We start from the raw sequence: 54458 nt of genomic DNA, 5'->3' as shown, positions 1-54458 counted from the left end.
GGGGCAGGCTGGTAATACCCGCCACAAGGGCGGCCGCGTCCTTGACCGACAGGGTGCGCAGGGCCTCGCGCAGCTGGGTGTCCAGGTCCGTGGCCGTGCTGTCATCATGCAATGGCGGGCCAAGTACTACGGTAATTTCGCCCCGGGCCGGGTTTTCCGCGTAGTGGGCGGCCAGTTCGGCCACCGTGCCCCGGCGCACTTCCTCAAACCGCTTGGTCAGTTCGCGCGCGACGGCGGCGTGGCGGTCGCCCCCCATGACATCGGCCAGCGTCGCCAGCATCTCGGCCAGTCGATGCGGTGCTTCATGCCAGATCAGGGTGGCGGACAGGCCAGCGCATTCCGCTGCGTGCAATCGTGCCAGCACCTCGCGCCGTGCGGCTTCACGCGGTGGCAGGAATCCCGAAAACATGAACGGATGTGGCGGCAGCCCCGACAGCGTCAGCGCCATGACTGCCGCGTTGGGGCCAGGTACCGCGGTCACATGGCCGCCCGCCGCCACAACCGCGCGCACCAGCCTGTATCCGGGGTCGGACATGAGCGGCGTGCCCGCATCCGAAATCACCGCGATGCGCTGGCCCGCGTCCAGTGCGTCAAGCAGCGCGGGGATCTGCCGGTCCTCGTTATGGTCATGCAGGGGGCGGGTGCGGGTATGGATGCCGTATTCCCGCAGCAGCCGCGCGCTGGTACGCGTATCCTCGCACAGGATCAGGTCGACGGACTGCAGTGTCTCCACCGCGCGGCGGCTCATGTCGCCCAGATTGCCAATGGGGGTGGAAACAAGGATAAGTTCTCCATCCCGGTGCAGAACCGCAATGGTTTCATCCACGTTCCCTGCATGACGGAGGGGCGTTTCTCCGCTATGAACCGTTATGGGGGGAATGTCCGTCGGATGTTCCGCGGCATGTTGAGATTTTGAAGGCGAGGAAGATGAGGCGTCAGACATTCGGAACCCAGATGCAAGGACAGGATGTTGATTCTGCCTCTTCGCGCTTTGCATGCAAGCGCTTATTGTTTGCCGGACTGGCCCTGTCGGCGCTGACGGCATGCGCCAGCGGCGGTGGACACCATCGTGGCCCGCAGGCCGGGCGTGGCGTGGGTGTCCTGCTGCCACTGACCGGCACCAACGCCCATCTGGGTCAGGAAATGCTGACCGCCACCCGCATGGCCATGAATTCCCCCACCGCGCCCCCGTTGGACGTGCATGATACCGCAGCCCCGGGTGCAACCGCCGCGACTGCCGCGCAGGCTGCCGTCACGGCAGGGGACGGGCTGATCCTGGGGCCGTTGACGACGGATGACACGGCACGCGCGGCCACCATCGCCACGGCGGCGCATATTCCCATGCTGGCGTTTACCAGTGATATGTCCGTGGCCCAGCCGGGCGTGTGGACGCTGGGCATTGCCCCTGAACAGCAGGTGCGGCGCATGGTGCTGGCCGCCCGGCAGCAGGGACGCCAGCATTTTGTCGCCTTCCTGCCTGACAACCGGCTGGGGCGCGCGCTGGGACAGGCGCTGCAGCAGGTGTGCGAGGAAAATGGCCTGCAGTCCCCGCAGATCATGTTCCATGACAGCACGCAGGCTTCCATCATCACCGGCCTGAAAACCCTGTCCGCCTATGAAACGCGCGCCAGCGCCGTGGTGCAGCCCGACGCCACGACACAGCCCGCCGCGCCCGATGCGCCGGCTGCCCCCAGGGTGGATGCGGCCGTTGATCCCGCCAATCCCGATAGCGCGCCGGCACCGTCGGCATCCGATCAGCCTGCGCCGCCGCCCGCGCCGGCTGCAGCGCCGGAATTCCCGGCTCCTCCATTTGATGCGCTGCTGCTGGGGGATACGGGGCTGCAACTGGGCATGGTCATCAACGCCCTGACCGAGACGCATGTGGACAGCGCGCATGTGCAGATCATGGGGCCAGGGCTGTGGGGCGCTTTCGCCAACAAGCTGTCGGCATTGCAGGGGGCGTGGTACGCAGCCCCCGATCCGGCCACGCGCCAGACTTTCGTGCAGCAGTTCATGGCGCGGTACCACCACATGCCCACGCCGCTGGCTGACCTGACCTATGATTCGGCAGCATTGGTCAAGGCGCTGGATCAGGCCCGTCCGGCAGGCAGCCCGAATGGCTATTCCGTGCAGGCGCTGACCCGGCCAGAAGGATTTGGCGGGGTGGATGGCGCGTTCGGTTTTCTTGAAAATGGCAAGACGCGGCGTGATCTTGCAGTGTTCCAGATCCTGCCCTCCGGTGGCAGCAGGATCGTCATTCCCCCGGCAGGCAAGCTGCGCCGCAGCGCCAATTAGGCGCGATAAGGGCAGGGGTGTAATACGCGTCGCGGCCGGTCAGGCCGCGACAGTGGCCCCGCAGGACAGTACCGGGCGGATGGCATGCAGCGCGGCTTCGAAGCTGCGGTAGGTGGCAAGCGGGCGCTCACGGATCTGGTCGATCAGCACCCAGCCCATGCCTTCGGGGCGAACCATGTAGGCAGGGTTTGCGTTCTCACGTACCCAGACCAGAACATGGTCCATGTCGATTTCATCGTTTTCGTCGCGGTTGGTGATGTCCGCATCACACAGGCCCATGCAGGCACCCGCCTGCAGCCAGCGCATCAGGTATTCGCGGTGACGGGGCAGGAAACCCTGCCGCAGGGAAACAACATTGGTGGCGGAAGCCTGCTGATCCATCATGTGCATTCCGTTGGCCCTCTGACTGTCGTGGTGTGACAATGTAGGAACAACGCTATTCCTGCATGGCTGCTTTGCCAAACTGAATTTGGGAATGAAAGCCGCAGAAACAGGCAGAAACATCACCCTGTGATAAAAAAGCAATAATACGTTGCATAACTGCCTATTTATTGGGCTTATTTTTGGGCAAATGCCCATTCCATCGGCGGTGAAGCCATAGCCAGCTGCCCGGATGCTGCCGAATGGTGCCTTCAATCCGGTCATTGACCATCTGGGTCAGGTCCATCTGGTCCTGAGTCCGGTCTCCGCTATCGGGCAGGTCCAGTGGTGGGTGGACATGAATGCGCAACCGCGCCGGGCCCAGCCGTTCGACATAACCCGGTATGACAGGACAACGCAGCTTGATCGCCATGGCTGCCATGGCGCCTGCGGTCATGGCGGGCAGACCGAAAAAGCGTGCCGCCACGCCGTCATTCATCTTCTGGTCCACCAGCATGCCCAGATGTCCGCCCTTCAGGATATGCGCCAGCGCGCTGCGTGCGCCGCGCGCGCCCTTGGCGAACAGGGGCACGGGCTGTCCCATCGCCGCATCGCGCAGGTCACACAGAATCCGGTCGACCAGCGGGTTGTTCGGGGCGCGGTAGAATGACGAAAACGGCAGGCCGTACCGCGCCACGGCAGGCGGCAGCATTTCCCAGTTGCCGATATGGCCGGATACGAAAATGGTCGGCCCGCCACGCGCCGCCTGCGCCTGAAGGTGTTCCTCGCCCACCACGTCCCAGCCGGGACCGCTGGCGGGATTACGGGGCAGGGTGGCGAGGTGGGGGAATTCCCCGGCATTGCGGCCGATGTTATCCCACATGTCCCGTATCACGCGGCGGCGCATGGTTGCGTCCAGTTCCGGCATGGCCATGCGCAGGTTGGCATCCGCAATGCGCGACACCGGCAGGCGTGGCCCCACCACCCGGCACAGGAAACCGCCAAGGTTGGATGCCCGCACTGGCCCGATACGGCGGAATATGGCCAGTAATCCGCGCACGAATGCGGCTTCAAGGCGCATCTGCCGGGTGGGGCGTGGAGGGATGGATGCTGTCATGCGTCTGTTCTGCCCAGCCATAGGTCAAGTATGTGGTCCGGCATGGCGGGCGTGCCCCATGCCACCTGCAGTCCTGCGGTCACGACCTGCGTCCGCATGTCCGGGGGCAGGCGCACCGCGTCTTTTTCCGTTGTGACAAGGCAGGCGTCCTGCTGTGCCGCAAGCGCCAGCAGGCGCCTGCAGTCCGTCAGGGTATAGGGATGGTGGTCGGCAAATGCCATGCAGCGCAGGGGAGTGATGCCAATGCGGGCAAGGCCGTCAAAAAACTTTGCAGGCCGCCCGATTCCGGCAAAGGCGATAACGGGCCTGTCGCGCGGCACGGCATCCGCTTTCTGTTGCAACGCGGCGGTATAGCAGGGGGGGCCGTTTTCCATGGAGGAGGCGGTCATGCCCTGCTGGTCCGCGCCGATCACGACCACGCCACCGGCGCGCGCCAGGCCGGCGGCCACGGGTTCGCGCAGCGGCCCGGCAGGCAGGACGCGTCCATTGCCGAACCCGACCGCGCCATCCACCACGACAAGGGAGAGGTCCTGATGCAGCGTGGGATTCTGGAATCCGTCATCCATTACCAGACAGTCCGCCCCATCGCTTATGGCCCGGCGGGCTGAAATGGCCCGATCAGCCCCGACATAACATGGGGCGACACGGGCCAGCAGCAGCGGTTCATCTCCCGCCTCCCGTGCGGTATGCCGCTGCGTGTCCACTTGCGTGCCCGCAGGCAGCTTGCCCCCATAGCCGCGTGACAGAAAGGCCGGACGCCGCCCCCGCGCAATGGCGCGCCGCGCCAGATCAAGGCCAAGCGGGGTCTTGCCCGTGCCACCCACGCCAATATTCCCGCAACACAGCACAGGCACCGGCGCACGCCACCCCGCTGCCTGCATCCTGCGGGCCGTGGCGGCGGCATATATCCATGACAGTGGGGAAAGCAGATGGGTCGGCCATCCCGGACGGTCAGGCGAAGTCCACCAGAAGGCCGGGGCGCGTATCATCGTCCTGCCATCGCCACGATCGCGCAGGCAGCCTGCCGCGCAATGTCGGGATCGGACGGGGAGGTAACCGCGGGTACGGTGTTGTCCGAACCATGTGGCCCCACATGCGCGATGGCCCACTGCGCGATGTCCTGCGCTGTCTGCACATAATGGACGCGCCCGCCCATCCGGGCATAGGCCTGACGGAAATTGCCCGTCTGCGGACCACTGGCTATCGTGCACCCGGCATGGGCCGGTTCCGCCGGATTATGGCCGCCCCCGGCACAGCCCGGCAGGCTGTTTCCCATGAGGACGGGCGCGCCAAGTGCATAGAACAGCCCCGTTTCTCCCAATGTATCACATATCCATACGGCGTCATGGTCCGTGGGAAACTGTCCTGCCGCCCGGCGTGGCAGCGGGTGACCCGCAAGGGTTTCGATTTCCATCCCGCGTTCGGGATGGCGGGGAATGATGATGGTCAGTGCGTCGGGCATGGCATGGCGGACCAGCTGGCTGGCAGCCAGAATTCCGGCTTCTTCCCCCCGATGGGTCGAGGCGGCGATCCAGACCGGACGCCCGGCAATATGGCGGTGGAGTTCGTCCAGCGCCGACGGGTCATAGGGCAGGGCGGGTGCGGCTTCCTTCAGGTCCGCTACAAGGTCGATCCGCGCAGCCCCACCCAGCCGCAGGCGCTGCGCATCTTCAGGGCTGCGCGCCATGATCCATGAAAAGGCGGACAGCATACGCGCAAGCAGGCATCGCCCCATGCCCCACCGGGCCAGCGACCGGTCAGACAGGCGTCCGTTCAGCAATGCCAGCGGAATATGCCGCCTGCGGCATGCAGCGATCAGGTTTGGCCAGAGTTCGCTTTCCATCAGTGCCGCCACATCAGGTTGCCAGAAATCGACAAACCGCGCGATCCAGCGCGGAACATCCAGCGGCGCGAACTGCTGGATGACCCGTTCATGACCGTGCAGCCCAGGCAGGCGGGCCTGCATGATCCCGGCACCTGTCACAGTGCCGGTCGTGACTACAATGGTGTGGGTGGGGCCGATGGCAAGAAGCTGGCTGATAACCGGCAGCAGCGCCACGCTTTCCCCCACGCTTGCCGCATGCAGCCAGATCAGGGGACCGGGGGGACGGCTGGCGCTTGCAATGCCGCGGCGTTGCGGCACGCTGTCGGGTGTTTCCCTGCCGCGCGTCAGGCGGCAGCGCAGGTTCAGGCGCAGGAAGGGGGGCAGCAGGCTGGCTATGCCCCACCATGCCGCCGCAAGGACGGCGCCGCACGGGGCTGTGCCCATCCTGTCCCGGTGCGTCATGGCTGTATCAGTCCGAAAACACGCTTGCGCATGATCTTGCGGTAACACGCCCTGCCGGGTGGGAAAAGGACACAGGTCCTTTTCCCCAGTGGGAGATCATGACACGAAGCGTCGGAACCCCAGTCCCTGCGCACGTTCATGCAGGATGGAGGGCTGGTAGGCGACGGAAATGATTTCGTGCGCCTGCTGCCATACGCTGACGGCTTCCGGCCGTTCGGTCTGCACGGTGGTGATGCCACAACGCAGCATGAATTCGTACTGGTCGGGCAGCGGCTTGCCCGTGGCCCGGATTTCCCCCGTAAACGACAGGTGTTCGCGCAGTGCGCGTGCCTGCGTGAAGGCGCGTCCGTCGCGGAAGGAGGTAAACGTGACCGCCACCAGCCCAAGGCGCGGCAGGGCAGGGCGCAGCAGGGCCACATCCACATCCGGCCCGATGGTGACACCCAGCGGTGTATCGCCCGCGCGCGCCAGACCTTCCTCCAGCCGTGCGAAGGGCACGATTACGGCGCCCGTCGCGGGAATGGGGTCATCCCCGGTGACCGTGACCCAGGCGTCATCCACGATATGGCCATTCTCAAGCAGGGGCATAGACGGCATCCTTGAAGCTGGCGGCGCCAAGACGCCGGTACGTATCGATAAACTGCTCGTCACCCTGACGCAGCACCAGATAGGTATCGATCAGCCGGGCGATGGCGTCGACCGTTTCATCTTCCGGCAGCGCCGGGCCGATGATCTGGCCAATGGCCACGTCATTGCCAGCCGAGCCACCAAGGGTAAGCTGAAAGAATTCCTCGCCGCGCTTGTCCACGCCAAGGATGCCGATATGGCCCGCATGGTGGTGCCCGCAGGCGTTGATGCAGCCCGATATGTTGATGTTCAGCCTGCCGATGCGTTCCTGCAGTTCGGGATCGGCAAAGCGGGCGCTTAGCTTCTGCGCAATGGGGATGGACCGGGCATTGGCCAGCGCGCAGTAATCCAGACCGGGGCAGGCGATGATATCGCCCACCAGTCCGATATTGGGCGTGCCCAGACCGGCCGCGACCAGTCTGTGCCACAGGTCACGCAGCCGGTCCTTGCGCACATGGCCCAGCACCACGTTCTGCATGTGGGTGACGCGGATTTCACCAAACGACCAGCCATCGGCCAGATCGGCGATCAGGTCCATCTGGTCCGCCGTGACATCACCGGGAATGCCGCCATCAGGCTTCACGGAAACCACGGCGCAGATGAACCCGTCATTGCGGTGGGGATGGGTGTTGGTGCGTACCCAGCGGTCAAAGGCCGGGTCTGCCCTGCGATCGGCGGCCAGATTCTGTGCCGCGTCAGCAGGGGCCACCAGGTCGGGAATGCCGAAGCGTGCGCGGATGCCGTCCACGATGGCGGGGTCAAGCCGGTAATCCGCGCGGTTCATCAGCGCGAATTCCGCATCGACCTTTTCACGGAACTGCTCGACACCCAGCGCCTGCACAAGGATCTTGATCCGGGCCTTGTACATGTTGTCGCGCCGACCATAGGCGTTATACACGCGCACGATCGCCTCGAGATACGCCAGCAGGTCCTCTTCGGGCAGGTTGTCGCGCAACTGCACGCCAATGATCGGCGTGCGGCCAAGCCCGCCGCCCACGAACACGTCAAACACCGGCCGGCCCTGCGGGCCGGGACGGGCGACCAGCCCGATATCATGGAAGCGGGCCGCGACGCGGTCATGCGGGCTGCCGCTGATGGCGATCTTGAACTTGCGTGGCAGGAACGAGAATTCCGGGTGCAGCGTGGACCACTGGCGCAGGATTTCCGCATGGATGCGCGGGTCCAGCAGTTCATCGGCGGCCGCCCCCGCGAATTCATCGCATGTGACATTGCGGATGCAGTTGCCGCTGGTCTGGATGGCATGCATGTTCACGCGGGCCAGATGTTCGAGGATATCGGGCGTATCCTCCAGCCGGATCCAGTTGAACTGCACGTTCTGCCGTGTGGTGAAATGTCCGTAATCGCGGTCATACGTGCGCGCGATATGGGCCAGCGCGCGCATCTGGTCGGACCCCATCATGCCATAGGGCACCGCAACCCGCAGCATGTAGGCATGCAGCTGCAGGTACAGGCCGTTCATCAGGCGCAGCGGCTTGAATTCGTCCTCGCTCAGGTCGCCTGCAATGCGACGGTTCACCTGTTCGCGGAACTGCGCCACGCGCTGGGACAGGAAGGTGCGGTCCACCTGGTCATAGGCATACCGGCCAACCGGCAGGGTCGCGGTGTCAGTGGACATGGGATATCTCCACAGGGGCAAAATCGGGGTGGACGCTGGGTCCGAACGCACGGATGCGCTCACGCATGGTCAACGGGGATATGCCAGCAGCCGACGGGTCCAGCTGCACGCCATAGATACCCACCAGTTTCCGGGCATCCGGCGTAGCCTTGGCCTGCTTTATCGCATCTTCCACGTCTGCATTGTCGAAAATACGGGCATGGGCGATCTGTTCCGACCATCCCTGCTGCGTCAGCCAGACAGTACGGCCATCAAGCAGTCGGTTGGCGGTAATGACGCTGGCGCCGGTCGTATCCCGGCGGTTGTTCCTGACATCCACTTGTGAACCGATCCTTTCCAGGCAACAGGCGTAATACGCCGTGACTGGTACAAAAAGGCGCCAGACATGTAAACTGGCGCCCATGATCCTAAACCCGGTCCTGCATGGGGCCAGGCCGCCACCAAGGGCGGCCTGACCCTGCGGGCATCAGGATTTCTGGCGCTGGGCCGCCTCATCAAGGCGGATTTCATCGCCAATGAAGGCGGCAAGGCGTGCAGCCGTCTCGTCGCTTGACGCATTGGCCGTCTCCAGCCGCAGGTCAGGTCTGACAGGGGCTTCGTACGGCGCATCGATGCCGGTGAACCCTTCAATCTTGCCCGCGCGGGCGGCAGCATACAGGCCCTTGGGGTCACGCTGTTCACACGTGGCCTGCGGCGTGTCGATGAAGATTTCATGAAAACCCTCACCCACGATCTGGCGGGCAAGTTCACGGTCCGCAATGGTGGGCGAGATCAGGGCAACGATCACGACCTGCCCGCTTTCCGCAAGGATGCGGGCCACGGCGGCGGCGCGACGTACGTTTTCACGACGGTCCGCTTCCGAAAAGCCAAGGTCCGAACACAGGCCCGCACGCAGCGTATCCCCATCCAGAACCGATACATCGATCCCGCGGGAGAACAGGCGCGTTTCCGCCCCGCGCGCCAGTGTACTCTTGCCCGCGCCCGGCAGGCCGGTCATCCAGAACACGCCGCCACGGTGGCCTTTCGCCCGCGCACGGTCCCACAGCGACACGGCGCTGCCGGTCGGGTGGATGGCGTTGCGGCCAGCGACACTTTCGGCAACCCCGATCAGCGGCGCGCCACCGACGATCTGCTGGTTGCGGTCCACCAGCACGCCGCGTCCGTCCGACGTGCCGGGCACGAACGGGTCGAACAGCATGGTTTCGGACACCGCCAGCGTGATTTCGGCAAAGCCTTCGGGCGGGACTTCCTCAGCGGGGTGTTCGGTCAGGTCCTCAAGCCGCACCACGGAATCGATGGCCGCCACCGTGATCTGATGTTCCGCCGTGGCAAGGCGCAGCCTGAAGCTTTCGCCCACGCGCAGCGGTTCCTGACGCAGCCAGAACAGGCGGGTGCGGATGCGCGCGGCACGCAGCGGTGCAGCGGATGCGGGATACAGGAAATCGCCACGGTCGGGAATGACATCGGGTTCCAGCGTCACGGCCACGGACTGCCCCGCGACGGCCGCGACCTGCGGTGCAGTGTGCCAGCTTTCGATGGTGGCGATGCGCGCGCGCGCGCCCTGCGTGCCGATCACGATCTCATCACCCACGCGGATGCGGCCACGTTCGATACGGCCCACGACAATACGCTTGGTGTCGAAGCGGTAGACATCCTGCACCGGCAGGCGGAGCGGCAGGTCAGCGCGTGAGGACGGGGCGGGGACCGCGGCCAGCGCCTCGGTCAGGGTCGGGCCCTTGTACCACGGCATCTTGTCCGAACGCGACGCCATGTTGTCGCCTTCGCGTGCAGAGGCGGGGACGAACACCGTCGGCTCGATTTCAAGCTGGTGCAGCAGGGCGGTGACATCACGCTCGGCCGCTTCGATCTTCTGCTGGTCGTAATCGAGGATATCGACCTTGTTCATCAGCACGATGACATGGCGGATGCCGATCAGGCGCAGCAGCATGGCATGGCGGCGGGTCTGTTCCTGCGCACCCTCATTCGCGTCCACCACCAGCACGGCGGCTTCGGCATCGGCGGCGCCCGTGATCATGTTGCGCAGGAACTGGCGGTGGCCCGGCGCGTCCACGATCACGAACTGGCGCGTGCCCAGCCGGAAGGGAATGCGCGTGGAATCGACGGTAACGCCCTGGTCACGTTCAATCTGCAGGCTGTCGAGCAGGAAGCTCCATTCAACCGCCAGGCCGCGCTTCTTGCTGGATTCAATGATCTGCGCGACACGCCCGTCGGGCAGGCTGTCGGTATCATACAGCAGGCGACCGATCAGGGTGGACTTGCCATGGTCGACATGGCCCACGATCACGATGGGGGTGGCGGCTTCCTGCGGGGCAGGGGTCGGGATTGTACTCATTGTAATATAACTCCGTCCTGTCCGATCAGAGGTAGCCGGCCACGCGCAGGCGTTCGAACGCGTCCTCGGATTCATGGTCCATGGCGCGTCCCGCGCGTTCGGATGTGCGCGAGGTTTCCAGTTCGGCAATCACTTCGGCCACGGTTGTCGCGTTGCTTTCCACCGGGCTGGTGATGTCCTGGTCCCCCAGCGAGCGGTAGCGCTTGCCGTCCTTTGCAAAATACAGGTCAACCAGCGGGATGCCTTCGCGTTCGACATAGCGCCAGATGTCAATTTCGCGCCATGACAGCAGCGGGTGGACGCGCACATGCATGCCGGGTTCGTGCGGGGTGGCGTACTGGTCCCAGAATTCGGGCGGCTGGTTGCGCACATCCCACTTGTGGCCAGCGCCACGGGGGCTGAACACGCGTTCCTTCGCGCGGGTGGCCTGTTCATCACGGCGGATGCCCGCGATCACGCCTGCCAGCTTGTACCTGTCGATCATCGCGGCAAGGCCAGCGGTCTTGCGCGCAGCCGAGCGCGCGGCAGGCGGCAGGGTGGGGTCGATGTCTTCCACCGGCGGGCAGTCGCCCAGCAGCAGTTCAAGGTTCCACTTCTTGGTATATTCGTCGCGGAACTGGTACATTTCGGGGAATTTCTTGCCCGTATCCACATGCATGACCGGGAACGGCACGCGGCCAAGGAACGCCTTGCGCGCCAGCCACAGCATGACGTTGGAATCCTTGCCCAGCGACCACAGCATCGCCAGTGGCTTCAGCTTCCGGTAGGCTTCACGCAGGATGAAGATGCTCTGCGCTTCTAGTTGGTCGAGATCGTCCATGGAATTACAGACCTTCCGTAACAGGAAAGAAAACAGGGAAACTGGCGGCCTCGGCATGGCCGGTAAGGGGGTGTTCCGGTTCAGGACGCCCTGCGGACATGGATACCACATTCCGTCTTGCTCTGCCCGGCCCAGCGACCCTGGCGGGGGTCTTCGCCTTCGGCCACGGGCCGCGTGCACGGCGCACACCCGATGGAGGGATAGCCGCGCAGCGTCAGCGGGTGTCGCGGCAGGTTGCGGCGTGTCATTTCGGCGTCAAGTTCGCGCGGCGTCCAGCTGATCAGCGGATTGATCTTGATCTTGCCCCCCGGCGCGTCCTCCACCACCGGCAGGCCCTGCCGGGTCGCGGCCTGCGTGCGCTTGCGTCCCGTGATCCACGCGTCAAAGGGGATCATGGCTTCATCCAGCGGCTCGACCTTGCGCAATGCACAGCAGGCGTCTGGGTCAAAGGCCCATAGCTGACCTTCGGGGTCGCGGCGTTCGATCTGGCCGGGGGCGGGGTGCAGGTCGCGCACGTCACGCAGGCCCAGCACGCGGGCCAGTTCCTGCCGGTAGGCCAGCGTTTCGGGGAAATGCTGGCCCGTTTCAAGGAACAGCACCGGAACGGCGGGATCGATTTCCGCTGCCAGCGCCAGCATCACGGCGGATTCAGCGCCAAAGGATGAAACAAGCGCAATGCGACCGCGCAGCCGCGTTAGGGCGACACGAAGCACCTCGGGGGCATTTTCCCCCGCCTGCTTCAGTTCTGCCATAATATCCGCGTTGATGCGCATAATCTCCCCCAGACCAGATTTTACACTAGGCTTTGGCGTTCTTTTCAAGTCACACCTAATCCCCGCGCGGTGTAAAATCAAGGCGAAGTCCGGCATTTACACACAGAAATATGCGCATTGTAAAACGGGGAACCAAAATGGCGCGGAATATGGGGGTATCGTATGCCTCAGCGGCTCATGACAACGATAATATCGCTGTTTTCCAGCATGTGCCGCGTGACGCCGCCCAGAATCATCTGACGCAGGCGGGAGTGGGAATACGCCCCCATGACCATCATGTCCGCGCCCAGGTCATGGGCGGTGGCCAGCATGTCTTCGCCCACGGGGCGTGTATCACTGCCGAATTCGTGAATATTGGTCATGATGCCATGCAATGCCAGAAATGACCGGACATGCCGGGCTTCCGGGCCGGGGCGCTGATAGGCCGGGCTGTGCAGGATATGCACCGCTTCCGCCCGGCGCAGCAGGGGCAGCGCGTGGTGGATGGCGGATGCGGCTTCCGACGTGCCATTCCAGCCAATGCAGATCCGTTTCCCGATTGTGGGCGGGGCGACGGGCGGCACGATAACGACCCCGCGCCCGCTTTCGAACAGGATGGCATGCAGCGTGTCCGAGGACGAGACATCCCCATCCGGGTCGGGCTGGCGCAGGACCACGATATCGGACAGCCGCGCCTGGAACGACACCACGCTGCGGGTATGGCCGCTATGGGCGATGAAGCTGGCGGACAGGCCATGCGCGCCCACCGGCGACAGGGGGGAATCCACCGCGACGACCGGAATCCCCGCATCATGAACGAATTTGTCAAACAGTCCCCGCACCCCATGCAGGCGTGTCGCACTTTCCTTCAGGGCAGATGCGATCATTTCCTGCACCATCGCACCGGACAGGCCTTCACCGACCAGCGGCCCGACTTCCTGCATGTCCGTGCCCACGTGCAGCACGGCCAGGTGGGCGTCGAACATGCGGGCGATCACGCCGCCAGCATGCAGCGCGCTTTCCGCATGGCTCATTCCGCCCAGGGGCAGCAATATCCTGCGTATGCACATTCAACGCCTCCTCCTCCGTTCATGGGGAATGCGCATGGCCCGCAAGGCAGGTACGGCACGCCCCGTATGCACGGAAAACGGATCAGGCGGCGTTAAGTTCAGGGATAAAGGCGTTCGGTCGCCCAGCCATTGACCGTCCGGTCCCATACGGCCCGGTCATGCAGGCGATATGGGCGGTCCTGCCAGAATTCGAAATGCTGCGGCACGACGCGGAAGCCGCTCCAGTTGGCGGGGCGGGGAATGGGGGCGTCTGCATCCGGATAGCGGGCTTCAAGTTCCGCCACCGCCGCCTCGAACACGGCGCGGTCGGGCAGGGGATGGGACTGGTTCGACGCAATGGCGCCCAGACGCGACACCCGGCTGCGGCTGGCGAAATAGGCATCGGCTTCCGCCGCGGTGACGGGTTCCACCGCACCTTCGATACGGATCTGGCGGCGGATGCTTTTCCAGTGGAACAGCAGGGCGGCGTACGGGTTGGTCTTCAGTTCGGCCGCCTTGCGGCTGTTGAGGTTGGTATAGAATACGAAACCGCGCCGGTCCGCACCCTTGAGCAGGATCATCCGCACTGATGGCCGCCCGTCAGCCGTGGCGGTCGCCAGCGCCATGGCATTCGGGTCGTTGGGTTCGTGCGCGGTCGCGTCACGCATCCACGCGGCGAACAGGTCGAACGGATCGGCGTCAAGATCGATCAGGGGAAAGGTCATGGGATCGGGGTTCCGTCACGCTGTATGCCTTGTACCGGCCTGCACCCGGACCGGCCGACGCAGGGATACGAAACATATGGAAACATAAGGTAAGTTACTATGTGACAATTATTGGCTAGAATTACCGCAATCGGCATCTTGTCCAAAACGGCAGCTTGTGCAACCACGAGGCCGAAATTTCATCCGTCATTTACCATTAAGGATACCAGCATGTCAGACGGCGCGCCCAAAATCTCCATCAAGGGTTCATTGATGAAGGGCAAACGGGGCCTTGTCATGGGGGTGGCGAATGACCGCTCCATCGCCTGGGGCATTGCACGCGCCGTGGCGGAACAGGGGGGCGAACTGGCCTTCACCTATCAGGGGGAAGCACTGGGCAAGCGCGTGCGCCCGCTGGCCGAAACCGTGGGGTCGACCCTGGTCCTGCCGTGCGACGTGACCGATGACGCCGCCATGGATGCGACATTCGCCGCGATCGAGAAGGAATGGGGAAAGATCGACTTCCTCGTTCACGCCATTGGCTGGGCGGACAAGCAGTTCCTGCGCGGGCGGTATGTCGATACCCCGCGTGACGCCTTCCTCAAGGCGATGGACATTTCGTGCTATTCCTTCACCGCCGTCGCCCGGCGCGCGGCCGCCATCATGAACCCCGGCGGGTCGCTGCTGACCCTGACCTATCTGGGGGCCGAGCGTGTCATGCCGCATTACAATGTCATGGGTGTGGCCAAGGCGGCGCTGGAGGCATCGGTGCGGTACATGGCGGTCGACCTTGGTGGTGACGGCATCCGCGTCAACGGTATCTCCGCCGGGCCGGTCATGACGCTGGCGGCCAATGGCATTGGCGATTTCCGCTATATCCTGAAATGGAACCAGTACAATTCTCCGCTGGAACGCAATGTCTCGCTCGAAGAAGTGGGCGGCGCCGGCCTGTACATGCTGTCCGACCTGTCGGGTGGCGTGACGGGGGAAATCCATCACGTTGATTCCGGCTACCATATTGTCGGCATGAAAAACCCCACCGCGCCGGATATCACGGTCGCGGGCAACTGATCGCGGGAAGTCTGTCCCCATGTCGTACAATACCTTTGGTCACCTGTTCCGTGTCACCACGTGGGGCGAAAGCCATGGCCCGGCCATTGGCTGCGTGATTGATGGCTGTCCGCCCCGTGTCGCCCTGGAAGAGGCGGACATCCAGCCATGGCTGGACCGTCGCAGGCCGGGACAGTCCAAATTCACCACGCAGCGGCAGGAAGCCGACCGGGTCGAGATCCTGTCCGGTGTGTTCGAGGGGCATACGACCGGCACCCCCATTTCACTGGTGATCCGCAATACCGACCAGCGTTCGCGTGATTATGGCGATATCGCCACCCGGTACCGTCCCGGCCATGCCGATGTCGCCTATGACATGAAATACGGCATCCGTGACTATCGTGGCGGCGGGCGTTCGTCCGCGCGGGAAACGGCCATGCGGGTCGCGGCCGGGGCCGTCGCGCGCAAGGTGCTGGGCGACAGGATCAGCATCCGTGGCGCCCTGGTGCAGGTCGGGCCGCATGCGGTTGACCGCGCACGGATGGACTGGGAAATGGTGAATGCCAATCCGCTGTTCTGTCCCGACATGGCGATGCTGCCGGTATGGGAAGACTACCTTGCCGATGTCCGCAAGAAGGGATCGTCCACTGGCGCCGTGATCGAGGTCGTGGCCGAAGGCGTGCCGCCGGGTCTGGGCGCGCCGATTTATGGCAAGCTGGATTCCGACCTTGCCATGGCGTTAATGAGCATCAATGCCGTCAAGGGGGTCGAAATCGGGGACGGTTTCGCATCCGCCTGCCTGACGGGGGAAGAAAACGCGGACCCGATGCGCATGGAAAACGGCATGCTGCAGTTTGCCTCCAACCATGCGGGGGGCGTGCTGGGTGGCATTTCCACCGGGCAGCCGATCGTGGCCCGTTTTGCGGTCAAGCCGACCAGTTCGATCCTGACGCCCGTTCCCTCCGTCACGCGGGATGGGGAGAACGTGGATGTCATGACCAAAGGGCGGCATGACCCCTGTGTCGGCATCCGTGCCGTGCCGGTGGGGGAGGCAATGATGGCCTGCGTCCTGGCTGATCACCTGCTGCGCCACCGTGGGCAGGTGGGCAACCAGGAGCCTGTGGTCCTGTAAAACCCCGGGTTGCGTCATGTCGCACCGGTGGGGGACGGGTTATGCCCGTCCCGCGTCAGCCCTGTGGATCAGCCTTTCAGCTTCGCGTCGAGCGTGATGGTCGCGTTGAACAGTTTCGAGACGGGGCAGCCGGCTTTTGCCTTTTCCGCCAGTTCCCTGAACTGCGCTTCGGTAGTACCCGGAATTTCTGCTTCCAGCGTCAGTTTCGCATGGGTGATGGCAAAGCCTTCGCCCTGCTTGTCCAGCACGATTTCGGACTTTGCATCCAGTGAACTGGCTGTCAGACCCGCGCCACCCAGAATGCCCGACAGCGCCATGGCAAAGCACGCGGCGTGGGCCGCGCCCAGCAGTTCCTCGGGGTTGGTGCCGGGTTTATCCTCGAAACGGGTATTGAAGCCGTAGGGCTGGTTCCTGAGCGAACCGCTCTGGGTCGAGATTTCGCCCTTGCCGTCCTTCAGCCCGCCTGACCAGTGTGCGGTCGCAAATTTCGTGATCGCCATAATGTCGTGATTCCTCAGATATTCAGGTTACGGTCTGGGCGCGATAGCACCCCGGATGATCGCCATCCCTTGCACGGGGCAACCGGCCGACCGGTGAAAAGTTGCATCACGATGCACTTCACGCCCACAGCACCCTTGCAATACGCGCCAAAAACGGCCATATCCCGCCACGGTCCCACGTTGGGGTCAATTCGCACGTGAAGCCGATACCTCTGGTGTCCTTGAAAAACAGGGCGTGCTTCACGGAGGATAAACCAGACACAAGGATTTAGCCGACATGGCGATGCCTGAATTCACAATGCGCCAGTTGCTGGAAGCCGGCGTGCACTTCGGTCACCACACCCGCCGCTGGAACCCGCGCATGGCGCCGTACCTGTTCGGTGTGCGCAACCAGGTTCACATCATCGACCTGCAGCAGACCGTTCCCATGCTGGACCGTGCGCTCAAGGCGATCCGTGACACCGTGGCCGGTGGTGGCCGCGTGCTGTTCGTCGGCACCAAGCGCGCTGCGGCCGATCAGGTGGCGGAAGCCGCCAAGCGTTGCGGCCAGTACTACGTCAACCACCGCTGGCTGGGCGGTATGCTGACGAACTGGAAGACCATCACCGGTTCGATCAAGCGCCTGCGCGGCATTGACGACATGCTGGAAAACGGCACCCAGGGCCTGACCAAGAAGGAAGTCCTGGACATCACCCGCGACCGTGAGAAGCTGGAGCGTTCGCTCGGCGGCATCAAGGAAATGGGCGGTCTGCCGGACATCCTGTTCGTGATCGACACGAACAAGGAAAAGCTGGCGGTTGAAGAAGCCAACAAGCTGGGCATCCCGGTTGTAGCCGTGCTGGACAGCAACTCCGACCCGCGTGGCGTGACCTATCCGATCCCGGGCAACGATGACGCCATCCGCGCCATTGCCCTGTATTGCGAACTGGTGTCGTCCGCTGTCCTCGACGGTATCTCCGCCGAGCTGGGTGCGTCGGGCGAAGACTTCGGCGCGTCCGAGGAACTGCCGGTCGACCCCGCCGTGGAAACGGCCGTGACGGAAGCCGCCGCAAGCGCGGAATGAAAATGAACGCTGGCAGGGGCTGAACAGGCCCCCCGGCGTAACTGACACAGCAAGGACACGCCCTGCAGCGATGCGGGGCGTGCGCCTGTCGTGAGGAGTATCAGGATAATGGCGCAGATTACCGCAGCCCTCGTCAAGGAACTTCGTGAGAAGACCGGCGCGGGCATGATGGATTGCAAAAAGGCCCTTAACGAGGCCGAAGGCGACATTGAGGGCGCGATCGACTGGCTGCGCAAGAAGGGCCTGTCGGCTGCCGCCAAGAAGTCCGGCCGCGTTACGGCGGAAGGTCTGGTTGGCGTGGCGCAGGCTGACAAGAAGGCCGCCATGGTCGAAGTCAATGCCGAAACCGACTTCGTTGCCCGCAACGAGCATTTCCAGAACTTCGTCTCCGAAGTGGCGCATGCAGCGCTGAACGTTGGCGACGATCTGGAAAAGCTGAAGGCCGCCGTGCTGAAAAGCGGCCGCAGCGTTGCCGATGAACTGACGCACCTGATCGCCACCATTGGCGAAAACATGTCCATCCGCCGTGCGCGCGTGCTGAGCGTGCCGTCGGGTGTGGTCGCGACCTATGTTCATTCCGCCGTAAGCCCGGGTCTGGGCAAGATTGGCGTGCTGGCTGCCGTTGAGGCGCCGACTGCCAGCGAAGCGATGGAAGACCTTGGTCGCCGTATCGGCATGCATGTTGCCGCAACCCGTCCTGCCGCGCTGGATGTGGACAGTGTCGACCCGCAGGCGCTTGAGCGTGAGCGCGCCGTGCTGGTGGAACAGGCCAAGGCGTCGGGCAAGCCCGATGCGATCATTGAAAAGATGGTCGATGGCCGTATCCGCAAGTTCTATGAAGAAGTTGTGCTGCTGGAGCAGGTCTGGGTGCATGATGGCGAAAGCCGCGTGCGCAAGATCGTGGAAAAGGCTGGCGCCAAGCTGACCGGTTTCGACCGCTTCCAGCTGGGTGAAGGCATCGAGAAGGAAGAAAACGACTTTGCCGCTGAAGTGGCAAAGGCTGCCGGCAACTGATCACGTTGCCGGTTTCCGGTTTTCTTTTCGCAAGGGCGGGTGCTTCCTGATGGAATGGGAAGCACCCGCCCTTGTGCTTTGCGCCACCCCGTATGGGGAAGGCAGCGCGATCGTGCATGTCCTGACGGGTGAGCAGGGGCTGTATCATGGTCTGGCCCGTGGGGGATCATCCAGACGGGGCCGCCCGGTCTGGCAGACGGGGAACCTTGTGCGCGCGCGCTGGACCGCCCGCCTGCCTGAACAGCTGGGTAACATCACGGCAGAGACGGTCCACGCATCCGCCGCCCGCATACTGGACGACCCGCTGCCGCTGGCCATGCTGGCCTCGCTGTGTGCGCTGGCCGATGGCTGCCTGCCCGAACGCGAACCCCACCCCGCCGTATTTCAGGGGCTGACCAGCCTGCTGGCGCGGATCAGCCTTGACCCTCAATGGGCAGTAGCCGAAGCCATGCCCGAAATCGTGCGCTGGGAACTGCTGCTGCTGTCCGAACTCGGCTTCGGGCTGGACCTGGGCCACTGCGCCCTTGGTGGCAGCCGTGACGACCTGCGCTGGGTATCGCCGCGTACCGGGCGGGCGGTATCGGACGAACGGGCGGGGGAATGGCGCAGCCGCCTGCTGCCGCTGCCCGGTTTCGTGCTGCATCCCGATCAGGTTGGCACGCCGGTGGACTGGTATGACGGGTTGCGCCTGACGGGTCACTTCCTGCAACGTGACGCCTTTGGGCAGCGTCATCGCCCCGTGCCCGAAGCCCGGTGCAGGCTGCTGGACATGATCGCGCGGGAGGCGGACATTTCCCCGCCAGATGCCGCGCCTGACGCCACCACGACCGCTACAGACTGAGTACGAGCCTTGGACAAAGCGTAAAGTTTCGCTATCTGTTCACCTGCGGGAGGGAGATTGCATGCCTGTGGACACAACAGCCGGTCATATTGAAGATACCAAGCTGGCCGATGCGCTGAGCGAACGTTACCTGGCCTATGCCATGTCAACGATCATGTCGCGTTCGCTGCCGGATGTGCGCGACGGGCTGAAGCCGGTGCACCGTCGCATGATCTATGCGATGCAGCAGCTCAAGCTGGACCCGTCTGCCGGGTTCAAGAAATGCGCCCGCGTGGTGGGCGACGTGATCGGTAAATACCATCCGCATGGCGATGCTTCGGTCTATGAGGCGCTGGTGCGCTTGGCGCAGGATTTTGCCGTCCGCTATCCGCTGGTGGAAGGGCAGGGCAATTTCGGCTCGATCGACGGTGATAACGCCGCCGCCATGCGATACACCGAATCCCGCCTGACCGAAGTGGCCAAGGCCCTGCTGGAAGGAATCGGTGAGGACTGCGTTGATTTCCGTCCCACCTATGATGGCGAGGAACAGGAACCCGTCGTCCTGCCCGCGGCCTTTCCCAACCTGCTGGCCAACGGGGCGGCGGGCATCGCGGTGGGCATGGCGACCTCCATCCCGCCCCATAACGTGGGCGAGATCTGTGCCGCTGCCCTTGCCCTGATCCGCAGGCCGGCCATGACCACGGCCGAACTGCTGAAACATATGCCCGGCCCGGACTTCCCCACGGGGGGCAGCATTGTGGAAGACAGCGACGCCATTGCGCGTGCCTACGAGACGGGACGCGGTTCCTTCCGCATCCGGTCGAAATGGGATGTGGAGCAGGGGCGTTTCGGCACATGGCAGATCGTGGTGAGCGAAATTCCGTATCAGGTGCAGAAATCGCGCCTGATCGAACAGATCGCGGATCTGATGGAGCAGAAGAAGCTGCCCCTTCTGGCCGATATCCGCGATGAAAGCACCACGGACATCCGGCTGGTGCTGGAACCCAAGTCACGCGGGATCGAACCTGCGGTGCTGATGGAAACCCTGTTCCGCGCAACGCAACTGGAAAGCCGCTTCGGCCTGAACATGAACGTGCTGGGCGCGGACCAGGTGCCGGGCGTGCGTAGCCTGAAGGACGTGCTGCAGGCGTGGCTTGATCATCGCCATGACGTATTGCAGCGCCGCAGCGCCAACCGGCTGGCGGCGGTCAACCGTCGTCTGGAAATCCTTGACGGGTTCCTTGCGGTCTATCTCAACCTTGATGAAGTGATCCGTATTGTCCGCGAGGAGGACGATGCGAAGGCGGCGCTGATCGCAACCTTTGATCTCACGGAACTGCAGGCGGAGGCCGTCCTGAACATGCGCCTGCGCAGCCTGCGGCGGCTTGAGGAAATGGAAATCCGCGAGGAGCATGCAAAGCTGAGCGCGGAAAAACAGTCCCTGCACGACCTGCTGGAGCAGGAGGGGCTGCGGTGGAAGCGTATCGCGTCCGAGATCAGGGACATCCAGAAAACCTTTGGCAGTGGTGCGCTGGGCAGGCGACGCAGCCTGCTGGCGGATGCGCCGGTTGAAATCGATGTCGAGGCCGCCCTGCCGGTCGAACGTGATCCGCTGACGGTCATCCTGTCGCAGAAGGGATGGGTCCGGACCGTGCGCGGACATGGACAGGACCCGGAGGCGCTGAAATTCAAGGAAGGCGACGGTCCGGGCATGTCGGTTGAGTGCCACAGCAATGACCGGCTGTGCGTATTTGCAACCGATGGGCGCGCCTTTACGCTGCGTGTGGGGGATCTGCCGCGTGGGCGCGGTGATGGTCAGCCCCTGCGGCTGCTGATCGACCTGTCCAACGATGAGGACATCATTACGATGTTCCCGGTCGAGGACGCGCGCAAGCGCCTGCTGGTGTCCAGCGCGGGCCGCGGCATGGTGGTGGCTGAATCGGCCATGACGGCGGAAAAGCGTACCGGCAAGCAGGTGCTGAACCTGAAGGACGGCGAAAGCGCGCAGGTCTGCGTCCCCGCTGCGGGTGACCATGTGCTGGTGATTGGCCAGAACCGGCGCATGCTGGTCTTCCCGCTGGACCAGTTGCCTGAAATGACGCGCGGCCTTGGGGTGATCGTGCAGAAATACAAGGACGGCGGCCTGCGGGATGCAGTCGTGTTTACGGCAGCCGAGGGGGTTGCATGGCCCGATCCGGCCCGCACCCGTTCATTTGCGGACCTGAAGGATTATGTGGGCAAGCGGGCGGATATGGGCAAAACAGCACCCGCATGGGCAACCCGCAAACCGCGCGCCTGACCGGGGTCATTCCACCGGGCGGAACAGTCCGTCCGGCAGGAAGGCGCTTTCACGTGCTTCGTAATGGGCCGGGTCCAGATCGTGCCAGACGCCACGCGTCATGATCTGGGCCGGGCGGAAGCGGGCCTTGTAGGCCATTTTCCGGCTCTCGCTGATCCAGTAGCCCAGATACAGGTAGGGCAGGCCAAGCGTGCGGGTATAGTCGATCAGATGCATCACCGCGAACGTACCCAGTGAACGTTTCTGGAGCGCGGGATCATAGAAATCATAGACGGCCGACAGCCCGTCATCGAGCTGGTCCACCAGCGCGACACAGGCCAGCCTGCCTTCAGCATCGCGGAATTCGATCATGAAGGTCTCGATCGGGGTATCCTCGATCATGGCGCGGTAGTCGGGAAACGTCATGGACGCCATGTCCCCGCCTTCATGCCGGGTCTGCTGATAGGCGCTGAACAGGGTGAACTGTTCGGGCGTGGCCGTGGGCGGGACACGGGTGGCGTGTAACATGGCATTGCGGCGCAGGGCGCGCTGCTGCGTGCGGCTGGGGGTAAACCGCGCCACGGGCACGCGTATGGGCGTGCATGCGGTGCAGCTTGCGCAGACCGGGGCATAGGCAATGGTGTGGCTGCGGCGGAAACCGGCGCGCGACAGACGGTTGTGGAACGGCACGGCGTCCGGTCCGCCAATTTCGGTCACAACCTTGCGTTCCATCCGTCCTGCAAGATAGGGGCAGGGCATGGGCGCCGTCGTATAGAACAGCTGTGGATGCCGTGGCGATGTATAGGTCATGCGCTCTCACCAGCCGGGAAACAGGAAGCAGCAGCCCAGCAAACAGGAAAAACAGACTGCCCGTATGCCTATACGGTTATCATATTCTTCCTGTTGCAGGCATCAACTATCCGGCTGCGCGCGCATGCTTTTGTCGTGGTCAGGCGCGCAGCAGGCGGGCGGCGTCCAGCGCGAAATAGGTCAGGACGCCACTGGCGCCCGCGCGGCGGAACGCCATCAGGCTTTCCATGATCACGCGGTCACGGTCCAGCCAGCCATTCTGGATCGCGGCCATCAGCATCGCGTATTCGCCCGATACCTGATAGGCGAAGGTCGGCACCGCGAATTCCGCCCGCACGCGCTGGATGACATCCAGATAGGGCATGCCTGGCTTGACCATGACCATGTCCGCGCCTTCGCGCAGGTCCAGCGCGACTTCACGCAGGGCTTCGTCCGTGTTGGCGGGGTCCATCTGGTATGTTTTCTTGTCGCCCGTCAGCAGCCCGCCGGACCCCAGCGCATCACGGAACGGGCCGTAAAAGGCGCTGGCGTATTTGGCGGCGTAGGACATGATGCGGGTGTTGACCAGACCGCTCGTATCCAGCGCGGTACGGATCGACCCGATACGGCCATCCATCATGTCGGACGGGGCGATGATGTCGATCCCGGCGGCTGCCTGGTTGACGGCCTGTGTCACCAGAATATCGACGGATGGATCATTGACCACGTAACCGTCTTCAATCAGTCCGTCATGGCCGTGGCTGGTATAGGGGTCCAGCGCCACATCGCCGATCAGGCCGATTTCTGGAAATTCCTTTTTCAGCAGGCGCGCCGCCCGACACATCAGGTTGTCGGGGTTGGTGGCTTCAGTGCCTGCTTCATCACGCAGGCTGGCGGGCGTGATGGGAAACAGGGCAAGGGCAGGAATATCCAGCTTCGCCGCGGGTTCCACATGCGCAGCCAGCCGGTCGAGGCTGACACGCTGCACGCCGGGCATGGAGGAGACATCGGTGACTGATCCCGTGCCTTCGGTCACGAAAATCGGCCAGATCAGGTTATCGGTCGATAGCGTGTTTTCTGACACCAGACGCCGCGTAAACCGGTCGTGCCGGTTACGGCGCAGCCTTGTTTGGGGAAACTGACCGATATTCATCCAATCCAACTCCATCAAGGGACGGGGCGACTATGATCCTGCAGCGCCCCCGTGCCAAATTATGATCCGGTAACCTGCCCGGTGTTCAGCGCTTCGGGCGCATGGCAGGCATGACGGCGCCCAGCCGACTGTGGCGTATGCCGTATACTGCGTACACCACCAGCCCGATCGCAAGCCACACAACCAGCCGCAGCCATGTCAGCCCGTCCAGCGAGAGCATCATGACCCCGCAGCTTATGATTCCCGCAACCGGGATCGCGGCCCCCCCGGGCACCCGGAAGACGCGCGGGCGGTCGGGTTCACGCACGCGCAGCACGATAACCCCCACGCAGACGATGACAAAGGCCAGCAGCGTGCCGATGGATGTCATGTGCGCAAGCTGTTCGATCGGCAGGAAGGCGGCCAGCACCCCCGTCACTCCCATGAAGAACAGGTGACACGCGACCGGCGTGCCCAGGCGCGCATGCGTGCGCCCGAACATGGGTGGCAGCAGCCCGTCCCGCGCCATGGCGAAGAAGACCCGGCTCTGTCCCAGCAGCAGGACGAGGATGACCGACAGGAACCCGCATATGATCCCCAGCTTGACAGCTGCCTTCAGCCAGCCAAACGGCGTCTGGTCAATGGCGGTGGCCACGGGGGCGGCATCCCCGATCATGTCGCGGTAATTGACCAGCCCCGTCAGCACGAAAGAAAAGGCGATATAGATAAACGTGCAGATCGCAAGGCTGCCCATCAGGCCGATGGGCATGTCGCGCCCGGGATTGCGTGTTTCCTGCGCCACGGTGGAAACGGCGTCAAACCCCAGATAGGCAAAGAAGATCGTGCCCGCCGCGCGCAGGATGCCAGACAGGCCGTAATGCCCGAACTCGCCAGTGTTGGGGGGAATGAACGGAGTATAATTGGCGGTCTTGATATAGGGCAGTCCGAACCCGATCACGGCGGCGATGATCACCAGCTTGATGACCACCACGATGGCGTTCAGCCGCGCTGATTCGGAAATGCCGCGTATGAGCAGCAGCGACAGCACCCCGATGATGAACACGGCCGGCAGGTTGGCGATACCGTGGACGGGCTGTCCATCCACCATGCCCACGACTTCGAACGGCGACGCCATGAGGCGGGGCGAAAGGTGGATGCCCCATTCATCCAGCAGGGAGCGCATGTAACGCGCCCAGCTGACCGATACGGCCGATGCCCCCACCGTATATTCCAAAACGAGGTCCCACCCGATGATCCAGCCCGCCAGTTCGCCAAGGGATGCATAGGCATAGACATACGCGCTGCCCGCCGCCGGGATCATGCCCGCCAGTTCCCCGTAACACAGTCCGGCAAACGCGCACGCCATGGCCGCCAGCACGAAGGAAATGAGTACGGCAGGCCCTGCATTGCTGCCTGCCGCGATGCCGGTCAGCGAAAACAGGCCCGCCCCGATCGTGACCCCGACGCCAAGGGCGACAAGGCTGCCCGCGCCCAGAACGCGTTTCAGCCCCGCATCGTCTGTCGGTGCGCCAACCGGCAGCCGGCGCAGCAACGCGCGCGTCATGCCGGTGCTCATATCGCCACGCACGGGACGGCGGGGACGGAAGAAAGGAATATAACAACGGTCAAATCAGCCGGTCTCCATCATTTTGGCGTTGTCTTGACGCCACGATATGGCGCACATAGCAGGCCTGTTCCCATACGTGTCATGTCCGTTTGCCTACCCGGAAATGACAGATCATCCAATGAATGGAGAAACATAACGGTGTCGGACCCCATCAGCCAGACTGACCTCAAGCAGTTTTTCCGCGCCCCATTGACCCAAGCCGACCCCGATGTCGCCGCGATTATCGACGCGGAACTGGTGCGTCAGCGCGACGGGATTGAACTGATTGCCAGTGAGAACATGGTCTCCGCCGCCGTCATGGCAGCACAGGGCAGCGTTCTGACCAACAAGTATGCCGAAGGGTATCCCGGTCGCCGTTATTATGGCGGCTGCGTGGAAGTGGATAAGGTCGAAACCCTTGCCATTGAACGAGTCAAGGCGATGTTCGGTGCGGAATTCGCCAACGTGCAGCCCCATTCGGGCGCCAATGCCAACCAGGCCGCTTTCATGGCGATGGTCAGGCCCGGCGATACCGTCATGGGCATGAGCCTGGCCGCCGGTGGCCACCTGACCCACGGCGCTGCCCCCAACTATTCCGGCAAGTGGTTCAATGCGGTCCAGTATGGCGTGCGCAAGGAAGACGGCCTGCTGGATTATGAGGAAATGGAACGCCTTGCCCGCGCCGAGAAGCCGAAGCTGATCGTCGCAGGTGGCTCCGCCTATCCCCGTATCATCGATTTCGCCCGCTTCCGCGCCATCGCGGATGAGGTCGGGGCGTACCTGATGGTGGACATGGCCCATTTCGCGGGGCTGGTTGCGGCAGGCCTGTACCCGTCGCCCGTGCCGCATGCGCATGTCGTTACCTCCACTACGCACAAGACCCTGCGCGGGCCACGTGGCGGGCTGATCCTGACCAATGACGCGGATCTTGCGAAAAAGATCAATTCCGCCGTGTTCCCCGGCCTGCAGGGCGGTCCGCTCATGCATGTGATCGCCGCCAAGGCCGTGGCGTTTGGCGAGGCGCTGCGCCCTGATTTCCAGACCTATCAGGAAGCGGTCGCGAACAATGCCCGCGTGCTGGCGGAAACGCTGGTGCAGGCCGGATTCGACATCGTGACCGGGGGTACGGACTGCCACCTGCTGCTGGTGGACCTGCGGCCCAAGGGGGTTACGGGGCGGGCGGCGGAACGCGCGCTGGAACGCGCCGGCATTACCGCCAACAAGAACGCCATTCCGTTCGACCCCGAAAAGCCGGCCATTACCTCGGGCATCCGCCTGGGCAGCCCGGCTGCGACGGCGCGTGGCTTTGGCGCGGAAGAGTTCCGTGAAGTCGGCCGCATGATTGACGAAGTGCTGACCGCGCTGGCCGGAACCCCGGGCGAGGAAGGCTGCACGAAAACCGAGCAGGCCGTGCACGAACGGGTCAAGGCGCTGTGCGCGCGTTTCCCCATCTACGCCTGAACATGATGGTGGTCGCCCGTTCCGGTTACTGATCCGGGGCGGGCGGCCCGGCATCCGTGCGGGCGAACCTTACGGCCGTATGGCCACGGGCGGGGCGCAGATTGGGCATGACCAGCATGCACCGGTCATAGGGCGTGCGGATTTCATCACCGCCGTCATACGCCACCACCGTGCCCGCGCTGTCCACGACATGCCCGCTGTGAAAGGGCGTGACGAAACGGAACAGTCCTGTCCGGGCCGTCACCACATCGGTTACCACCATGTCGTATCGTGGGAGCGCGCCCTCCGTTCCCGCCGAAATGCCGCAGCATGGCCCGATCAGGGACAGGACGGCGTGCATGGCGCGCGTGACGGTGTCTTCCCGCCAGTGCTGGCCGGCTTCCAGCAGGCAGGCGGCGGCATTCCCTTCACTGAAACGCGGGTGATCAATCAGCCTGCACCCGCTGCGGTGCCCGCGATCGGCCACGCATACATCCACGCCACGAATGCGCCGCGCCATGGCCCGACCCGCAGGCGGCAGCCCCGACAGCACCAGCGGCTCACCCGGCCATAACATGGAATGCAGGTCCAGCAGCCTGTCCGCCGTCACGATGACCGGCAGCAGCATGCGCGCCCGGTCGAGTTCGTGCGATGTCTGGTGACTGTCCAGCATGGCGGGCAGCCAGACGCGGTTCATGTCCTCATCCACGCAGCGTGCGCGTACCGGGTTGCACGGGTCGAACAGGTGCATGGCCTCGGGGTTGGCGAATACCAGCGACAGTCGTCCCGCGCGTGGGCGGATACGGCGTCGCAGCAGGCGGTCCAGCACGATGGCGCCCGCGAATTCATTCCCGTGGATCAGGCTGACACAGACGACATGCGGGCCCGGCCTGCGGCCTTCGTAATGCATGACGCCCGGAATGCCGCAGTTTCCCGCAAGCCATGGTGACAGGTCGGGCGGGGTAATGCTGATCTTCCAGCGCGGCAGGCTGGACGGAGGGGGGGGCAGGCGCTCCAGAAAGGTGGTGGGCCGCGCCACGCGAACCGGCAGCCGGGGCGCGTTGTCCCGCCCGTATGTCATGCCAGGGCGACCCGGTCGATGGCCGCGTCTGTCCCGTCATGCGCCGGAATACGTGACTGCATGGCATGGATGTTCATCATGACTGGCAGTTTATCCACACTTTACCCTACGGCAAGACCGTGGGGACAAGGGATGTATGACAAATGTATGACCGTGCCCGTTACTGCGGCAGGCTGGCAATGCGGATGCGCTGCCCCGTCAGGCGTTCTATATCCTTCAGCGCCTGACGTTCCTCCGGTGCGCACAGGGCGACGGCAACCCCGCGTCGCCCGGCACGCGCGGTACGGCCGATGCGGTGGACATAGGATTCGGGCTGGGCGGGAATGTCATGGTTGATGACAAGGGCGATGTCATCAATGTCGATTCCCCGGGCCATGACATCGGTCGCTACCAGCACGCCCACGCGGCCCTGTCGGAAATCGCGCAGCATGCGTTCGCGCCGCGCCTGTGAATGATCGCCATGAATCGCCACGGCGGGTGCCAGCGGGCTTATGGCACGTGCAATGGTGTCGGCTTCGTTGCGGGTGCGGACGAACACCATCACGCGCTGCATGCCGTACTGCCGCAGGCAGGCCAGTGTTGCTTCGGTCTTGTGGCGCATGGGAACGAAAATGGCGTATTGCGCGATGCGCGGCGCGGGGGCGTTTTCCACTTCCATGCTGATACGCACCGGACGGTGCAGCAGGCGGGCGGCCAGTTCGGCCATGGCCGGGGGAATGGTGGCGGAAAACAGCAATGTCTGGTGCCGCGCGGGCAGGGCTGCGGCAAGGGCGAGCATTTCTTCCGCGAAACCGGGGTCCAGCATGCGGTCGGCTTCGTCCAGCACGAACTGCCCGACGGTGGACAGGTCCAGTTCCCCCCCGCGGGCCAGGTCGATGATCCGCCCCGGCGTGCCGACCACGATCGCCACCCCTTCACCCAGCGTCTTGGCCTGTGCCGCCCGCGCCGTGCCGCCGGTAGCCTGCAGAATGCGCAGGCCGCTGCCACGCGCAAGGCCGCGCAGCACGCCCGCCGTCTGGCCCGCCAGTTCGCGCGTGGGCGACAGGATCAGGCAGCGCACGCGGGTATTGCCCGCATCATCGGGCTGCATGAGTGTGGACAGGATGGGGGCGGCAAAGGCCACCGTCTTGCCGCTGCCGGTGCCTGCGCGTGCCTCTACATCCCGTCCGGCCATGACGGGAGGAATGACCTCGCGCTGGATCAGGGACGGCTGGTGCAGCCCCATGCGTGTCAGGGCGGCCACCACGCGGCCATCCAGCCCCATGCCGGAGAATGTCGGTTCTGTCTCGCTCATTCCTGCCACTTAGCGCGGCTGGGCGATGGACAAAAGGGGCAGGGCATTGACGCCCCGGTGCATGTCCCGCCACATGGGGGCATGGCAGCCTCCTTACCTACCGCCAGCGTCATTGCAGCGGACCTCGCCGGCATGCGGTCCCAGACCTTCGGGCTGGCGCGGCGCGCGGGACTGGACCCCCACCTGCATGCGCTGAGCGTGCGTGGCATATGGCGGCATGTGCCCGCCGCGTGGTGGCCCGCGCCCCTGCGTGCGGTCATGCCGCTTCATCTGGATGCCGATTACCGCAACCACCCGGTCATCAGCATCGGTGGCAGTGGCGGGGCCGTCGGCGCTGCGCTGCGCCGGCAGGGTGCGCGCGTGATACAGGTGCAGAACCCGCGTCTGCCGCCCGCCCGTTTCGATCTGGTCATCGCCAACCGGCACGACCGGATATCCGGCCCCAATGTCGTCCTGACGCGCACGGCGCTGCATGGCGTGACACCGGCGCTGCTGGATCAGGCGCGACGGGAGTGGGCGCCGTTTTTCGCCTGTCTGCCACGCCCGCTGGTTGCCGTGCTGGTCGGTGGGGGGAATGGCCGTTTCCGGCTGGGACGGGCCGAGGGCGCGAGTCTTGCCGCGCAACTGGCCGCCATGATGCGACGCGACCGGGTGGGCATTGCGCTGACACCGTCGCGCCGGACAGATCCGGCGGTATGTGGTGAACTGCAACGCGCCCTGACCGGGCCGGATGCATGGGTCTGGGACCAGGCGGGGGCCAATCCGTATCTGGGTCTGCTGGCCTGCGCGGACGCCATTGTCGTGACGGTGGACAGCGTGTCCATGATTTCGGAAGCCGTGGCGACATCGGCACCTGTCATGGTCGCCAGCCTGCCGGGGCGGTCGCGGCGGATCGGGCATTTCCTGCAGGACCTGACGCAGGCGGGGCGCATCCGCCCCTTTGCCGGGCGGCTGGAAACATGGCCTGTGACACCACTTGATGATACCGTTATGGCAGCGGAAGCGGTGCGGCATCATCTGGGGCTTGCGTCAGTGGGACAACAATAATTCTCCCGCTTGCGCCAGAAGTGGAATAAAACAGGCACATGCTAGGCATTCGTACCTTTGACCCGCGTTCAGGCGGCAATATGGCCTACAAGGCCCTGACCCATCCTCTGGCCGCGGAGAAACTGGCCCTTCTTGCCAACAGCCTGAAGGATGCGGGGCCGGTTGCGATCTATGATCCGCATGACATGGTGGATACCGTCATGGCGCTGCTGCCCGTGCCGGTCACGGTGGCGGCGGTCCATACCCATGATTCGCTGAAGGTCGGGCAGGTGCGCGCGGGCCTGCCCCTGCGGCCCGTGGTGGACATGGGGCAGGGTGCGGCACGGACCATATGGGCGCTGGATTTCAACCATGCCGCCATGGAAAGCCGCCTGTCCGGCCTGCTGCCCGCAGGGGGCGTGCTGCATACGCTCGAATCCGTGTGCCTGCCCCGGCACATGCTGTCGGTCGCACATAATTATCTGGACCGGCTGAATTTTGCCACCAACCTTGCCTTTTTCCGGGACACGGCTGCGCTGTCCACCCGCCTGGTCACCGCCAATTACTGGGCGCGGTATGGCGCACGGGCCGTCCGGCTGTGGCTGCGGCTGTTCGATCAGGACGGGCAGGTGCTGCGGACATGGGATTATGACGTGCCGGGCGATGGTCAGGCCATCATCATCGACAGTGCCGACATCCGTCACAGGTTCAACCTGCCGGAATTCACGGGCCAGCTGTTCATCCACGCGCAGGGCATAGCAGGGCACGATGTGGTCAAATACGCGCTGGAGACGCGCGGGAAGGGTACGAACGCCAGCCTGTCGGTCACACATGACGCCAATGCCTGGCCTGCCAACCGTTACGCCAACCTGCCTGCCCCGGCGGAGGGGGAGGATGTGGTGCTATGGGTCCAGAACAGCCATGCCCTGCCCATTCCATCAGGCAGCATGACGCTCAACCGCATGGGGCAGGACCGGCATGTGCCCATCCTGCCTGAACTGGCCCCGTACCAGACCATGGCCGTGCATATGCGCGATATCCTGCCCGGGCTGTCATGGCCGGAACAGATCGAATTCCGCGCCGGTGGCCATGTCGTGCGCTCGCGCTACGAAATCACGCAGCATAACCGCACGCGCATCGCTCACCTGAACGTGCAGCGTGCTGATTTGCGGCCCGATGCGGGGATCACCCGGCTGGACCCGCGTTTTTTCGGGCGTGGCTACCTGCTGCCGTTCCCGGTGCCTGATCCGGCGCGCTACCGGACGCTGCTTCTGCCATCGCCCATGGCGGAAAGCCTGACCACCCTGCCGGTACGGGTGGACTGTTTCGACGTGGAAGGGACGGCCGGACCATCGCGCTTCATGGGTTGCCTGCCGCGTGACCATGGGATGGTACTGGATGTCAGCGCGCTGGCAACTGGTCCGGGGCATGGGGAACTGCTGTATGACTTTCGTGACGGAGGGCAGGCGGATGGCTGGCTGCATGCCCTGATCCGGTATGAGGACAGGCAGACGGGCCATGCATCCGAAACCAGCTTCGGGTCGCACATATTCAATACGATCATGACCTATCGGGGGGAGCCGCAATCCTATGTCGGCGCGCCCCCGGGACTGAGCACGCGGCTGTTCCTGACGGCGGCGGGAAGTGAGCCGTTCAGTTTCTGCAGGCTCATCTATCCGGTTTCGGCTACGTGGCATGCGCAGTCGGATACGTCGCTGTACCTGCATGCAGCTGATGGCACGCAGATTGGTCATGAGAAAATCGCCGTTCCCATGTCCGGGTCGCGCGAAATCTGGCCGCATCGGGTCTTTGGCCTGTCCACGCTGGCGCGCGCGGGTGCGGGGGCCTATGTCATCATCCGTGATACGACCTGTCGCCTGTTCGGGTATCATGGCCGCATGGCGGAGGGGGACGGACGGTTTTCAGTCGATCATATGTTCGGCTTCTGACCCTGACATACACGCAGCCTCTCCCCATATGAGGGCATGGAACCCGGCATGGCCGTAATGCGGCTTTCCCAGGTGGGGAGCCGGCGCAACCATCCTGCCATGCCGAACCGAGCGGAAGGGAACCCGACTGGACCATGATCGTACAGGACACCAACTTTTTCTGTGACATGCCTGCCGACATGAAATACCTGCGTGATCGTAACCCGCCGCAGAATTTTCTTGAACAGAACATGATATTCATCCTGCCACAGCGGCTGCGCAAGTTCCGGAAAAACCTGTTCCATGTCCGGCGGACGGATGCGGATGCTACCGTCTATGCCCCCCTGTTCCAGGTACGCTGCATAACCGAATGCGACCCGGTGCCAGAGGGATATGACGGGCCGTTTGACGTTTTTCCGTTCTATACCAATCCTACCCGCAGGCGGCGGCGCACGCTGGATTATTACGTGCTGTTCCTGTTTCAGGACAAACTATCCTATGTCAGGTGCCGTGATGCGCTGGAAGGAATGTCGGCATAGGTGGTGGGAGGACTTCGCACCATCTGCTGGCCATGGCGGGGAACCCGGACCACCGTGCCGTCGATCATCGCGTATTCCATGTCGGCATCGTCCATCAGAAAGGGACGGGAAACCACTTTCTGAACGGTTCCACCAGGGCAGGGTAATGCTGCCTGTTAACGACAGGGAGTAACAGTGCCCTGGCTGGCATGTGTACATGACATATGGCGCGGGTACGCCAGATGGCAGTCCGATCCGACTGGTTAATTACTGCTTATGGAAATAAGGGAAAGACCGGATGGTGGGTGCGACAGGGATTGAACCTGTGACCCCCGCCGTGTGAAGGCGATGCTCTACCGCTGAGCTACGCACCCATCCGCTTCGGTGGGGCCTTATTAATCCAGCCGCGCAGGGTGCGCAAGGGGGAAAAGATGCAGGCAATGCTATTTTCGACCTGGCCGGCGGATGCGGTAGGCCAGGGCTTCGGCAATGTGGGGACGTTCCACGTCCTCGGCAGCTGCCAGGTCGGCAACCGTCCGCGCAACCCGCAGCAGGCGGGTAAAGCCACGGGCGGAAAGATGCATCTTTTCAGACGCCTGCACCGCAAAATCGCGCGCCGTGGCCGTTATGCGGAAATCATCTATGGGGGCTTCGGCATTCCGGGCCGCACCCTGTCTGTCATGCTGGCGCGCCACGGCTTCACGGACTCGCGCGGCCACGGTGGCGCTGGGTTCGCCGCCCGTGGTTTCGGCAATGCGGGTCAGGGGCATCGGTTCGACATGGACGGCCATGTCCACACGGTCCAGCAACGGGCCGGACAGGCGCGCCTGATAATCCTCGCCACAGCGAGGGGCCTTACGACATTCCTGCGCCGCATCGCCCAGATAGCCGCACTTGCACGGGTTCATGGCCGCGATCAGCTGGAAGCGGGCAGGGTAGGTGACATGGGCTGCGGCGCGGGCAATGGATATGGATCCCGTTTCCATGGGCTGGCGCAGGATTTCCAGCGCGGCGCGGGAGAATTCCGGCAATTCATCTAAAAACAGGACGCCACGATGCGCCAGGCTGACCTCACCGGGGCGGGCACGCGCGCCGCCACCGCTCAGGGCCGTGGAACTGCTGGAATGGTGTGGGTCGCGGAAGGGCGGCCGGGACACCGGCTGTCCGTCCTTCAGCAGGCCGCCGATGCTGTGGATGCGGCTGATTTCCAGCATCTCGACGGGCGTAAGGTCGGGCATGATACCGGGCAGGCGCGCGGCCAGCATGGATTTTCCAGCGCCCGGCGGGCCAATCATAAGCAGCGAATGGCGACCGGCCGCGGCGATTTCCAGCCCACGACGCGCGGTTTCCATGCCCCGGATATCAGCCAGGTCGGGCAGGGCGGTCAGGCCTGCATCCACGCGGGCAGGCAGTTCAACGGGGTCGATGACCTGCTGCCCACGGAAATGGTTCAGCAGTTCGGGCAGGGAACGGATGGCGAGGATATCCATGTCCTCGCTGGCCCAGCGCGCTTCCACCCCCTGGCTGGCGGGACAGATCAGCCCCAGCGACAGTCCGGCTGCCGTCATGGCGGCAGGCAGCACGCCGCAGACCGGGTTGACGCCACCATCCAGCGACAGTTCGCCCAAGGCTGCGTAACGCTGCGCCATATCGCCTGACAGCAGTCCCATGACCACCAGCAGCGCCAGCGCGATGGGCAGGTCGAAATGCGATCCTTCCTTCATCAGGCTGGCGGGCACCAGATTGACCACGATCCGCTTGGCCGGCAGGGCCAGCCCCATGGCGGACAGCGCCGCGCGCACGCGTTCGCGCGATTCATTGACGGCCTTGTCCGGCAGGCCCACGACCAGAAAGGACGGCAGACCGACGGAAAGCTGGACCTCGACTTTGACAGGAACGGCTTCGATGCCGGAAAAGGCAAAGCCACAGATGGATGCAAGCGCCGTATCAGTCATGGCATGATGATGCCGGATTGCGGGCGGCTTGGCCATGATGGAACATGGCGGACCGGACCGGATTCCGGTGCATGCTGATCCGGATCTCATTAGTTGTTGGCATAATATTTCTTATAAAACTTTTTGATGTGCGGAAGGGAGGGCATGCATGCCTGTGCCCATATCCTGTCCATCCCACCCCTGTGCAGTTTCCCGGCACGAAACGGTCCCAATCGGACAGGACTGGATGTTCCGCCATGCGGCTCCGCGTCATGTGGCGGATATGGCACAGTGACGCACGGCAGCCCATGTCGTGCGTCACTTACACTCAGCCCTTAAGCGTCATGCACCATGTCCAGATCGGCAAAGCGCGTGAACTCCCCTTCGAAGAACAGATGCACCGTCCCTGTCGGCCCATGACGCTGCTTTTCCAGGATCAGTTCCGCACGGTTGTGGGCCAGATCCATCTTGCGCTGCCATTCCTCCATCGCGGTCTGGTACTTGTCCTGTGAGTCATAGGACGTTTCCTTGGGCTGGCGCTGCTGCAGATAGTACTGGTCACGATAGACGAACATCACCGCATCGGCATCCTGCTCGATCGATCCCGATTCACGCAGGTCCGATAGCATGGGGCGCTTGTCTTCCCTGCTCTCCACCTGACGCGACAGCTGCGACAGGGCTATGACCGGCACCGACAGTTCCTTGGCCAGCGCCTTGAGACCCTGCGTGATCATGGAGATTTCCAGCACGCGGTTTTCCGCCTTGGATCCCACTGATGGCCGCATGAGCTGCAGGTAATCGACCACTACCAGGCTCAGCCCCTTGGTGCGCGCCAGCCGACGGCAGCGCGTGCGCATGGCCGACAGCGAAATGGCGGGCGTGTCGTCAATATGCAACGGCAGCTGCGCCAGTTCGCGGCTGACCTGTACGAAGCGGTCGAATTCCTTCTGCCCCAGATCGCCCCGGCGGATCTTTTCACCCGATACGCTGGCCTGTTCGGACAGGATACGGGTGGCCAGCTGTTCGGACGACATTTCAAGCGAGAAGATGGCCACCGACCCCTTTGGCTTGGCATCGGCCGGGGCGTCGCGTGCTTCCTCCATGATCGCGCGCGCGGCGGAAAAGGCGATCTTGGTTGCCAGCGCCGTCTTGCCCATGGCCGGTCGGCCCGCAAGGATCAGCAGGTCAGACGGGTGCAGGCCACCGGTTTTCTTGTCCAGGTCACGCAGCCCGGTGGTCAGGCCAACCACGTCGCCGCTGCGGTTGAAGGCCTGCTGCGCAATTTCCAGCGCATCGGCCAGCGCGCGGTCAAAGGACTGGAACCCGCCGTCCTGCCCCTTTTCCGTCGCCAGCTTGAACAGGGCTTCCTCGCTGGCGGCAATCTGGTTGGGGCCATCAAGGTCGGGTCGCGCGCCAAAGGCGTTGTTGACCACGTCCTGACCGATGTCGATCAGCTGGCGGCGTATCCACGCATCATGGATCACGCGCCCGTAGTCGGCCGCGTTGATGATGCCGACCATGGATGTCAGCAGTCTGGCCAGGTACGCCGTGCCGCCTACGGAATCCAGCACGCCGGTATTTTCGAATTCGGCCCGCAGCGTGACCGGATCGGCCAGTTGCCCGCCTTCGATACGGCGGGAAATGGCATCATAGATGCGGCCATTGACCTCATCGGCGAAATGCGCGCCGGTCAGGAAGTCGGATACGCGGTCATAGGCGCGGTTATTGGTCAGCAACGCGCCCAGCAGCGCCTGTTCCGCCTGCAGGTTGGCGGGTGGCAGGCGCTGCGAGACGCCAAGAAGTGAGTCCTTTTGCCCGGACTCTGCGGAGGGGGGATTCTGGATCGTATTCACATCCCCATCTTACCTGATCACCCCGCGTGACAGGAAGGGGCATGATGGCCGGGACGTCAGCCCTGCCGGGCCTGCACCAGCGATTCCGCGCGTCGGATGACGGCATGGGCCATGGCATGGACCGTATCCGTGCCGTAGCGTTGCAGGATATCGCTGCGGGCCGCGTGGCCGATCCGTGCGCACAGGCCGGGACGCGCATGAAGGTGCAGGATCTGTGCCGCGAGCGCTTCCGGTGTCGATGCAGGCAGCAGGAACCCGTTCTGCCCGTCGCGGATGATATCGGGAATGGCGCCGACCGGTGTTGCAATGACCGGCAGTCCCGCCTGCATGGCTTCATGCACGGCAATGCACAGCCCCTCGAAATGGGATGGCTGGACATACACGTGCAGCCCGCGACAGAATTCCAGAGGGTCCGGCTGGAACCCCTCGAAGCTTATGGCGTCCGGGGCCATCCGGGCCGCCAGCGCCTGCAGGGCCACCATCTGCGACCCGCACCCACACAGCGACAGGTGGATGCGCGCATCGGGCCGCGTGGCGCGGATGATGCCCATGGCCTGTATAAGCAGCTGCATGTTCTTTTCGGGTTCCAGCCTGCCCAGCGACCCGACATGGAAGGTCGCCCCCGGCTGCCCGTTCCATGGCGTGGCGGCCGGGACGCTGGCGCTGGCCATGAACAGCGGCCAGGTGCAGATCCGCTCCGGTGGCAGGCCAAGCTGGGTACGGGTGGTACGCGCCACGTATTCGGAATCGGCCACCCAGAACGCGCTCATGTAACGCGACCGTCGCAGCAGGAAGCGGTTGGCGGGCTTGAGGAACGCGCTGTGCTGCCAGCTGACGACGGGAATGCGCAGCAGCCTGCCGATGATCTGGCCGAACAGGGTCGCGCGCGTCAGCGATGTCCATAACAGGTCGGGCCGGTTGGCGCGGACATAACCCAGCACCTCAGGCAGGGATGCGAACCGGTCGGGATCACGGTCATTGACGATATGGTAATCGATCCCGGCTGCTTCCAGCCAGGCAATGGCGTTCCCTGCCTTGCGCGCCAGTGCCACGACGCGGATCTCATGCCCGCAGGCGCGCATCATCCCGATCACAGCAGGCAGTGGTCGTTCGGCGCCGCCGCCATTCAGGCTGTTAATAAGATAGAGGATACGCATTCATTACCAACAACTGATCCGCCCGGGGCTGCCCCTGCCGTCATTTTTTGCAACCGGAACACCGGATATGCAACGGCAGGAAGGCTTAATAGGGCAGTTTTACCCATTAGAAAACAGCATGACCGGCAATATCGGTGGTAAATCGTGCGGGCATGGCCCCTGCCCTGATCATGGCCGGCCACAGATACGCTGCATTGACGGGTTGTGTGCGCTGGCATTTCTGATTACGCGTCGTGGATACTTTCCCGTGGAAAATGGTTCATGACCGTACTCAACAATACGTCCCTGCCCCACCTGCCGGCCAATATCGTGGTGCCTGCCTATGACCGTAGCAAGGTCACGCCCGGCATTGCGCATATCAGCGTGGGTAATTTCCATCGCGCCCATCAGGCGGTTTACATGGATCGCGTGCTGGCCCGCCCCGGTCAGGCCGGCTGGGGCCTGCTGGGCATCGGGTTGATGGAAAACCCCCATGAGGCCGGGAAGGCAAAGGACATGGAAGCGCAGGACTGCCTGTATTCCCTGACCGAATGCGCCCCCGACCTGCCCAACGTGGTGCGTGTGATCGGGTCCATCACGGAATATATGTATGCCCCCGCCGACCGTGCGGCCACCATTGCGCGCCTGGCTGATCCCGCGATCCGCATTGTCAGCATGACCGTGACCGAAGGCGGGTATTATGTGGATGAAAACGGTGTTTTCCCCGTCGATCATCCCGTGATTGCCGAGGACCTGAAGCGCGAGGTGCCGCATACCGTGTTCGGCCTGCTGACCGAGGCGCTGCGCAGGCGGCGTGAAAGCGGTGCCGGCCCCTTCACCATCCTGTCGTGTGACAACCTGCCCCAGAACGGCCATGTCGCCCGGACGGCCTTTCTTGGCTGGGCGCGCGCGCGCGATGCGGGCCTTGCGCAGTGGATGGAGGAAAACGTCACCTTCCCCTGCACCATGGTCGATCGCATCACCCCGGCCGTCCACCCCGATGATGTCCGCCGCCTGGATGCGGAAAGCGGGCTGGATGACCGTATTCCCGTCTTCTGCGAGGATTTCATCCAGTGGGTGGTTGAGGACAATTTCTGCGCCGGCCGTCCCGAACTCGACGCCGTGGGCGTGCAGTTCACCGATAATGTCCAGCCGTATGAGGAGGTGAAGCTGCACATGCTCAATGCCTCCCATTCGCTGCTGGGCCTGTCCGGCGTGCTGTCGGGCTATCGGGTGGTCAGTGAGATCATGGAAGACCTGAACGAGGTCACGCTGGTCGAGCAGTATCTCGCCTTTGACGCCGAGCCGCTGCTGCATGCCCCGCCGGGTATGGCGCTGACCGAATATGGCAGGCGCCTGCTGCACCGCTTCCGCAACCGGGCGATCAGCGACCAGCTCCTGCGCATTGCATCCGACAGTACGTCCAAGCTGCCCATGTTCATCAAGAGCACGGCCATGGGCGTGATCGCGCATAAGCGCCCCGTGGCGCGCATCGCCTTTGTCGTGGCCTGTTATGCCGAATACCTGCGCGGGCATGATGACAAGGGGCAGCCCTACGACATTGTCGAGCCGCACCTGACCGATGATGACCGGGTGAAGGCGGCCTCGTCCCATCTGGAGGACGCGCTGGACATGAGTGCCTTTGCCGGGTGGGAACTGGCGGAGAATCCCGGATTCGTCCAGACCTACCTTGCCCTGCGCCAGTCCATCCGCGCCAGCGGCACGCGGGCGACGCTCGCAACGGTTATATCTGGCGGGAAATAGACGTTCCAAGGGGCCTTCATGCCCCCTGAAATGTTTAGACACACGATTTATTCATCAAGTTAGGCTTGACCCGGCGGTAAGTCCTCCGTTTTCTCATGGGAGAATGTTCGGACTGTATCACGGTAATCAGGAAAACTTATGAATAGCCTTATACGCTCGGCTCCCCTCCTGGTGGCTGCCATAGCCGTCTGCGCGCTGACAGGTCTGTACCTGCTGGGCGGCGGCTTGTGGCTGTGCCTTATCGGAGGTTCATTTTACTACGTTGTCGCGGGTATCCTGCTGCTGGTGACGGCATTCCTGCTGTTCCGGCGGCAGGCATCCGCACTGACGGTCTATGCGGTGCTGCTGCTTGGCACGATGGCATGGGCCGTTAACGAAGCCGGGTTTGACTTCTGGGCCCTCGCGCCGCGTGGGGATATCCTTGTACCCATCGGTATCGTGCTGGCCCTGCCGTGGGTGACGCGGCACCTTCAGCCTGCGGGTATGGCTGCGCGCGTGCCGCTGGTGGGCGCGATTGTCGCGGCTGTCGTCGTGGTGGGCATCGCCCTGACCGGCGATCCGCAGGATATTGCGGGCAACCTGCCCCCGGTGGCCAGTGACGCCCCCGAACCCGGTGATGCCCACCAGATGCCCGATGGCGACTGGCAGGCATATGGCCGCACGCAGTTCGGGGACCGTTTCTCCCCGCTCCGGCAGATCAATGCGGACAACGTCAGCAGGCTGAAGGTGGCGTGGACGTTCCGCACCGGCGACCTACGTGGCCCCAATGACCCCGGTGAGATCACCGATGAGGTCACTCCCATCAAGATCCGTGATACGCTTTACCTGTGTACCCCCCACCAGATCCTGTTCGCCCTGGATGCGAAAACGGGCAGGCAGCGGTGGAAGTTCGATCCGAAGCTGTCCTACAACCCCACGTTCCAGCATCTGACCTGCCGTGGTGTGTCCTATCATGAGGACAAAGCCGACACGCAGGCTGCGGATGGCGCGACCGCGCCGGTGGAATGCGCGCGCCGCATTTTCCTGCCCACCAACGACGGACAGCTGTTCGCGCTGGATGCCGAAACCGGCGCCCGTTGCGCATCGTTCGGCAATAATGGCGTGGTGAACCTGCAGGACGGCATGCCCGTCAAGACGCTGGGCTTTTACGAACCCACGTCTCCCCCGGTCGTGACCGACACCACCGTGATCGTGTCCGGCGCCGTGACCGACAACTATTCCACGCATGAACCTTCCGGCGTGACGCGCGGCTTCGACGTGCATACCGGCGCGCTGAAATGGGCGTTCGATCCCGGCAATCCCGATCCGAACGAAATGCCGTCCGAACACCACACCTTCGTGCCCAACTCCCCCAATTCGTGGATCACGTCGTCCTATGACGCCAATCTGGACCTGATCTACATCCCGATGGGCGTGCAGACGCCCGATATCTGGGGTGGCAACCGTGGCGCGGATGCCGAACGCTATGCCAGCTCGATCGTGGCGCTGAACGCTTCCACCGGCAAGCTGGTATGGAGCTACCAGACCGTTCACCATGACCTGTGGGACATGGACATTCCGGCCCAGCCCAGCCTGGTCGATATCCGCAACGAACAGGGCGAGGTCATTCCCACGCTGTATGCCCCGGCCAAGACCGGCAACATCTTCGTGCTGGACCGTCGCAATGGCCACCTGGTCGTCCCCGCGCCCGAGCGCCCCGTGCCGCAGGGGGCTGCCCCCGGTGATCACCTGTCGCCCACGCAGCCCTTCTCCCAGCTGACATTCCGTCCCAGCAAGCTGCTGACGGATGCCGATATGTGGGGCGGGACGATGTATGACCAGCTGATCTGCCGGATCATGTTCCACCGCTTGCGTTACGAAGGCACGTTCACGCCGCCTTCGCTGCAGGGCACGCTGGTGTTCCCGGGTAACCTTGGCATGTTTGAATGGGGTGGTCTTGCGGTTGATCCCGTGCGGCAGATTGCGATCGCCAATCCCATCGCCATCCCGTTCGTGTCCAGGCTGATCCCGCGTGGCCCGAACAACCCGGCAACGCCTGACCGGTCCCTGCCCTCGGGCAGTGAAAGTGGCGTGCAGCCGCAGTTCGGCGTGCCGTATGGCGTAGACCTGCATCCGTTCCTGTCGCCGCTGGGCCTGCCATGCAAGCAGCCGGCCTGGGGCTACATGTCCGGCATTGACCTGCGCACCAACAAGATCGTGTGGAAGCACCGCAACGGCACGATCCGTGACAGCGCGCCGCTGCCGCTACCGATCAAGATGGGCGTGCCCAGCCTGGGCGGCCCGCTGACCACGGCGGGCGGCGTGGCTTTCCTGACCTCGACGCTGGATTATTACATCCGCGCGTATGACGTCACCAATGGCCGCGTCCTGTGGCAGGACCGCCTGCCCGCCGGTGGCCAGTCCACCCCCATGACCTATGCGGTGGATGGCAAGCAGTACATCGTGACCGCGGATGGCGGCCACGGGTCGTTCGGCACGAAGCTGGGTGACTACATCGTCGCCTACAGCCTGCCGGACCAGAACTGAGCATTGGAAGCCGGGGAAGGATTTTTTCCTTTCCCGGCTTGACATGACCGGTCCTATCTATATTCATCTGTATATAGATATTGCTGTTACAGGACACTGCAGACCCATTTATTCAAGGGTTTGCGGTGGTTCTGCTATATTCATATCATAAACAAATAAGTCTTATTACAGCTTTGATCTTACGCGCCCCCAAACGGCTTGATTAGGAAACGGTAATACAAAAGTTTCCGCCGTGGCGCCGATGTTCCCGCACATCCGGCAGTTCCGGTGCCTTCTGAATGGCGCAACGATGCGCTGTTTCGTGTGTTTCGCGCCATATCGGCACTGGAACCGGGCGGATGATACGGGGTGATATGATGACTTTCACAACCGCGAGAACATCGTGATTAAACGTATTGCAGCAGCGATTGTGGGAATCGGTGTCGCCGGCGGCGTCGGGTTCCTTGCCTATGCGTGGTATCCGGCCATTGCGCCGGTTGCTCCGCCTCCTCCTTCCTCTTTCTCCGCAGCGCAGATCGAGCGCGGGCGCGTGCTGGCCGCTGGCGGCTACTGCGCCGAATGCCACACCCGCACGGATGGCAAGCGCGGTGTCGAGCTGGCGGGCGATTACAAGATGGACACGCCCTTTGGCGCCATCTTCTCCTCCAACATCACGCCGGACCCCGAAACGGGTATCGGCCACTGGTCGGAAGCCGCCTTCAGGCGCGCCATGCGCAAGGGCATTTCGCGTGACGGCACGCAGCTTTTCCCGGCCTTCCCGTTTGACCACTTCACGCACATGACGGATCAGGACATCGATGATGTCTATGCCTTCCTCATGACGCGGGAACCTGTGCACTCGGTCAAGCGTGACAACACGGTGGGCTTCCCCTTCAACATCCGTCTGGAACAGGCGGGCTGGAAGCTTCTGTTCCTGCACGAAGGGCCGCTGAAGAACGATCCGTCGCATGATGCCGAATGGAACCGTGGCGCCTATCTGGCCGAAGGCCTGAGCCACTGTTCCGCCTGCCACACCCCGCGTAACCTCATGGGGGCGGAAAAGGCCAGCGCGCCGTACGATGGCGCCCCGGTGGACAACTGGATTGCGCCGCCGCTTAACGAACACAACCCCACCCCGGTCGTCTGGACCGAGGACGAGTATTTCAAATACCTGCGCTTTGGCTCCGCCCCGCTGCATGGCAGTGCTGCCGGCCCCATGTCGCCCGTGGTCCACGGTGGCCTGAGCGAAATGCCGGAATCCGATGTGCATGCCATCGCACATTATCTGGCTGACATCGACCATGCCTCCACCCGCGTAAGCCAGGACCCCAAGGCCATCGCATGGGCCATGCAGGCGTCCATGAAGGATCTGGTCGGGCCGCAGGTGAACCCGAATGCGAAGCTGTATGCCGGCGCCTGCGCCGCATGCCACGCCAATGCCGGCCCGCAGCCGGTTGAAGGCCGCCCCGACCTGGCGCTGAACAATGCGCTGTGGCTGGATGAGCCGACCAACCTGTTCCAGGTCATCCTGCGCGGGATCGGGACGACAGAAGGCATTTCCACCGTTTCCATGCCCAGTTTCTACCATTCCTTCTCGGATGCGGATCTGGCCCGCCTGGCAGCTTACCTGCGCGCGACCCGCACGACCCTGCCACCGTGGACCGATCTGGAGAAGAAGGCGGCCGAGGTTCGCAAGACCCTGCCCGCCCCCCCAGTCGCGTCGTCCCATTGAGCTGAAAGACGGAGCTAGAACATGACGACCTTTCGCCTCAATGGACGGGAAGTAACCGTTGACGTACCGGGTGATACCCCCCTGCTGTGGGTCATCCGTGACGAAGTTGGCCTGACCGGAACGAAATTCGGTTGCGGCATCGGCATGTGTGGTGCGTGCACCATCCATATCGGTGGCCGGGCCACCCGTTCCTGCGTGACCCCCATCAGCGCCGCCGAAGGCGCTGACATCACCACGATCGAAGGCATCGATCCCGAGGGTAATCATCCCGTGCAGCAGGTCTGGCGTGAAATCCAGGTGCCGCAGTGCGGCTACTGCCAGTCCGGGCAGATCATGCAGGCCATAAGCCTGCTGAAGGATTACCCCTCTCCCACGGATGAGGAAATCGATGCCGTCATGGCTGGCAGCCTGTGCCGGTGCATGACTTACATTCGCATTCGTGAGGCCATCAAGAAGGCCGCGGCCACCGCACGCGGAGATGCATCAAATGGGTAGATTAAACCGCTTCCGCCTTGGCAAGGACGGACGCCGTGAACAGGCTTCCCTGTCACGTCGCGGCTTCCTTGTCACCTCTCTGGGCGCCGGCGTCATGTTTGGCTTCGCGCGTCCATCATCCGCCAACCAGATTTTCCCGCTCGACCGGTCGCTGCCGGGGGACGGGGCGTTCGAACCCACCATCTGGTGTTCGATCGCACCCGATGGGGAAATCACGGTCAACATCATCCGCGCGGAAATGGGCCAGCATATCGGCACTGCCCTCGCCCGCATCATCGCGGATGAAATGGAAGCCGACTGGAGCAAGGTCCGCATCAATTACGTGGACACCGACCCCAAATGGGGCCTGATGGTCACCGGTGGCAGCTGGTCGGTGTGGATGACATGGGATGTCTTCCGCCAGGCCGGCGCCGCGACGCGCACGGCCATGGTGGAGGAAGGCGCCCGCCTGCTGGGCACCACGCCGGACAAGTGTACCGTCGCCAACAGCATTGTCAGTGCCGGTGGCAAGCAGATCAGCTTTGGCGACATTGTGGCCAAGGGGCATCCGTCCCATTCCTTCACGCCGGAGGAAATGGCCAGGCTGCCGCTCAAGCCCGCCAGCGAGCGCAGGCTGATCGGCAATGCCGAACTCAAGGCGCTGGATATTCCCGCCAAGACCAACGGCACGGCCATTTACGGAATCGACGCCAGGGTGGAGGGCATGCTGTATGCCCGGCCCAAGATGCCGCCCACGCGCTATGGCTCCAGGGTGCGTTCGGTTGACGATACCGACGCCAAGAAGATCAAGGGTTATGTCCGTTATCTGCTGATCGAGGATCCGTCCGAGGTTGTTCAGGGCTGGGTTGTGGTGCTGGCCGAAAGCTACAGCGCTGCCATCCGCGCGACAGATGCGCTGAAGGTTGACTGGACGCCGGGCGAGACGATCCACACGTCCGAACGCGACATTCAGGACCGCGGGCGCGAACTGATCAGCAACAAGGATGGCGGCGTCTACATCTTCAATGATGATGGCGTGGACCAGGCCTTCAGCAGCGCGCATACGGTCATGGAACAGGAATATACCTGTGCATCCGTGCTGCATTACCAGCTGGAACCGACCAATGCGCTGGCCTTTGAAAAGGACGGCGTGTACGAAATCCATGCGGGTAACCAGTGGCAGAGCCTGATCCTGCCCACGCTGGCCAAGTCGCTGCAGGTGCCGGAATCCAAGGTCATCCTGCGCAGCTACCTGCTAGGTGGCGGATTTGGCCGCCGTCTGAACGGGGATTACATGATCCCGGCCGCCCTTGCGTCCAAGGCGCTGGGTGGCAAGCCGGTCAAGCTGATCCTGACTCGGTCGGATGACATGCAGTTCGATTCCTTCCGTTCGCCTTCGGTCCAGCGCGTACGCATGGCCTTTGACGGCAGTGACCGGATCACCTCCATGGATTATCAGGCTGCAGCAGGCTGGCCTACGGGTGTGATGGCCGAAGCGTTCATGGAAAAGGGCGTGGATGGCAAGCCGTATGACCAGTTTGCCATCGCTGGTGGCGATCACTGGTATGAAGTTGGCGCCTTCCGGGTGCGTGCGCTGCGTAACGACCTGGCGGAAAAGACCTTCCGTCCCGGCTGGCTGCGTTCGGTCAGTCCCGGCTGGACCAGCTGGGGGATCGAGTGTTTCCTTGATGAGGTCGCGCACCGCCAGAAAAAGGATCCCGCCCAGTTCCGCCTTGAACTGCTGACCGCGCAGGGCCGGAACAAGGGGCAGGCACCCGATTCCGTTGGCGGCGCGCTGCGTCAGGCCGCTGTCGTGCGCAGGCTTATGGAAAAGGTGAACTGGGGCAAGACCACCCTGCCCAAGGACACCGCGATGGGCCTTGCCACCACGGCCGGACAGGAACGCGGCATGCCGACATGGATCGGCTGCGTGGCGCAGGTGCATGTGGACCGCAGCACGGGCGTGGTGACATGCCAGAAGCTGACCATTGTCGTCGATGCCGGCACCGTGGTCGATCCCGATGGCGCGAAGGCCCAGACCGAGGGCGCCGCGCTGTGGGGGCTGAGCATGGCCCTGTTCGAAAATACGGAAATCGTGAACGGCATGCCGGTTGACCGTAACCTGAACACCTACACGCCGCTGCGTATTGCCGACACGCCGGAAATGGACATCGAGTTCCTGCCCAGCACCGAAAAGCCGATGGGTCTGGGTGAACCCGGCACGACGGTGGTCGGGCCTGCCATTGGCAATGCCATCTTCAACGCCGTGGGCGTGCGCCTGCGTCACATGCCGGTCCGCCCGGCGGATGTTCTGCGGGGTCTGCAGAACAGCTAGGCGGTCATGGCCTGAATACGGAAAACCCCGGCATGCGGTGCATGCCGGGGTTTTTTTATTGTCTGGATTGGCGACGATTTAAAAAATAGCTTCATCAGAAATTTCTTTATGATTTTCCTGAATATCAATGGGGTCGCATACCCATGCAGGCGGCCAGTATGGTCAGGAAACACAGTTCCGCCAGACAGATGACAAACCACTGCAATGTCATGTACCCACGCGGCATGGCCCCGCGCTGCCAGGCCATGCGTTCCACCACGGCGGTAGCGGCGAATCCTGCGATCAGGATCAGCAGCCCGATCAGTTCGTGCACCGTGGCGAAGCACAGCCCCACCCAGCCAACGACAGCAGGCGCACCCCCCATGGCAAGGCGCAGGTTGGTCAGGCGCTGCGTGCCGCCAGCGGGAATGATGTCCGGCTGTTCCAGCGCCAGCCCCCAGTGGACCGCGCCAAGAAAGGACAGCATGACCGCGCCATATCCGACTGCCGCCGTCAGCAGGCGGGGCGTATGATCGGGTGTGAGGAACAGGATAGCGCATGTGCAGCCAACCAGTGGCAGCAGGCTTGCCAGCGCGGTGACGATGGCAAGCAGTGGCAGGCGTTTCACGGCAGGTCTCTCCTATCCTTGTCATGTTGTATGCATAGCCTGCTCTGGCATGATGCGTGGCATCTGTTATCGTGGGGCAGGATATGCATGCGGTCGTATGCCGTATCCCCATAATGTCAAATCTGAGGAAACAGATACCATGAGCGCCATTATCGATATCATCGCCCGTGAAATACTCGACAGCCGCGGCAACCCCACCATCGAGGTGGATGTCGAACTGGCATCTGGCGCAAAAGGCCGTGCTGCCGTCCCTTCGGGCGCGTCCACCGGCGCGCATGAAGCTGTTGAACTGCGTGATGGCGACCCCAAGCGCTATGGCGGCAAGGGCGTGCTCAAGGCGGCAAGCCATGTCGAGCATGAGATCCTTGAAGCCCTGCAGGGCGTGGAGTCGACCGATCAGGTCGCCATTGACGAGGCGATGATCGACCTCGATGGCACCCCCAACAAGTCCCGTCTGGGTGCGAACGCGATTCTGGGCGTGTCGCTGGCGGTGGCCAAGGCCTCGGCCGAGGAACTGCAGACCCCGCTGTACCGCTATGTCGGCGGTGTGTACGCCCGCACCCTGCCGGTTCCGATGATGAACATCATCAACGGCGGCCAGCATGCCGACAACCCCATCGACATTCAGGAATTCATGATCCAGCCGGTGGGTGCGCCCACGGTGACGGATGCGATCCGCATGGGATCGGAAATCTTTGCCCAGCTCAAGAAAAGCCTGTCAGGTGCGGGATACAACACCAATGTCGGTGACGAAGGCGGGTTTGCGCCTGCGCTGAAATCCGCCGACGAGGCACTGGGCTTCATGATGCGCGCGGTCGAGGCCGCAGGCTACAGGCCCGGCGATGACGTGACCTTTGCACTCGATTGCGCCGCGACCGAGTTTTACAAAAACGGCCGCTATGAACTGAAGGGCGAGGATAAGAGCCTCGACGCCGCCGGCATGATCGCCTATCTGGCCGACCTGTCCGCCCGTTATCCCATCATTTCGATCGAGGATGGTCTGGCGGAGGATGACTGGGAAGGCTGGGCCGAACTGACCGCCAACCTGGGGCACAAGCTGCAGCTTGTGGGTGACGACCTGTTCGTGACCAATCCCGACCGTCTGCGCCGGGGCATCAAGGCGGGTGTCGCCAATTCGCTGCTGGTCAAGGTCAACCAGATCGGCACGCTGAGCGAGACGCTGGAAGCCGTGCAGATGGCGCAGCATGCCGGTTACACGGCGGTGATGAGCCACCGCTCGGGTGAAACGGAAGACAGCACCATCGCCGATCTGGCGGTGGCGACCAATTGCGGGCAGATCAAGACCGGATCGCTTTCGCGTTCGGACCGGACCGCGAAATACAATCAGCTGATCCGTATCGAGAACGAACTGGCCACGGCGGCCCGCTATGCCGGGCGTACGATCCTGAAGAACGGGTGACACGCCATGCCGGACGGGGTAATCCCGTCCGGCAACAGGGCAAGGCAGGAAAAGGAATACGATGCAGCTGGGTAAGATCATACGGCGTGTGATGGGCGCCACCATTCCCCCTGCCCTGTTCATCGGGCTTACGGCCTATTTCGGCTGGAATGTCATGCGGGGCGAACATGGGCTGCACAGTTATGCCGCACAGCTGCACCTGCTGGATGAAGCGCGTTCCGCGCAGAAGGACGCGGCTGCGGAACAGGACGTATGGCTGCGCCGCGTGCGCGGGCTGAAGGAAGGAGCGCTGGATACCGACCTGCTGGATGAACGCGCGCGTTCCATGCAGAACCTTGCCCGGCAGGATGAAATCGTCGTCCCCTATGGTGAGCACGACCACCTGTACTGATTCCCTGCGTGGCAGGCACAAAAAAACCCCGGGAACGTCCCCGGGGTTTTTTTGTATCCGTTTGCGCGGAAGATTATTTGATCTTCGCTTCGCGGAAGGCCACGTGCTTGCGGGCGACGGGGTCGTATTTGCGCATTTCCATCTTGCCGGTCTGGGCACGGGCATTCTTCTTGGTCACGTAGAAGTAGCCGGTGTCCGCCGTGGAGACGAGTTTGATCTGGATGGTGTTGGTCTTGGCCATGATATCCTCAGCACTGCTTTGCCGCTGCTGGAACATTCAGGTACAGCAGTGGTTCAAGTGGGCGGAAAATGCGCATACACAAGGCGCAGGTCAAGCACCCCAACCGATATTTCTGATTAAATTCGTCCACAATGGGTAAAAAAAGGAGTGCAGTGCACGATGTTGAGCGTCCCGGAAGCGCGCAAACGGATTCTGGACGGGGTGTTTCCCCTCCCTGCCGAGGTCGTGGCCCTGACCGATGCCTGTGGGCGTGTCAGCGCGGCCCCCGTCATTTCACGGCTGTCCAATCCCCCGGCCGATGTCTCGTCCATGGATGGGTATGCCGTGCGCGCGGCGGACCTGTCGGCACAGGGCACGCGCCTGACCTGTATCGGATCGGCGCCTGCGGGCCATCCTTTTGCGGGGCAGGTCGGACCGGGGGAATGCGTGCGCATTTTCACCGGCGCGGTCGTGCCATCTGGTGCGGACGCCATCCTGATCCAGGAAAACGCACAGGCCGAAGGGCAATCCGTGACCACCACGACCACCCTTGCGCCCGGCACCTATATCCGGCGGAAGGGGCAGGATTTTGCCGAAGGTCAGGACATCATTCCCGCAGGCCGCAGGCTGTCCGCGCGTGACATCGGCCTTGCCGCGGCCGCCAGCCATGCCTGGGTGCAGGTAACGCGCCGTCCGCGCGTGGCCATTGCCGCGACGGGGGATGAACTGCTGCTGCCCGGTAGCGGGATCGGGGCGGGACAGATCGTCAATTCCAATACCCCCATGCTGGCTGCCCTGCTGCGTGCGGCGGGAGCCGAACCGGTCATGCTGCCGGTCGTGCGCGATGACATGGCCGACCTTGCCACGCTGGAACGCATGGTTGATGGCGTAGACATGCTGCTGACCGCGGGCGGCGCCAGCGTGGGCAGCCATGATCTTGTGCGGCGTGGGCTGGAACAGGTCGGGCTGAAAACCGATTTCTGGAAAATCGCCATGCGGCCGGGCCGTCCGCTCATGTACGGGCACCTGGAGCGCCTGCCCTTTATCGGGCTGCCGGGTAACCCCGTGGCGGCGTTTGTCTGCTCGGTCGTGTTCGTCCTGCCTGCCCTGCGTCGCATGGCGGGGCTTGCCATGCCGGTCATGCCGCCTGAACACGCTGTCCTGGGGGCGGACGTGCCCGAAAACGACCGGCGCATGGATCATCTGCGCGCGCGTCTGGATCATGACGGGAACGGGCGACTGGTGGCCACGCCCTTCCCCGTTCAGGATTCGGCCATGCTGCATGTGCTGGCTGAAAGTGCGGCGCTGGTCCTGCGTGCGCCCAATGCGCCACCGGCGAAGGCGGGCGATCCGTGCGAGATCATCCGTATCGACCGCGTTCTGGAATAGGTGTTGGATGCCGGTTGACGGAGCGTGTGGAACCAATGTAGAACACGAGACAGGTTTTTGATTTGTTCCATCGCGTTTCGGACCCGGCGACAGCGCCAGCGGCAGAAGGATATGTGGCATGCTCACCAAGAAACAACATGAGCTTTTGCTGTTTATTGACGGCCACCTGCGCAGGACGGGTTTTTCCCCATCGTTTGATGAGATGAAGGATGCGCTGGGCCTGCGCTCCAAATCCGGGATTCACCGTCTGATCTCGGCGCTGGAGGAACGGGGCTTCCTGCACCGCAGGCATCATCGCGCCCGCGCGCTGGAAATCCTGCGTCTGCCTGATATCGATGTGCCGCCCACGCCTGCCCCGTCCGATTCGCCCACGCCTGTGCCGGACAGCGTGCCCGCCCCCGCGATACTGGCGGGCGTGGTGGACGTGCCCTTTGTGGGGCGCATCGCCGCAGGCAACCCCATCGAGGCGATCACGCCGGAAACCACCCGCATTACCGTCCCGGCCACCATGCTGGGAAAGGCCAGCCATTACGCGCTGGAGGTCACGGGGGATTCCATGCAGGAGGCGGGTATTCTGGATGGCGACATGGTTATCATCCGTGAAGGCGCGCAGGCCAGTGACGGGCAGATCGTCGTCGCCCTGATTGATGGGGCGGAAGTCACGCTCAAGCGCCTGCGCCGTGAAGGTGGCGATATTGCGCTGATCCCCGCCAACAGCCTGTATGAAACCCGGGTACTGCCGGCTGGCCGGGTCAGCGTGCAGGGTACGCTGGCGGGCCTGATCCGCCGTTACTAGGACTTGTCCCGCGTCATCTGATCCCATGTGGGCAGGCGAGCGGCCAGTTGCGCCACCGCTTCCGGCCCCATGGGGGTAATGGGCGGGAATTCGGCCAGTATGCGCACCTGGCCGTGGCGTTCGATGGCGCTGCGCCCATGGGGTTCGGGTGCACCGTTCAGGATCACCCCCGCCACATGCAGCCCGCGCGCGCGCAATGCCGCAAGGCTGAGCAGCGTATGGTTGATCGTGCCAAGCTGGCTGCGGGCCACCAGCACCACCGGCAGGGCCAGCCGGACCATGAGGTCGATCATCAGGTAATTTTCGGCAATCGGCACAAACACGCCGCCCGCCCCCTCCACAACCAGCGGCCTGTTAGTGGCCGCATGGCGCGGCAGTGCGATCGTGGCGGGATCAATGCGGGTATGGGCTACGGACGCCGCGTCCTCGGGCGAAAGGGATGCCCCGAACGTGGCAGCGGGCGGATGGATACGCGCGGGTTCCAGACCTGCCAGATGCTGCACGCCCGTGCTGTCGGACGGGGCATCGTCCGTGCCGCTCTGCAATGGTTTCCAGTACGATGCGTTCCATGCACGTACCAGTGCGGCGGATGTCACCGTTTTGCCCACATCCGTATCCGTGCCGGTGACGAACACGCCCGGCCACGTCGCGCGGCGGAACAGCCCGTAGCCAACATGGTATGAAATGGCGAACGGGCCATCTGTTTCCGCCGCCGCCAGCACACGGCGCAACTGCGCGCCCGTTGCGGGTGGATGCTCCACATGCGTGGCCCCGATGGCGCGCAGTTCCTGCACGAACGCCAGTGGCGAGACCGGGGTGTCGACAATTTCGGCATCCTGCCACTGCCCTGCGCCGCATGCGGGCCATTCGGCCTGTAGCTGGTCTGCGCCTGGGTAATCCGGCGTGGGACACGTCACCCCGGCTTGCGCATATGCCTCCCGCCACTGCCTGAAGCTGCCTGCGCATAACGTGCTCATCGCCATTAGCCCCCCTGGCGCCAGCAGGTTCGCCAGAGCGCGCAATGTGCGTGTGCGGTCCGGGAACCACTGCATGGCCATGCTGGAACAGATCAGGTCAAACGGCCCCTTCACGTCCGGGGCTTCGGCATCCATGCGGCGCAGTACCAGACGCGCGTCATCGGGCATATGCCGGGCCACGCGGTCCAGCATGGCGGGCGCTATGTCGGTGGCGGTGATGTGGGCGGTTGGGAACAGCCTGCGGAGCTCCCGGGTCAGGAAGCCTGTTCCGCAGCCGACTTCCAGAATGCGCGCGGGTGGCGCACCGGCATGCCGGGTGGCAATGCGGCGTGCCAGTTCGGTTGCGGCAATACGCTGGATACGGGCGGCCTGATCATATCCCCGTGCCGCGCCAAAGCGGGTGGCGATGCGGTCCTTGCTGGTCATCATGCGGTTATCCGTCGGGTCATGCCCGCAATGGCCCGGGCACAGGTGGTGGCATGGGTCAGGGGCAGCAGGTGTCCACCATCCAGCCATTGGGGGGCGTCCACACCACTGCCGGGCGTAAAACAGGCATGGGTCAGGGTTGGGGGCGCAATGGCGTCTTCTGTTCCGGCAATGATGTGAACGGGGCACGTGGCCCGTTTCAGGTCATTCCTGCAATCCATATCCATCAGGGCCTGCAGTCCCTGCTCCAGCCGGCCACGCTCGATATGGGGTGGCACCGGGGTATCAATGCCGGCCCGCTGGCGGAAGCCGTGCAGCAGGCCTTCGGGGTCCCGCAGCAGTCCGGCACGCATGCGTTCGATCACGCGGCGTGGAATGCCATGGGGAAAATCCGTTGCTGTCCCGAACCGGCTGAAACCGTTTATCAGCACCATCCCGCGACACAAGGGCCCATGATGGCGCAGCAGCCAGAGCGCGCCAAGGGAATGCCCCGCGGCAACATAGGGAACCTGCGGCAGGTCCATGGCGGGACGTGGGCTGAAGAAGCCGAAATCAAGGCACTGACTTTGTATTGTAATCGTACCAAGGGCGGCACGGACCGTATCCCAGAACGACGGATCGAACGCCCAGCCGTGCACGAGCACGACGGGAAGCGATGAGGCCGGCATGCTCACGCGCTCTCCCGCGCGGCATGGGTGATGGCGGTGGCCAGCCGGTCAATCATGCTGCCGGTATGGGCCGCACTCAGCGCCAGTCGGATGCGGCTGCCATTGGGCGGGACCGTGGGGGGACGGATGGCGGTAGCCAGAACGCCACAGGCCTCAAGCCGGGCCGCGAAGGCCAGCGCGCGTGTCGCTTCCCCCATCATGATCGGTATGATCTGCGTGGTGGACGGGCCGGACGTCAGGCCGCATCCCTGAATGACATCGCGGATATGTGCGGCATTGCGGGCCAGCCGTGCCCGCGCCTCGTCCAGTGTGGGCACAAGTTCCAGCGCCGCGTCCATTGCCCCCAGAACCGCGGGTGGCGGGGCGGTCGTGAACACGAAGCCCGAACACGCATTGACCAGCCAGTCGCACAACGCCCGCGATCCGGCCACATACGCCCCGAAGCCGCCCAGCGCCTTGCTGAACGTTCCCATGACCAGATCGATCTCGTATTCGGCGCACAGCCCGCGTCCCTGCGGGCCCAGCACGCCGGTGGCATGGGCTTCATCAACATAGGTGAAGGCGCCATGCCGCCGCGCAATCGCGGCCAGTCGTGCAATGTCGGTGCGGTCGCCATCCATGCTGAAGACGCTTTCTGTCACGATCACCCGCATGGCACGATCGTTGCCAGCATGGCGGTCCAGCAGGCTGTCCAGATGGTCCAGGTCGTTATGGCGGAAACGGATCTGCCGCACCCCGGCAGCCATGCAGCCCTGATGCAGGCTGGCATGGTTCAGCCGGTCGGTGAAAACCAGCGGCGGCGCGCCCTGCCCCGCCGCCAGTCGCAGCAGCGCCGCCAGTACCGACGCATTGGCCTGCCATCCGCTGGCCAGGATGACCGCGCCCTCGCACCCCTTGAATGCCGCCAGCCGTGTCTCGACGTGCATATGGCGCGGGCTGGTTCCGGTGACCAGACGCGATGCGCCAGACCCGGTGCCGTCAAGGCGCAGCCATTCGGCAGCCCGCGCCGCCAGTGCGGGATGGTGGGACAGGCCCAGATAGTCATTGGATGAGAAATTGACCAGTTCCCGCCCGTCACGGATGACGGTGGCAGCCCCCACATGCTGGACGGGGCGCAGCACGCGACGGGTATGCGTATCCGCCATATGATCGAGCGCGGT

At 63.6% G+C, this 54458-nt stretch carries 47 protein-coding genes and 1 tRNA gene (1 of these 48 running past the window's edge); 20 read left to right on the top strand and 28 right to left on the bottom strand.

Translation table 11 applies throughout. The features are described 5' to 3' along the window. The coding region (gene rsmI, locus B7449_RS07980; RefSeq protein WP_408734932.1) for a 16S rRNA (cytidine(1402)-2'-O)-methyltransferase at positions 1 to 943 on the bottom strand (943 nt) is incomplete at its 3' end. A 65-nt stretch (positions 944 to 1008) separates the two neighbouring features. Here rsmI and B7449_RS07975 point away from each other — a divergent pair. Continuing rightward, positions 1009 to 2295, top strand: coding sequence for a penicillin-binding protein activator (locus B7449_RS07975; RefSeq protein ID WP_039734342.1), 1287 nt, complete (start codon positions 1009 to 1011; stop codon positions 2293 to 2295). 39 nt (positions 2296 to 2334) lie between these two features. Here B7449_RS07975 and B7449_RS07970 read toward each other — a convergent pair whose 3' ends face one another. The 12 genes from B7449_RS07970 to pdxH form a co-directional block, all read right to left on the bottom strand. Then, positions 2335 to 2679, bottom strand: coding sequence for a hypothetical protein (locus tag B7449_RS07970; protein ID WP_039734341.1), 345 nt, complete (start codon positions 2677 to 2679; stop codon positions 2335 to 2337). Positions 2680 to 2839: 160 nt separating this feature from the next. Further along, the gene (locus tag B7449_RS07965) at positions 2840 to 3772 is read right to left on the bottom strand and encodes an LpxL/LpxP family acyltransferase (protein ID WP_039734358.1); all 933 of its coding nucleotides are present in this window, start codon (positions 3770 to 3772) and stop codon (positions 2840 to 2842) included. After that, complete coding sequence (lpxK, locus tag B7449_RS07960) at positions 3769 to 4758, bottom strand: tetraacyldisaccharide 4'-kinase (protein ID WP_039734357.1); 990 nt, start codon at positions 4756 to 4758, stop codon at positions 3769 to 3771. Before lpxK ends, B7449_RS07965 begins: the two co-directional genes overlap by 4 nt. Next, the gene (locus B7449_RS07955) at positions 4758 to 6041 is read right to left on the bottom strand and encodes a 3-deoxy-D-manno-octulosonic acid transferase (protein WP_235721018.1); all 1284 of its coding nucleotides are present in this window, start codon (positions 6039 to 6041) and stop codon (positions 4758 to 4760) included. The genes lpxK and B7449_RS07955 overlap by 1 nt, the downstream gene beginning before the upstream one ends. Before the next feature lie 114 nt (positions 6042 to 6155). After that, entirely contained in the window at positions 6156 to 6647 is a 492-nt protein-coding gene (locus tag B7449_RS07950; protein WP_039734337.1) for a DUF934 domain-containing protein, read from the bottom strand. Beyond that, positions 6634 to 8322 (bottom strand): nitrite/sulfite reductase, encoded by a 1689-nt coding sequence (locus B7449_RS07945; RefSeq protein ID WP_039734335.1) that lies wholly within the window; start codon positions 8320 to 8322, stop codon positions 6634 to 6636. Before B7449_RS07945 ends, B7449_RS07950 begins: the two co-directional genes overlap by 14 nt. Further along, positions 8312 to 8641: a DUF2849 domain-containing protein gene (locus B7449_RS07940; RefSeq protein WP_039734333.1), complete on the bottom strand. Its 330-nt coding sequence runs from the start codon at positions 8639 to 8641 to the stop codon at positions 8312 to 8314. The genes B7449_RS07945 and B7449_RS07940 overlap by 11 nt, the downstream gene beginning before the upstream one ends. 147 nt (positions 8642 to 8788) lie before the next feature. Further along, positions 8789 to 10675, bottom strand: coding sequence for an adenylyl-sulfate kinase (cysC, locus tag B7449_RS07935; protein WP_039734330.1), 1887 nt, complete (start codon positions 10673 to 10675; stop codon positions 8789 to 8791). 25 nt (positions 10676 to 10700) lie between these two features. Further along, positions 10701 to 11495 (bottom strand): sulfate adenylyltransferase subunit CysD, encoded by a 795-nt coding sequence (gene cysD, locus B7449_RS07930; RefSeq protein ID WP_039734329.1) that lies wholly within the window; start codon positions 11493 to 11495, stop codon positions 10701 to 10703. Between the two features lie 80 nt (positions 11496 to 11575). Beyond that, a complete protein-coding gene (locus B7449_RS07925) occupies positions 11576 to 12268 on the bottom strand; it encodes a phosphoadenylyl-sulfate reductase (RefSeq protein ID WP_039734328.1) in 693 nt (230 codons plus the stop codon). A 167-nt stretch (positions 12269 to 12435) separates the two neighbouring features. Further along, positions 12436 to 13281, bottom strand: a complete 846-nt coding sequence (locus tag B7449_RS07920; protein WP_048883543.1) for a universal stress protein — start codon at positions 13279 to 13281, stop codon at positions 12436 to 12438. Between the two features lie 134 nt (positions 13282 to 13415). Then, positions 13416 to 14021 carry a pyridoxamine 5'-phosphate oxidase gene (gene pdxH, locus B7449_RS07915; RefSeq protein WP_039734326.1) on the bottom strand — a complete coding sequence of 202 codons (606 nt, stop codon included), beginning with the start codon at positions 14019 to 14021 and terminating at the stop codon, positions 13416 to 13418. Between the two features lie 210 nt (positions 14022 to 14231). Here pdxH and fabI point away from each other — a divergent pair, with 210 nt between their 5' ends. Both fabI and aroC read left to right on the top strand, forming a co-directional pair. After that, complete coding sequence (gene fabI, locus B7449_RS07910) at positions 14232 to 15071, top strand: enoyl-ACP reductase FabI (RefSeq protein ID WP_010513501.1); 840 nt, start codon at positions 14232 to 14234, stop codon at positions 15069 to 15071. A 19-nt stretch (positions 15072 to 15090) separates the two neighbouring features. Beyond that, complete coding sequence (gene aroC / locus B7449_RS07905; RefSeq protein WP_039734324.1) at positions 15091 to 16182, top strand: chorismate synthase; 1092 nt, start codon at positions 15091 to 15093, stop codon at positions 16180 to 16182. A gap of 68 nt (positions 16183 to 16250) precedes the next feature. Here the strand turns inward: aroC and B7449_RS07900 are convergent, their stop codons facing one another. After that, entirely contained in the window at positions 16251 to 16682 is a 432-nt protein-coding gene (locus B7449_RS07900; protein ID WP_039734323.1) for an OsmC family protein, read from the bottom strand. Positions 16683 to 16959: 277 nt separating this feature from the next. Here B7449_RS07900 and rpsB point away from each other — a divergent pair, with 277 nt between their 5' ends. From rpsB to parC, 4 genes are all read left to right on the top strand, one after another. After that, a complete protein-coding gene (gene rpsB / locus B7449_RS07895) occupies positions 16960 to 17745 on the top strand; it encodes a 30S ribosomal protein S2 (RefSeq protein ID WP_039734321.1) in 786 nt (261 codons plus the stop codon). Positions 17746 to 17853: 108 nt separating this feature from the next. Further along, a complete protein-coding gene (tsf, locus tag B7449_RS07890) occupies positions 17854 to 18759 on the top strand; it encodes a translation elongation factor Ts (protein ID WP_039734320.1) in 906 nt (301 codons plus the stop codon). A gap of 49 nt (positions 18760 to 18808) precedes the next feature. Then, positions 18809 to 19600, top strand: coding sequence for a DNA repair protein RecO (gene recO, locus B7449_RS07885; protein ID WP_039734355.1), 792 nt, complete (start codon positions 18809 to 18811; stop codon positions 19598 to 19600). A 61-nt stretch (positions 19601 to 19661) separates the two neighbouring features. Then, positions 19662 to 21878: a DNA topoisomerase IV subunit A gene (parC, locus tag B7449_RS07880; RefSeq protein ID WP_039734319.1), complete on the top strand. Its 2217-nt coding sequence runs from the start codon at positions 19662 to 19664 to the stop codon at positions 21876 to 21878. 6 nt (positions 21879 to 21884) lie between these two features. Here parC and B7449_RS07875 read toward each other — a convergent pair whose 3' ends face one another. The 3 genes from B7449_RS07875 to B7449_RS07865 form a co-directional block, all read right to left on the bottom strand. After that, positions 21885 to 22667, bottom strand: a complete 783-nt coding sequence (locus B7449_RS07875) for an arginyltransferase (RefSeq protein ID WP_048883542.1) — start codon at positions 22665 to 22667, stop codon at positions 21885 to 21887. Positions 22668 to 22806: 139 nt separating this feature from the next. Continuing rightward, positions 22807 to 23799 (bottom strand): porphobilinogen synthase, encoded by a 993-nt coding sequence (gene hemB / locus B7449_RS07870; RefSeq protein WP_039734353.1) that lies wholly within the window; start codon positions 23797 to 23799, stop codon positions 22807 to 22809. 85 nt (positions 23800 to 23884) lie between these two features. Further along, complete coding sequence (locus tag B7449_RS07865) at positions 23885 to 25354, bottom strand: amino acid permease (protein ID WP_052279989.1); 1470 nt, start codon at positions 25352 to 25354, stop codon at positions 23885 to 23887. 201 nt (positions 25355 to 25555) lie between these two features. On the opposite strand from B7449_RS07865, the gene glyA reads away from it, so the two are divergent. Further along, positions 25556 to 26845, top strand: coding sequence for a serine hydroxymethyltransferase (gene glyA / locus B7449_RS07860; RefSeq protein WP_235721021.1), 1290 nt, complete (start codon positions 25556 to 25558; stop codon positions 26843 to 26845). Positions 26846 to 26870: 25 nt separating this feature from the next. On the opposite strand, the gene B7449_RS07855 is transcribed toward glyA, so the two are convergent. After that, the gene (locus tag B7449_RS07855) at positions 26871 to 27905 is read right to left on the bottom strand and encodes a M14 family metallopeptidase (RefSeq protein WP_039734316.1); all 1035 of its coding nucleotides are present in this window, start codon (positions 27903 to 27905) and stop codon (positions 26871 to 26873) included. Between the two features lie 160 nt (positions 27906 to 28065). Further along, positions 28066 to 29169 carry a DEAD/DEAH box helicase gene (locus B7449_RS07850; protein ID WP_039734315.1) on the bottom strand — a complete coding sequence of 368 codons (1104 nt, stop codon included), beginning with the start codon at positions 29167 to 29169 and terminating at the stop codon, positions 28066 to 28068. Between the two features lie 111 nt (positions 29170 to 29280). Between B7449_RS07850 and B7449_RS07845 the strand changes: the two genes are divergently transcribed. The 3 genes from B7449_RS07845 (at position 29281) to B7449_RS07835 (ending at position 32692) form a co-directional block, all read left to right on the top strand. After that, on the top strand, positions 29281 to 30246 hold the full coding sequence (locus B7449_RS07845) for a mitochondrial fission ELM1 family protein (RefSeq protein ID WP_039734314.1): 966 nt from the start codon (positions 29281 to 29283) through the stop codon (positions 30244 to 30246). A 38-nt stretch (positions 30247 to 30284) separates the two neighbouring features. Then, the gene (locus B7449_RS07840) at positions 30285 to 32174 is read left to right on the top strand and encodes a hypothetical protein (RefSeq protein WP_039734309.1); all 1890 of its coding nucleotides are present in this window, start codon (positions 30285 to 30287) and stop codon (positions 32172 to 32174) included. 134 nt (positions 32175 to 32308) lie between these two features. Then, entirely contained in the window at positions 32309 to 32692 is a 384-nt protein-coding gene (locus tag B7449_RS07835) for a hypothetical protein (protein WP_039734307.1), read from the top strand. Positions 32693 to 32970: 278 nt separating this feature from the next. Here B7449_RS07835 and B7449_RS07830 read toward each other — a convergent pair. The 4 genes from B7449_RS07830 to B7449_RS07815 all read right to left on the bottom strand — a co-directional run bounded on the left by B7449_RS07830 (position 32971) and on the right by B7449_RS07815 (position 37615). Then, positions 32971 to 33045 (bottom strand) — tRNA-Val (locus B7449_RS07830). A gap of 69 nt (positions 33046 to 33114) precedes the next feature. Beyond that, on the bottom strand, positions 33115 to 34626 hold the full coding sequence (locus tag B7449_RS07825; RefSeq protein WP_039734349.1) for a YifB family Mg chelatase-like AAA ATPase: 1512 nt from the start codon (positions 34624 to 34626) through the stop codon (positions 33115 to 33117). Positions 34627 to 34940: 314 nt separating this feature from the next. Next, entirely contained in the window at positions 34941 to 36458 is a 1518-nt protein-coding gene (locus B7449_RS07820; protein ID WP_039734305.1) for a replicative DNA helicase, read from the bottom strand. Between the two features lie 56 nt (positions 36459 to 36514). Then, entirely contained in the window at positions 36515 to 37615 is a 1101-nt protein-coding gene (locus B7449_RS07815) for a glycosyltransferase family 4 protein (protein ID WP_039734303.1), read from the bottom strand. Between the two features lie 261 nt (positions 37616 to 37876). On the opposite strand from B7449_RS07815, the gene B7449_RS07810 reads away from it, so the two are divergent. The 5 genes from B7449_RS07810 (at position 37877) to B7449_RS07790 (ending at position 46404) form a co-directional block, all read left to right on the top strand. Beyond that, a complete protein-coding gene (locus B7449_RS07810; protein ID WP_039734301.1) occupies positions 37877 to 39358 on the top strand; it encodes a mannitol dehydrogenase family protein in 1482 nt (493 codons plus the stop codon). A 138-nt stretch (positions 39359 to 39496) separates the two neighbouring features. After that, positions 39497 to 41884, top strand: a complete 2388-nt coding sequence (locus B7449_RS07805) for a glucose/quinate/shikimate family membrane-bound PQQ-dependent dehydrogenase (RefSeq protein ID WP_039734300.1) — start codon at positions 39497 to 39499, stop codon at positions 41882 to 41884. A gap of 382 nt (positions 41885 to 42266) precedes the next feature. Further along, positions 42267 to 43595, top strand: coding sequence for a cytochrome c (locus B7449_RS07800; protein WP_039734295.1), 1329 nt, complete (start codon positions 42267 to 42269; stop codon positions 43593 to 43595). Between the two features lie 21 nt (positions 43596 to 43616). Next, the gene (locus tag B7449_RS07795) at positions 43617 to 44090 is read left to right on the top strand and encodes a (2Fe-2S)-binding protein (RefSeq protein ID WP_010513474.1); all 474 of its coding nucleotides are present in this window, start codon (positions 43617 to 43619) and stop codon (positions 44088 to 44090) included. Next, positions 44083 to 46404 (top strand): xanthine dehydrogenase family protein molybdopterin-binding subunit, encoded by a 2322-nt coding sequence (locus B7449_RS07790; protein WP_039734294.1) that lies wholly within the window; start codon positions 44083 to 44085, stop codon positions 46402 to 46404. The genes B7449_RS07795 and B7449_RS07790 overlap by 8 nt, the downstream gene beginning before the upstream one ends. A 124-nt stretch (positions 46405 to 46528) precedes the next feature. Here the strand turns inward: B7449_RS07790 and B7449_RS07785 are convergent, their stop codons facing one another. Next, the gene (locus tag B7449_RS07785; RefSeq protein WP_039734293.1) at positions 46529 to 47011 is read right to left on the bottom strand and encodes a DUF3429 domain-containing protein; all 483 of its coding nucleotides are present in this window, start codon (positions 47009 to 47011) and stop codon (positions 46529 to 46531) included. A gap of 139 nt (positions 47012 to 47150) precedes the next feature. Here B7449_RS07785 and eno point away from each other — a divergent pair, with 139 nt between their 5' ends. After that, the gene (gene eno / locus B7449_RS07780) at positions 47151 to 48431 is read left to right on the top strand and encodes a phosphopyruvate hydratase (RefSeq protein ID WP_039734348.1); all 1281 of its coding nucleotides are present in this window, start codon (positions 47151 to 47153) and stop codon (positions 48429 to 48431) included. A 61-nt stretch (positions 48432 to 48492) separates the two neighbouring features. After that, complete coding sequence (locus B7449_RS07775; protein WP_039734292.1) at positions 48493 to 48822, top strand: FtsB family cell division protein; 330 nt, start codon at positions 48493 to 48495, stop codon at positions 48820 to 48822. A gap of 73 nt (positions 48823 to 48895) precedes the next feature. Here B7449_RS07775 and rpmG read toward each other — a convergent pair whose 3' ends face one another. Then, a complete protein-coding gene (gene rpmG / locus B7449_RS07770) occupies positions 48896 to 49063 on the bottom strand; it encodes a 50S ribosomal protein L33 (protein WP_003620129.1) in 168 nt (55 codons plus the stop codon). A 159-nt stretch (positions 49064 to 49222) separates the two neighbouring features. Here rpmG and B7449_RS07765 point away from each other — a divergent pair, with 159 nt between their 5' ends. Together B7449_RS07765 and lexA are read left to right on the top strand one after the other, a co-directional pair. Next, positions 49223 to 50431 carry a molybdopterin molybdotransferase MoeA gene (locus tag B7449_RS07765; RefSeq protein ID WP_039734290.1) on the top strand — a complete coding sequence of 403 codons (1209 nt, stop codon included), beginning with the start codon at positions 49223 to 49225 and terminating at the stop codon, positions 50429 to 50431. Positions 50432 to 50549: 118 nt separating this feature from the next. Then, positions 50550 to 51227 (top strand): transcriptional repressor LexA, encoded by a 678-nt coding sequence (lexA, locus tag B7449_RS07760; RefSeq protein ID WP_039734289.1) that lies wholly within the window; start codon positions 50550 to 50552, stop codon positions 51225 to 51227. On the opposite strand, the gene bioD is transcribed toward lexA, so the two are convergent. The 3 genes in view from bioD to B7449_RS07745 are tightly spaced (at most 2 nt apart) and all read right to left on the bottom strand, a layout consistent with a single transcriptional unit that may run on beyond the window. Beyond that, complete coding sequence (gene bioD, locus B7449_RS07755) at positions 51224 to 52630, bottom strand: dethiobiotin synthase (RefSeq protein ID WP_039734345.1); 1407 nt, start codon at positions 52628 to 52630, stop codon at positions 51224 to 51226. The two genes, lexA and bioD, sit on opposite strands and share 4 nt — an antisense overlap. Then, positions 52630 to 53298: an alpha/beta fold hydrolase gene (locus tag B7449_RS07750; RefSeq protein ID WP_039734286.1), complete on the bottom strand. Its 669-nt coding sequence runs from the start codon at positions 53296 to 53298 to the stop codon at positions 52630 to 52632. The genes bioD and B7449_RS07750 overlap by 1 nt, the downstream gene beginning before the upstream one ends. 2 nt (positions 53299 to 53300) lie before the next feature. Further along, positions 53301 to 54458, bottom strand: partial view of an aminotransferase class I/II-fold pyridoxal phosphate-dependent enzyme gene (locus tag B7449_RS07745; protein WP_039734284.1) — the 3' portion only. Its footprint extends 36 nt past the window's final position; only the last 1158 of its 1194 coding nucleotides appear in the window; the start codon falls outside the window, past its right edge — the gene reads right to left on this strand; it ends in the stop codon at positions 53301 to 53303.

Source organism: Komagataeibacter intermedius TF2 (assembly GCF_000964425.1).
Taxonomy (GTDB): domain Bacteria; phylum Pseudomonadota; class Alphaproteobacteria; order Acetobacterales; family Acetobacteraceae; genus Komagataeibacter; species Komagataeibacter intermedius.
This window is presented reverse-complemented; position numbering and strand designations above follow the sequence as displayed.

Excerpts from the sequence above, each read along its gene's own strand:
- B7449_RS07850 (WP_039734315.1), bottom strand. The coding sequence starts at position 29,169 with ATGGGGCTGGATGGCCGCGTGGTGGCCGCCCTGACACGCATGGGGCTG.
- recO (WP_039734355.1), top strand. The coding sequence starts at position 18,809 with ATGGAATGGGAAGCACCCGCCCTTGTGCTTTGCGCCACCCCGTATGGG.
- B7449_RS07970 (WP_039734341.1), bottom strand. The coding sequence starts at position 2,679 with ATGATGGATCAGCAGGCTTCCGCCACCAATGTTGTTTCCCTGCGGCAG.
- B7449_RS07900 (WP_039734323.1), bottom strand. The coding sequence starts at position 16,682 with ATGGCGATCACGAAATTTGCGACCGCACACTGGTCAGGCGGGCTGAAG.
- B7449_RS07775 (WP_039734292.1), top strand. The coding sequence starts at position 48,493 with ATGCAGCTGGGTAAGATCATACGGCGTGTGATGGGCGCCACCATTCCC.
- B7449_RS07950 (WP_039734337.1), bottom strand. The coding sequence starts at position 6,647 with ATGCCCCTGCTTGAGAATGGCCATATCGTGGATGACGCCTGGGTCACG.
- B7449_RS07845 (WP_039734314.1), top strand. The coding sequence starts at position 29,281 with ATGGCAGCCTCCTTACCTACCGCCAGCGTCATTGCAGCGGACCTCGCC.
- rpmG (WP_003620129.1), bottom strand. The coding sequence starts at position 49,063 with ATGGCCAAGACCAACACCATCCAGATCAAACTCGTCTCCACGGCGGAC.
- cysC (WP_039734330.1), bottom strand. The coding sequence starts at position 10,675 with ATGAGTACAATCCCGACCCCTGCCCCGCAGGAAGCCGCCACCCCCATC.
- B7449_RS07815 (WP_039734303.1), bottom strand. The coding sequence starts at position 37,615 with ATGCGTATCCTCTATCTTATTAACAGCCTGAATGGCGGCGGCGCCGAA.
- cysD (WP_039734329.1), bottom strand. The coding sequence starts at position 11,495 with ATGGACGATCTCGACCAACTAGAAGCGCAGAGCATCTTCATCCTGCGT.
- eno (WP_039734348.1), top strand. The coding sequence starts at position 47,151 with ATGAGCGCCATTATCGATATCATCGCCCGTGAAATACTCGACAGCCGC.
- hemB (WP_039734353.1), bottom strand. The coding sequence starts at position 23,799 with ATGAATATCGGTCAGTTTCCCCAAACAAGGCTGCGCCGTAACCGGCAC.
- B7449_RS07875 (WP_048883542.1), bottom strand. The coding sequence starts at position 22,667 with ATGACCTATACATCGCCACGGCATCCACAGCTGTTCTATACGACGGCG.
- B7449_RS07945 (WP_039734335.1), bottom strand. The coding sequence starts at position 8,322 with ATGTCCACTGACACCGCGACCCTGCCGGTTGGCCGGTATGCCTATGAC.
- B7449_RS07835 (WP_039734307.1), top strand. The coding sequence starts at position 32,309 with ATGATCGTACAGGACACCAACTTTTTCTGTGACATGCCTGCCGACATG.
- B7449_RS07790 (WP_039734294.1), top strand. The coding sequence starts at position 44,083 with ATGGGTAGATTAAACCGCTTCCGCCTTGGCAAGGACGGACGCCGTGAA.
- B7449_RS07965 (WP_039734358.1), bottom strand. The coding sequence starts at position 3,772 with ATGACAGCATCCATCCCTCCACGCCCCACCCGGCAGATGCGCCTTGAA.
- B7449_RS07765 (WP_039734290.1), top strand. The coding sequence starts at position 49,223 with ATGTTGAGCGTCCCGGAAGCGCGCAAACGGATTCTGGACGGGGTGTTT.
- B7449_RS07865 (WP_052279989.1), bottom strand. The coding sequence starts at position 25,354 with ATGAGCACCGGCATGACGCGCGCGTTGCTGCGCCGGCTGCCGGTTGGC.
- pdxH (WP_039734326.1), bottom strand. The coding sequence starts at position 14,021 with ATGACCTTTCCCCTGATCGATCTTGACGCCGATCCGTTCGACCTGTTC.
- lexA (WP_039734289.1), top strand. The coding sequence starts at position 50,550 with ATGCTCACCAAGAAACAACATGAGCTTTTGCTGTTTATTGACGGCCAC.
- aroC (WP_039734324.1), top strand. The coding sequence starts at position 15,091 with ATGTCGTACAATACCTTTGGTCACCTGTTCCGTGTCACCACGTGGGGC.
- B7449_RS07825 (WP_039734349.1), bottom strand. The coding sequence starts at position 34,626 with ATGACTGATACGGCGCTTGCATCCATCTGTGGCTTTGCCTTTTCCGGC.
- fabI (WP_010513501.1), top strand. The coding sequence starts at position 14,232 with ATGTCAGACGGCGCGCCCAAAATCTCCATCAAGGGTTCATTGATGAAG.
- B7449_RS07750 (WP_039734286.1), bottom strand. The coding sequence starts at position 53,298 with ATGCCGGCCTCATCGCTTCCCGTCGTGCTCGTGCACGGCTGGGCGTTC.
- B7449_RS07855 (WP_039734316.1), bottom strand. The coding sequence starts at position 27,905 with ATGACATACGGGCGGGACAACGCGCCCCGGCTGCCGGTTCGCGTGGCG.
- B7449_RS07805 (WP_039734300.1), top strand. The coding sequence starts at position 39,497 with ATGAATAGCCTTATACGCTCGGCTCCCCTCCTGGTGGCTGCCATAGCC.
- B7449_RS07925 (WP_039734328.1), bottom strand. The coding sequence starts at position 12,268 with ATGCGCATCAACGCGGATATTATGGCAGAACTGAAGCAGGCGGGGGAA.
- B7449_RS07955 (WP_235721018.1), bottom strand. The coding sequence starts at position 6,041 with ATGGGCACAGCCCCGTGCGGCGCCGTCCTTGCGGCGGCATGGTGGGGC.
- B7449_RS07810 (WP_039734301.1), top strand. The coding sequence starts at position 37,877 with ATGACCGTACTCAACAATACGTCCCTGCCCCACCTGCCGGCCAATATC.
- parC (WP_039734319.1), top strand. The coding sequence starts at position 19,662 with ATGCCTGTGGACACAACAGCCGGTCATATTGAAGATACCAAGCTGGCC.
- tsf (WP_039734320.1), top strand. The coding sequence starts at position 17,854 with ATGGCGCAGATTACCGCAGCCCTCGTCAAGGAACTTCGTGAGAAGACC.
- B7449_RS07840 (WP_039734309.1), top strand. The coding sequence starts at position 30,285 with ATGCTAGGCATTCGTACCTTTGACCCGCGTTCAGGCGGCAATATGGCC.
- B7449_RS07795 (WP_010513474.1), top strand. The coding sequence starts at position 43,617 with ATGACGACCTTTCGCCTCAATGGACGGGAAGTAACCGTTGACGTACCG.
- bioD (WP_039734345.1), bottom strand. The coding sequence starts at position 52,630 with ATGACCAGCAAGGACCGCATCGCCACCCGCTTTGGCGCGGCACGGGGA.
- B7449_RS07920 (WP_048883543.1), bottom strand. The coding sequence starts at position 13,281 with ATGAGCCATGCGGAAAGCGCGCTGCATGCTGGCGGCGTGATCGCCCGC.
- rpsB (WP_039734321.1), top strand. The coding sequence starts at position 16,960 with ATGGCGATGCCTGAATTCACAATGCGCCAGTTGCTGGAAGCCGGCGTG.